This is a genomic window from Streptomyces sp. NPDC042364 (assembly GCF_056437585.1).
Genome location: NZ_JBWKAJ010000008.1, coordinates 1 through 55,824, shown reverse-complemented (window position 1 = coordinate 55,824; position 55,824 = coordinate 1). Strand labels below are relative to the sequence as shown.

53 protein-coding genes, 1 tRNA gene and 1 pseudogene (1 of these 55 only partly in view) are annotated in these 55,824 nt (G+C 71.3%); 26 read left to right on the top strand and 29 right to left on the bottom strand.

Annotation, left to right across the window (positions count from 1 at the left end; genetic code table 11):
* The 4 genes from AC067N_RS18030 to AC067N_RS18015 all read right to left on the bottom strand — a co-directional run.
* Positions 1–714, bottom strand: the start of a protein-coding gene (locus AC067N_RS18030) for a serine/threonine-protein kinase (protein ID WP_478679862.1). It extends 1,086 nt beyond the left edge of the window; the window shows 714 of its 1,800 coding nt (coding positions 1–714); its start codon is at positions 712–714; the stop codon falls past the left edge of the window.
* Positions 715–872: 158 nt separating this feature from the next.
* On the bottom strand, positions 873–1,067 hold the full coding sequence (locus tag AC067N_RS18025; protein ID WP_478679861.1) for a DUF397 domain-containing protein: 195 nt from the start codon (positions 1,065–1,067) through the stop codon (positions 873–875).
* Positions 1,027–1,875 carry a helix-turn-helix domain-containing protein gene (locus AC067N_RS18020; protein WP_478679860.1) on the bottom strand — a complete coding sequence of 283 codons (849 nt, stop codon included), beginning with the start codon at positions 1,873–1,875 and terminating at the stop codon, positions 1,027–1,029. Before AC067N_RS18020 ends, AC067N_RS18025 begins: the two co-directional genes overlap by 41 nt.
* Positions 1,876–1,996: 121 nt before the next feature.
* Positions 1,997–2,818: a serine hydrolase domain-containing protein gene (locus tag AC067N_RS18015; protein WP_478679859.1), complete on the bottom strand. Its 822-nt coding sequence runs from the start codon at positions 2,816–2,818 to the stop codon at positions 1,997–1,999.
* Positions 2,819–2,956: 138 nt separating this feature from the next.
* Between AC067N_RS18015 and AC067N_RS18010 the strand changes: the two genes are divergently transcribed.
* Both AC067N_RS18010 and AC067N_RS18005 read left to right on the top strand, forming a co-directional pair.
* Complete coding sequence (locus AC067N_RS18010; RefSeq protein WP_478679858.1) at positions 2,957–3,433, top strand: MerR family transcriptional regulator; 477 nt, start codon at positions 2,957–2,959, stop codon at positions 3,431–3,433.
* Complete coding sequence (locus AC067N_RS18005) at positions 3,430–4,479, top strand: aldo/keto reductase (RefSeq protein ID WP_478679857.1); 1,050 nt, start codon at positions 3,430–3,432, stop codon at positions 4,477–4,479. Before AC067N_RS18010 ends, AC067N_RS18005 begins: the two co-directional genes overlap by 4 nt.
* 8 nt (positions 4,480–4,487) lie before the next feature.
* On the opposite strand, the gene AC067N_RS18000 is transcribed toward AC067N_RS18005, so the two are convergent.
* The 3 genes from AC067N_RS18000 to AC067N_RS17990 all read right to left on the bottom strand — a co-directional run bounded on the left by AC067N_RS18000 (position 4,488) and on the right by AC067N_RS17990 (position 7,411).
* Positions 4,488–5,348 (bottom strand): DUF4429 domain-containing protein, encoded by an 861-nt coding sequence (locus tag AC067N_RS18000; protein ID WP_478679856.1) that lies wholly within the window; start codon positions 5,346–5,348, stop codon positions 4,488–4,490.
* Between the two features lie 76 nt (positions 5,349–5,424).
* Positions 5,425–6,633 (bottom strand): alpha/beta hydrolase, encoded by a 1,209-nt coding sequence (locus AC067N_RS17995; protein ID WP_478679855.1) that lies wholly within the window; start codon positions 6,631–6,633, stop codon positions 5,425–5,427.
* 124 nt (positions 6,634–6,757) lie between these two features.
* Complete coding sequence (locus AC067N_RS17990; protein ID WP_478679854.1) at positions 6,758–7,411, bottom strand: TetR family transcriptional regulator; 654 nt, start codon at positions 7,409–7,411, stop codon at positions 6,758–6,760.
* A 101-nt stretch (positions 7,412–7,512) separates the two neighbouring features.
* Between AC067N_RS17990 and AC067N_RS17985 the strand changes: the two genes are divergently transcribed.
* Both AC067N_RS17985 and AC067N_RS17980 read left to right on the top strand, forming a co-directional pair.
* Positions 7,513–9,138, top strand: coding sequence for an MFS transporter (locus AC067N_RS17985; RefSeq protein ID WP_478679853.1), 1,626 nt, complete (start codon positions 7,513–7,515; stop codon positions 9,136–9,138).
* A gap of 220 nt (positions 9,139–9,358) precedes the next feature.
* Positions 9,359–9,664 (top strand): small hydrophobic protein, encoded by a 306-nt coding sequence (locus AC067N_RS17980; protein WP_478679852.1) that lies wholly within the window; start codon positions 9,359–9,361, stop codon positions 9,662–9,664.
* Between the two features lie 314 nt (positions 9,665–9,978).
* On the opposite strand, the gene AC067N_RS17975 is transcribed toward AC067N_RS17980, so the two are convergent.
* Both AC067N_RS17975 and aceE read right to left on the bottom strand, forming a co-directional pair.
* On the bottom strand, positions 9,979–10,734 hold the full coding sequence (locus AC067N_RS17975) for a potassium channel family protein (protein WP_478679851.1): 756 nt from the start codon (positions 10,732–10,734) through the stop codon (positions 9,979–9,981).
* A gap of 157 nt (positions 10,735–10,891) precedes the next feature.
* Complete coding sequence (gene aceE, locus AC067N_RS17970; protein ID WP_478679850.1) at positions 10,892–13,639, bottom strand: pyruvate dehydrogenase (acetyl-transferring), homodimeric type; 2,748 nt, start codon at positions 13,637–13,639, stop codon at positions 10,892–10,894.
* A 402-nt stretch (positions 13,640–14,041) separates the two neighbouring features.
* On the opposite strand from aceE, the gene AC067N_RS17965 reads away from it, so the two are divergent.
* From AC067N_RS17965 to AC067N_RS17940, 6 genes are all read left to right on the top strand, one after another.
* The gene (locus AC067N_RS17965; protein ID WP_055520217.1) at positions 14,042–14,482 is read left to right on the top strand and encodes a DUF3052 domain-containing protein; all 441 of its coding nucleotides are present in this window, start codon (positions 14,042–14,044) and stop codon (positions 14,480–14,482) included.
* A 189-nt stretch (positions 14,483–14,671) separates the two neighbouring features.
* Positions 14,672–15,130, top strand: coding sequence for a peroxiredoxin (locus AC067N_RS17960; protein ID WP_468075654.1), 459 nt, complete (start codon positions 14,672–14,674; stop codon positions 15,128–15,130).
* Between the two features lie 113 nt (positions 15,131–15,243).
* Positions 15,244–15,819 carry a TerD family protein gene (locus tag AC067N_RS17955; RefSeq protein ID WP_468075656.1) on the top strand — a complete coding sequence of 192 codons (576 nt, stop codon included), beginning with the start codon at positions 15,244–15,246 and terminating at the stop codon, positions 15,817–15,819.
* A 127-nt stretch (positions 15,820–15,946) separates the two neighbouring features.
* Positions 15,947–16,522 (top strand): TerD family protein, encoded by a 576-nt coding sequence (locus tag AC067N_RS17950; RefSeq protein WP_478679849.1) that lies wholly within the window; start codon positions 15,947–15,949, stop codon positions 16,520–16,522.
* Positions 16,523–16,672: 150 nt separating this feature from the next.
* A complete protein-coding gene (locus tag AC067N_RS17945; RefSeq protein WP_478679848.1) occupies positions 16,673–17,815 on the top strand; it encodes a DUF475 domain-containing protein in 1,143 nt (380 codons plus the stop codon).
* A gap of 167 nt (positions 17,816–17,982) precedes the next feature.
* Positions 17,983–18,720 carry a TerD family protein gene (locus AC067N_RS17940; RefSeq protein ID WP_478679847.1) on the top strand — a complete coding sequence of 246 codons (738 nt, stop codon included), beginning with the start codon at positions 17,983–17,985 and terminating at the stop codon, positions 18,718–18,720.
* A 35-nt stretch (positions 18,721–18,755) separates the two neighbouring features.
* Here AC067N_RS17940 and AC067N_RS17935 read toward each other — a convergent pair whose 3' ends face one another.
* Positions 18,756–19,586, bottom strand: coding sequence for a TerD family protein (locus tag AC067N_RS17935; RefSeq protein ID WP_478679846.1), 831 nt, complete (start codon positions 19,584–19,586; stop codon positions 18,756–18,758).
* Positions 19,587–19,777: 191 nt separating this feature from the next.
* On the opposite strand from AC067N_RS17935, the gene AC067N_RS17930 reads away from it, so the two are divergent.
* From AC067N_RS17930 to AC067N_RS17920, 3 genes are all read left to right on the top strand, one after another.
* Positions 19,778–20,944 (top strand): HpcH/HpaI aldolase/citrate lyase family protein, encoded by a 1,167-nt coding sequence (locus tag AC067N_RS17930; RefSeq protein WP_478679845.1) that lies wholly within the window; start codon positions 19,778–19,780, stop codon positions 20,942–20,944.
* A 62-nt stretch (positions 20,945–21,006) separates the two neighbouring features.
* Positions 21,007–23,517 carry a phosphoribosyltransferase gene (locus tag AC067N_RS17925; RefSeq protein WP_478679844.1) on the top strand — a complete coding sequence of 837 codons (2,511 nt, stop codon included), beginning with the start codon at positions 21,007–21,009 and terminating at the stop codon, positions 23,515–23,517.
* Entirely contained in the window at positions 23,517–24,335 is an 819-nt protein-coding gene (locus AC067N_RS17920) for an HAD family hydrolase (RefSeq protein ID WP_478679843.1), read from the top strand. Before AC067N_RS17925 ends, AC067N_RS17920 begins: the two co-directional genes overlap by 1 nt.
* A 39-nt stretch (positions 24,336–24,374) precedes the next feature.
* On the opposite strand, the gene AC067N_RS17915 is transcribed toward AC067N_RS17920, so the two are convergent.
* A complete protein-coding gene (locus AC067N_RS17915; RefSeq protein WP_478680110.1) occupies positions 24,375–25,070 on the bottom strand; it encodes a DedA family protein in 696 nt (231 codons plus the stop codon).
* A 94-nt stretch (positions 25,071–25,164) separates the two neighbouring features.
* Positions 25,165–25,389, bottom strand: coding sequence for an FmdB family zinc ribbon protein (locus tag AC067N_RS17910; RefSeq protein WP_478679842.1), 225 nt, complete (start codon positions 25,387–25,389; stop codon positions 25,165–25,167).
* A gap of 462 nt (positions 25,390–25,851) precedes the next feature.
* On the opposite strand from AC067N_RS17910, the gene AC067N_RS17905 reads away from it, so the two are divergent.
* The 3 genes from AC067N_RS17905 to AC067N_RS17895 all read left to right on the top strand — a co-directional run bounded on the left by AC067N_RS17905 (position 25,852) and on the right by AC067N_RS17895 (position 30,564).
* Positions 25,852–27,978 (top strand): transglycosylase domain-containing protein, encoded by a 2,127-nt coding sequence (locus AC067N_RS17905; protein WP_478680109.1) that lies wholly within the window; start codon positions 25,852–25,854, stop codon positions 27,976–27,978.
* Between the two features lie 46 nt (positions 27,979–28,024).
* Positions 28,025–29,317, top strand: a complete 1,293-nt coding sequence (locus tag AC067N_RS17900) for a polysaccharide deacetylase family protein (protein ID WP_478679841.1) — start codon at positions 28,025–28,027, stop codon at positions 29,315–29,317.
* Positions 29,318–29,424: 107 nt separating this feature from the next.
* Positions 29,425–30,564, top strand: a complete 1,140-nt coding sequence (locus AC067N_RS17895) for an amidase domain-containing protein (RefSeq protein WP_478679840.1) — start codon at positions 29,425–29,427, stop codon at positions 30,562–30,564.
* A gap of 24 nt (positions 30,565–30,588) precedes the next feature.
* On the opposite strand, the gene AC067N_RS17890 is transcribed toward AC067N_RS17895, so the two are convergent.
* From AC067N_RS17890 to AC067N_RS17880, 3 genes are all read right to left on the bottom strand, one after another.
* Positions 30,589–31,215: a DUF4383 domain-containing protein gene (locus AC067N_RS17890; protein ID WP_478679839.1), complete on the bottom strand. Its 627-nt coding sequence runs from the start codon at positions 31,213–31,215 to the stop codon at positions 30,589–30,591.
* Positions 31,216–31,299: 84 nt separating this feature from the next.
* Positions 31,300–32,721, bottom strand: coding sequence for a hypothetical protein (locus tag AC067N_RS17885; RefSeq protein WP_478679838.1), 1,422 nt, complete (start codon positions 32,719–32,721; stop codon positions 31,300–31,302).
* Between the two features lie 151 nt (positions 32,722–32,872).
* Complete coding sequence (locus tag AC067N_RS17880) at positions 32,873–33,658, bottom strand: DUF4097 family beta strand repeat-containing protein (protein WP_478679837.1); 786 nt, start codon at positions 33,656–33,658, stop codon at positions 32,873–32,875.
* Between the two features lie 182 nt (positions 33,659–33,840).
* Between AC067N_RS17880 and AC067N_RS17875 the strand changes: the two genes are divergently transcribed.
* Positions 33,841–33,912, top strand: a tRNA-Val gene (locus AC067N_RS17875).
* Between the two features lie 94 nt (positions 33,913–34,006).
* On the opposite strand, the gene AC067N_RS17870 is transcribed toward AC067N_RS17875, so the two are convergent.
* Entirely contained in the window at positions 34,007–34,549 is a 543-nt protein-coding gene (locus AC067N_RS17870; protein ID WP_478679836.1) for a hypothetical protein, read from the bottom strand.
* A 35-nt stretch (positions 34,550–34,584) separates the two neighbouring features.
* Positions 34,585–34,938: a hypothetical protein gene (locus AC067N_RS17865; RefSeq protein ID WP_478679835.1), complete on the bottom strand. Its 354-nt coding sequence runs from the start codon at positions 34,936–34,938 to the stop codon at positions 34,585–34,587.
* A 166-nt stretch (positions 34,939–35,104) separates the two neighbouring features.
* On the opposite strand from AC067N_RS17865, the gene AC067N_RS17860 reads away from it, so the two are divergent.
* Positions 35,105–36,034, top strand: a complete 930-nt coding sequence (locus AC067N_RS17860; RefSeq protein WP_478679834.1) for a LysR family transcriptional regulator — start codon at positions 35,105–35,107, stop codon at positions 36,032–36,034.
* Between the two features lie 62 nt (positions 36,035–36,096).
* On the opposite strand, the gene AC067N_RS17855 is transcribed toward AC067N_RS17860, so the two are convergent.
* Positions 36,097–37,008 carry a ketopantoate reductase family protein gene (locus AC067N_RS17855; protein ID WP_478679833.1) on the bottom strand — a complete coding sequence of 304 codons (912 nt, stop codon included), beginning with the start codon at positions 37,006–37,008 and terminating at the stop codon, positions 36,097–36,099.
* Positions 37,009–37,166: 158 nt separating this feature from the next.
* On the opposite strand from AC067N_RS17855, the gene AC067N_RS17850 reads away from it, so the two are divergent.
* Positions 37,167–37,397 (top strand): DUF2277 domain-containing protein, encoded by a 231-nt coding sequence (locus tag AC067N_RS17850; protein ID WP_478679832.1) that lies wholly within the window; start codon positions 37,167–37,169, stop codon positions 37,395–37,397.
* A gap of 170 nt (positions 37,398–37,567) precedes the next feature.
* Here the strand turns inward: AC067N_RS17850 and AC067N_RS17845 are convergent, their stop codons facing one another.
* From AC067N_RS17845 to AC067N_RS17825, 5 genes are all read right to left on the bottom strand, one after another.
* On the bottom strand, positions 37,568–38,179 hold the full coding sequence (locus AC067N_RS17845) for a DedA family protein (RefSeq protein ID WP_478679831.1): 612 nt from the start codon (positions 38,177–38,179) through the stop codon (positions 37,568–37,570).
* A 244-nt stretch (positions 38,180–38,423) separates the two neighbouring features.
* A complete protein-coding gene (locus AC067N_RS17840; RefSeq protein ID WP_478679830.1) occupies positions 38,424–38,876 on the bottom strand; it encodes a DoxX family protein in 453 nt (150 codons plus the stop codon).
* Between the two features lie 84 nt (positions 38,877–38,960).
* Positions 38,961–40,967: an FAD/NAD(P)-binding protein gene (locus AC067N_RS17835; RefSeq protein ID WP_478679829.1), complete on the bottom strand. Its 2,007-nt coding sequence runs from the start codon at positions 40,965–40,967 to the stop codon at positions 38,961–38,963.
* A gap of 166 nt (positions 40,968–41,133) precedes the next feature.
* Positions 41,134–42,780: an alkaline phosphatase D family protein gene (locus AC067N_RS17830; protein WP_478679828.1), complete on the bottom strand. Its 1,647-nt coding sequence runs from the start codon at positions 42,778–42,780 to the stop codon at positions 41,134–41,136.
* Positions 42,781–42,919: 139 nt separating this feature from the next.
* On the bottom strand, positions 42,920–43,564 hold the full coding sequence (locus AC067N_RS17825; protein WP_478679827.1) for an HNH endonuclease family protein: 645 nt from the start codon (positions 43,562–43,564) through the stop codon (positions 42,920–42,922).
* 431 nt (positions 43,565–43,995) lie between these two features.
* Here AC067N_RS17825 and AC067N_RS17820 point away from each other — a divergent pair, with 431 nt between their 5' ends.
* Both AC067N_RS17820 and AC067N_RS17815 read left to right on the top strand, forming a co-directional pair.
* Entirely contained in the window at positions 43,996–44,577 is a 582-nt protein-coding gene (locus AC067N_RS17820; protein ID WP_478679826.1) for a TMEM165/GDT1 family protein, read from the top strand.
* 170 nt (positions 44,578–44,747) lie between these two features.
* On the top strand, positions 44,748–45,413 hold the full coding sequence (locus tag AC067N_RS17815; protein ID WP_478679825.1) for an HAD family hydrolase: 666 nt from the start codon (positions 44,748–44,750) through the stop codon (positions 45,411–45,413).
* 231 nt (positions 45,414–45,644) lie between these two features.
* Here AC067N_RS17815 and AC067N_RS17810 read toward each other — a convergent pair whose 3' ends face one another.
* Both AC067N_RS17810 and AC067N_RS17805 read right to left on the bottom strand, forming a co-directional pair.
* Complete coding sequence (locus AC067N_RS17810) at positions 45,645–45,983, bottom strand: antibiotic biosynthesis monooxygenase family protein (protein ID WP_478679824.1); 339 nt, start codon at positions 45,981–45,983, stop codon at positions 45,645–45,647.
* Between the two features lie 110 nt (positions 45,984–46,093).
* On the bottom strand, positions 46,094–47,158 hold the full coding sequence (locus tag AC067N_RS17805; protein WP_478679823.1) for a peptidoglycan-binding domain-containing protein: 1,065 nt from the start codon (positions 47,156–47,158) through the stop codon (positions 46,094–46,096).
* A gap of 198 nt (positions 47,159–47,356) precedes the next feature.
* On the opposite strand from AC067N_RS17805, the gene AC067N_RS17800 reads away from it, so the two are divergent.
* Positions 47,357–49,531: an MDR family MFS transporter gene (locus AC067N_RS17800; protein WP_478679822.1), complete on the top strand. Its 2,175-nt coding sequence runs from the start codon at positions 47,357–47,359 to the stop codon at positions 49,529–49,531.
* On the opposite strand, the gene AC067N_RS17795 is transcribed toward AC067N_RS17800, so the two are convergent.
* A complete protein-coding gene (locus tag AC067N_RS17795) occupies positions 49,512–50,018 on the bottom strand; it encodes a GNAT family N-acetyltransferase (protein WP_478679821.1) in 507 nt (168 codons plus the stop codon). The two genes, AC067N_RS17800 and AC067N_RS17795, sit on opposite strands and share 20 nt — an antisense overlap.
* 751 nt (positions 50,019–50,769) lie before the next feature.
* Between AC067N_RS17795 and AC067N_RS17790 the strand changes: the two genes are divergently transcribed.
* Entirely contained in the window at positions 50,770–51,486 is a 717-nt protein-coding gene (locus tag AC067N_RS17790; RefSeq protein ID WP_478679820.1) for a hypothetical protein, read from the top strand.
* A gap of 5 nt (positions 51,487–51,491) precedes the next feature.
* Positions 51,492–52,073, top strand: coding sequence for a hypothetical protein (locus AC067N_RS17785; protein WP_478679819.1), 582 nt, complete (start codon positions 51,492–51,494; stop codon positions 52,071–52,073).
* Between the two features lie 76 nt (positions 52,074–52,149).
* On the opposite strand, the gene AC067N_RS17780 is transcribed toward AC067N_RS17785, so the two are convergent.
* The gene (locus AC067N_RS17780) at positions 52,150–52,554 is read right to left on the bottom strand and encodes a DnaJ family domain-containing protein (RefSeq protein ID WP_478679818.1); all 405 of its coding nucleotides are present in this window, start codon (positions 52,552–52,554) and stop codon (positions 52,150–52,152) included.
* A gap of 118 nt (positions 52,555–52,672) precedes the next feature.
* Here AC067N_RS17780 and AC067N_RS17775 point away from each other — a divergent pair, with 118 nt between their 5' ends.
* Entirely contained in the window at positions 52,673–53,068 is a 396-nt protein-coding gene (locus AC067N_RS17775) for a hypothetical protein (RefSeq protein ID WP_478679817.1), read from the top strand.
* A 97-nt stretch (positions 53,069–53,165) separates the two neighbouring features.
* On the opposite strand, the gene AC067N_RS17770 is transcribed toward AC067N_RS17775, so the two are convergent.
* Both AC067N_RS17770 and AC067N_RS17765 read right to left on the bottom strand, forming a co-directional pair.
* Entirely contained in the window at positions 53,166–53,837 is a 672-nt protein-coding gene (locus tag AC067N_RS17770) for an O-methyltransferase (protein WP_478679816.1), read from the bottom strand.
* 143 nt (positions 53,838–53,980) lie between these two features.
* A complete protein-coding gene (locus AC067N_RS17765) occupies positions 53,981–55,276 on the bottom strand; it encodes a DUF2330 domain-containing protein (RefSeq protein WP_478679815.1) in 1,296 nt (431 codons plus the stop codon).
* Positions 55,277–55,514: 238 nt separating this feature from the next.
* Here AC067N_RS17765 and AC067N_RS17760 point away from each other — a divergent pair.
* Positions 55,515–55,824 (top strand): annotated as a pseudogene (locus AC067N_RS17760) (hypothetical protein); the annotation flags it as partial.

The window sequence follows — 55,824 nt, the reverse complement described above, 5'->3', positions numbered from 1 at the left end:
CGGCTCCTCGTGGACGATGCGGTACAGCACGGCGTGCGAGGGCCCGTCGCCGTACGCGCCGCTGCCCCGCCCGGCGTACGCCGCCACCTGGCCCAGCGCGAACACATCCGACGCCGGGGTGATCGGCTTCCCGGCCGCCTGCTCCGGCGACATGAACGCCGGGGTGCCGATGGAGACGCCGGTGCCGGTCAGGGCGGTGGCGTCGGCGGCACGCGCGATGCCGAAGTCGATGACCCGGGGGCCGTCGGCGGCGAGCAGGACGTTGGTGGGCTTCAGGTCGCGGTGGACGATGCCGGCCGCGTGGATGACCTTCAGGGCTTCGGCGACCCCGGCGAGCAGCAGCAGGACGGAGGTGACCGGCAGCGCGCCGTGCTCGGCGACGGCGGAGTGCAGCGAAGGGCCCGGCACATAGGCGGTGGCCAGCCACGGCCGGGCGCCCTCGGTGTCGTAGTCGATGACCGGCGCGGTGTACAGGCCCTGTACCCGCTGGGCGGCCTGAACCTCCTGCCGGAACCTGCGGCGGAACTCGGGGTCCTCGCTCAGTTCCGGCCGGATCGTCTTGAGGGCGATGGGGTGCCCCCCGGGTGTGTACGACAGATACACCGTGCCCATACCGCCCGAACCGAGCCGTGCCGCGAGGCGGTAACTCGCCACGGCCTTCGGATCGTTGTCGTCCAGCGGACGGAAGTTCCCGCCCGTTCGTACCTCGCCCATCGTTTCCCCCGCGGCCCCGCGTCTGCTGTGGCGTGTGTGCAGGGGGAGGGTATCGAACGACCAACCGTCCTTCCGCAGGGCGTGGTTGGCGTCCATCCGGCCGGAACGGCTGTGAGAACGATCGCGGGGCACCCCTGACGGTCGGACGAGTTCGCCTGCTAGCGGAGCCCGTCCACGAAGGCCCGCCAGGCGTGCGGGCCGACGATCAGGACGGCACCGCCGGCGTTCTTGCTGTCGCGCACGGGTATGGCGCCGGGGAAGCCGTCGGCGATCTCCACGCAGTCGCCGCCGGTGCTCCCGCTGTAGCTGGACTTACGCCACCGTGCTTTCGTCAGGTCGGGGCTGTTCTCCATAACGCTCCTCCATCACACGGGTGATCAACGCCGCTGAATCCTCAACGGAGAGAGCGGCGGCCTGGAGATGAGCGTAACGGCGTGAGGCTTCCCTGATGGCGTCAGGGTTGGCCGTCATATGGCCGGAGATGAGGTCCTCCGTGTAGATGATGTCCGGGTCGCCTTCGAAACGGAGGAGGTTGAACGCCCCGTCCAGACTTGTGTGTTCACCGGCCCTGTACGGCAACACCTGGACCCGCATCCACCGGTGCCCGGTGAACTCCAACAGGTGGGCCAGTTGCCTCCGCATGACCTCGCGGCCACCGATGGGCCGGTGCAGCACGGCCTCGTCGAGGATCGCCCAGGCCAGCGGCGGCTGCTCCCTCTCCAGGATGCGCTGACGCTCCATCCGGGCCGCGACCAGGCCGCCGAGGTCGTCCGGCATGCCGGTGGCCAGTACCGCCCGCGCGTACTCCTCCGTCTGCAGCAGCCCGTACACCACCTGCGCCTGGTACGTGGAGATGTATGTCGCCTTCGCCTCCATCTCGGCGTACGGCTGGAACCAGGTGGGCAGTTGACTGCGCAGCACGAGGCCGACCAGCCGGGAGAAGACACCGTCGGTGCCGAGCGCAGCGTCCACCCGCTCGGAGAAGTCGCGGGTGGGAATCTTCTTGGTGGTCTCGATCTGTCCGATCAGCGAGCCCGTGCAGAAGATGATGTCTCCGAGCTGGCTCTGCTTGAGTCCGTGCGCCTCGCGCTGCCGGCGGAGCTCCCAGCCGTAGTAGTCGAGTGGGGAAGCGCTGGGATCGAGCGATTGGATGTTGGCCACTGCGGTGCCTCCGGCCTCCAACGCCTCGCGGCGTTCGTCTCCTTGCGTAGTTGAGCGTATGCGAGGAGTGCCGCCCGGGTGGCGTGAATCACGCACTCGGTCCGCCGGTGGGTGAAATGCCTCAGCCCCGCGACTCCGTGAGCACCGCGTCCGTGAACGGCGTCCACGCCTCGATCGCCCACGGCCCGAACGCCCGGTCCGTCAGCGCGACACAGGCCAGCCCGGCCGCCGGGTCGATCCACAGGAACGTGCCCGACTGGCCGAAGTGCCCGAAGGTTCCCGGCGACGACGTCGTCCCGGTCCAGTGCGGCGACTTGGAGTCCCGGATCTCGAAACCGAGCCCCCAGTCGTTGGGGTTCTGGTGCCCGTAGCCCGGCAGTACGCCCTTGGTGCCGGGGTACTGCACGGTCATCGCCTCGGCGACCGTCCGCGGGTCGAGCAGCCGGGGCGCCTGCACCTCGGCGGCGAACCGTACGAGGTCGTCGACGGTGGAGACGCCGTCCTTCGCCGGTGACCCGTCGAGCGTGGTGGCGGTCATCCCCAGCGGTTCGAGGACCGCCTGCCGCAGGTACTCGGCGAACGGGATGTCGGTCGCCTTCGCCACATGGTCCCCGAGCACCTCGAACCCGGCGTTGGAGTACAGCCGCCGCTCCCCGGGCGCCGACATCGCCCGGTGCTCGTCGAAGGCCAGCCCCGAGGTGTGCGCCAGCAGATGCCGTACGGTCGCCCCGGCCGGTCCGGCCGGTTCGTCCAGCTCGATGGCCCCCTCCTCGTACGCGACGAGCACCGCGTACGCGGCGAGTGGCTTGGTGACCGAGGCCAGCGGGAAACGGTGCCCGGTGGGGCCGTGCGACCCGAGGACGGTGCCGTCCGCCCTCACGACGGCCGCGGCGGCCGTGGGGACCGGCCAGTTCTCGATCAGGGAGAGGCTCTGCAGGGACATGCGGATGAGCCTATGCGGGGAGGAGGGGCAGATGCACCGAGGGGTCCCGCCCGCCGACCGTCGGGATCACGTCACGTCCTCGTGGTTTCTCACTGTTCGCTTGCTTGGAGCGCACTCCAGGGTTTTAGCGTGGAGGACATGACGGTGATGGAGACCACGAGTACCGCCAGTACTGCCAGTACCGACAGTTGTGCCGGACCGCCGCGCAAGCCCCGGCGGCCCGACGGGCAGGACAAGTACACGATCAGCGAGGTCGTCACCCTCACCGGCCTGACGGCGCACACCCTGCGCTGGTACGAGCGGATCGGGCTGATGCCGCACATCGACCGTTCGCACACCGGCCAGCGCCGCTACCGCAACCGCGACCTCGACTGGCTCGACCTCGTCGGCAAGCTCCGGCTCACCGGGATGCCGGTCGCCGACATGGTCCGGTACGCGGAACTGGTGCGCGAGGGCGACCACACCTACGCCGAGCGCTTCGACCTGCTCAAGTCGACCCGGGACGACGTCCTGTCCCGGATCGCCGAGCTCCAGGACACCCTGGCCGTGCTCGACCGGAAGATCAATTTCTATGCGGACGCCGGGCAGGCCCTGGCGTCGGAGAGGGCTTCATGACGAACGGCGTGAACGGCTCGAACGGCGTGAACGGCTCGAACGGTGCGATATCGAAGGCACGACTGGGAGCGAACGGACCCGAGGTCGGCGTACAGGGCCTCGGCTGCATGGGCATGAGCTTCGCTTACGGCCCCTCGGACGCGGCGGAGTCCCGTGCCACCCTGGAGCGGGCGCTGGAACTGGGTGTCACCCTCTACGACACGGCCCACGCCTATGGCGCGGGGGAGAACGAGCGGTTCCTCTCCCCGTTCGTCAGGGCGCACCGCGACGACGTCGTCATCGCCACGAAGTTCGGCCTGGCGGTGCACCCGGACGACCCGACTAAGCGGATCATCCGCAATGACGCCCCGCACATCCGCGAGTCCGTCGAGGGCAGCCTGCGCCGGCTCGACGTCGAGGTGATCGACCTCTACTACATGCACCGCCGGGACGTGAGCGTCCCCATCGAGGAGACCGTCGGCGTCATGGCCGAGCTGGTCCGCGAGGGAAAGGTGAGGCACCTGGGCCTCAGCGAGGTCACGGCCGGTGAACTCCGCGCCGCCCACGCCGTGCACCCCATCGCCGCCCTCCAGTCCGAGTGGTCCCTCTTCAGCAGGGACATCGAGGCCGCCGTGGTCCCCGCGGCCCGTGAACTCGACGTGGCGCTCGTGGCGTACTCCCCGCTGGGCCGGGGCTTCCTCACCGGTTCCTTCGCCAAGGCCGAGGAGCTCAGCCCGGACGACTTCCGCCGCCAGCAGCCCCGTTTCACCGGCGACAACGCCCTCGCGAACGCGGCGCTGCTGGACCCGATCCGCAAGGTCGCCGAGTCGCACGGTGCCTCCGCAGGCCAGGTGGCCCTCGCGTGGGTCCACCACCAGGCGTCCGTGCACAACCTCCCGGTGATCCCCATCCCGGGTACCCGCAGGCCCGGCCGGGTCGAGGAGAACGCCGCGGCCACCAGGCTCGCCCTGACCGAGGCGGACCTGGCCCTGCTGGAGCCGATAGCGGCCAGGGTCGCGGGGGACAGGTACGCGGACATGAGGTTCACGTCGGCAGGCAGGGAGTAACCCGGGCCTCACAGCTCCGCCAGGAGTTCCGCCTTCTTCACGCTGAACTCCTCGTCCGTCACCAGCCCCGCCCGGTGCAACTCGCCCAGATGCCGGATCCGGTCGGCGATGTCGGCCGGATCCCGGCGCGGCGCCCCCGCGGGCAGCGCCTCCCCGGGCCGGGCTCCCCGCACCGCCGCGAGCACGGCCGCCGCGAACGGCAGCGACTCGTGCACCGGCCCGTACCCCAGCCCGAACACGACCGCGGCCGGATCCTGGTCCGGCTGAACCCGTGGCGCCGACGGCTGCTCCGCGCCCCCGCGCCGCAGCAGCCGCAGATACCCCTCGAACAGTTCCGGCGACCGCCACTCGACCCCGCTCAGGTCGTGTACGGGGAAACTCTGGTCGCCGGCCTTCCACTTCGCCGACGACGCCCCCGTCCAGGACCACCGGAACGACACCGACCGCCCGTCGAACGTGGCCTTGCCGTCGTATGCCTTGAACTGCAACGGCACCTCGGGCGCCGCCACCAGGAACCGCTCCGCCGGGCCCGACTCGGTCAGCCGCGCCCGCAGTTCGTCGGCGTAGTACTCCGCGAGGGCGTCCCGCTCGGCCGGCAGCACCAGCCGGTACGGATCGGAGCCCTCCCTGAGCTGATCCGCAGCCGCCTCCATCAGCGGGTCGGCGCCCGGCCGCGGCACGGCACGCAGGACGACCGTGCCCCGCTTCCCCGGTGTCAGCGTCACCCCCGCGATCGCCTCCAGGGGGACGCGCCGCTCGCCGAGCGCCTGGAACAGCTTCGGCGTACGGATCCCCCGTTCGAAGCGGATGAGCACGGAGTCGGACTCGAACTCCCAGGCGGCATGAAATCCGGCCAGTACGTCACCCATGCGGCTCATCGTATGCGGGCGACGCGGCGAAGTCCCCACCCATGGCGAACCGCACTTTTCGCGGCCTCTACGCGCGTCAGGCCGCAGCGGTGTCCGGCAGACCCGCCCGGCACCCCTCGTTCTTCCGCGCGCACTCCACCAAGTGGTACGCGCCGATCCCGATCTCCGCGAAGTTGTACAGGCTCACGGTCCCGGGCTCGAAGTAGCCGCTGTGTCCCTCGGCGTTGGACGCCGACAGCAGGCGCGCCCCGAACTCCGCCGACATCGGGTCGGTTCCGTGGCCGAGCCCGCCGACCTCCAGGTACGGCACGTCCTGGACCCAGTCGTCGGCGTCCCGCATGGCCCACACCCGCGCCGAGGTGCGCAGCGTGGCGACCTTCTCGGCCCGCATGCCGGGGCTGCCGGCGACCGCGATGTCGGTCACCCTCGACGGCAGCGAGCGCGCCGCCACCCCGCACACCACCGAGCCGTAGCTGTGGCACACCAGGGCGACGGTGGAGCCCCCGGGCAGCGCCCTGACCAGCTTGTCCAGCCGGACCGCGCCCTGCTCGGCGCGGAGCGCGGTGGCCGAGTCGAGCCCGAGGCCGTCGGGCGCGGTGTAGTCGGCCCAGGCGATCACGGCCGTACGCGTCCGGGGGCTCGCGGTGCGCTCCGCCCGGTACAGCGCCTCGGCCATGCCGACGGGCGCCGAGTACCTGCGGTGGGTGCGCTGGAAGCTGAGGATGTCGGTGTCGACGCCGGGGACGACGACCGAGACGCGCTCCGCCCGGTCGAGGTCGCCGAAGACCTCCGCGACCCGGCCGGTGCCCCCGGGGTCGAAGGCGAGGATCTGCCGGTCCTTCCCGGCCAGCGTGGCGAAGCGGTGCATCCGCCGGCCCGCCTGGTCCTGGCCGGTCGCGGAGAGCCGCTCGTCGCGCGTACGGGCCCGCTCGCGCTCGCTCTGCTGCCGGAGCGCGATGCGGTTGGCCCGGTAGCGCAGTTCGACGGGGGCGCCGTTCATGTTGCCGACCGCGAGCGGGTAGCGGTGGGCGAGCCGCCGCTGCTGCCGTTCGGTGAGCGAGGCGAAGAAGGCGGTCAGCCGGTGCGGGGACGAGGAGGCGTCGGGCAGCTCACGCCCGTCGAGGTGTCCGTGCCGCCACGCGGAGAGCGACGCCTGGAGCGGCGACTCCCCTCGATGGCTGCGGATCGCCGTCCAGCCGGTGGTCGCCAGCATGACGAACACCACGGCCAGCGCCGGCAGTGCGCGCCAGACGTTCAGTTGCGGGGAGGAGTCGAAGGAAGTCACTGAAAGGACACACTAGGAGAACGGAAGGGTCTCGCGTTAAACGAGTGAGGGGAATCACGTTTCAAGTGCGCCCGTTCCCCGCACTGCGCAAAGAACGTCCTGGTGGTGGCGTTGTGAGGGGGTTTCAGTCGATACGCCACTTGTCTGCCAGGGAGGGCCTCAGGGCGTCCAGATGAGCGGCGGTCAGTTCCCGCATCGTCTCCATGCTGAGGTCTCCGCCCATGGCCCACATGCGCTCGGTGACGCGCATGACCCCGACGAAGACCGCCACCGCCACCCGCGGCCGGGGATCGGTGCGCACATCGAGCCCCTCGCGCTCGGCGACGACCGCCTCGATCTCGCGGGCCACCTCCTCCGAGCGGCGCAGATGCGCGGCGAGCAGCGCGGGCGTCGACTCGATCATGCCGTAGCACCGTAGATAGAGGTCGACGGGGACGATCTGCTCGACGGCCTCACCGATGGCGTCCCAGCCCTCCAGTACGGCGTTGCGCAGGGCCTCCAGCGGGGCCTCGTGCGCGGGCCGGGCGCGCAGGGCCGCGAGGAAGCGCTCCTGGGTGAGGTCCATGAGCGCGAGGGCGGCCTCCTCCTTGCCGGCGAAGTAGCGGAAGAAGGTGCGCTGCGAGACGTCCACGGCCTCGGCGATCTCGTCGACCGTCGTCGCCTCGTACCCCTGCGTCGTGAACAGCTCCAGGGCGGCCCGCAGCAGCGCGTCATGGGTGCGCTGCTTCTTCCGCTCGCGCAGCCCCGGGCGCTGCCCCGCTGTCGCCGCCGTCTCCATGAACCCTCTTCTCCACCCGGTCCGTGCTCCGAGTGACGTGACAGTTACCGACTTGTGAACTCGTTTGTCAACTGTCAGTGGCTGTCATTAGCCTCGCACGCATGACTAGTCAGACCACTGTCGACAAGACGGGACCGGGGGACCAGGCGCCGGCAGGCCCGTCGGACCCGGCACCGGGCCAGGGGCGCGGCCTGCGCGGCCACCCTTGGTTCACCCTCCTCACCGTGGCCGTCGGCGTCATGATGGTCGCCCTCGACGGCACCATCGTCGCCATCGCCAACCCGGCCATCGCGGACGACCTCAACGCGAGCTTCGCCGAGGTCCAGTGGATCACCAACGCGTACTTCCTCGCGCTGGCGGTCACCCTGATCACCGCGGGCAAGCTGGGCGACCGCTTCGGCCACCGCCAGACCTTCCTCATCGGTGTCGTAGGGTTCGCCGCCGCCTCCGGTGCCATCGGCCTGTCGGACTCGGTCGCCTTCGTGGTGACGTTCCGGGTCTTCCAGGGCCTGTTCGGCGCGCTGCTCATGCCGGCCGCGCTCGGTCTGCTCCGGGCCACCTTCCCCGCCGAGAAGCTCAACATGGCGATCGGCATCTGGGGCATGGTCATCGGCGCCTCCACCGCGGGCGGCCCGATCCTCGGCGGCTTCCTGGTCGAGAACGTCAGCTGGCAGTCCGTGTTCTGGATCAACGTCCCCGTCGGCGTCCTCGCCGTCGCCCTGGGCGTGGCCATCCTGCTCGACCACCGCGCGGAGAACGCCCCGCGCTCCTTCGACGTCCTCGGCATAGCCCTCCTCTCCGGAGCCATGTTCTGCCTGGTCTGGGCGCTCATCAAGGCTCCCGAGTGGGGCTGGGGCGACGCCCTGACCTGGACGTTCATCGCCGTGTCCGTGGTCGGGTTCGGCCTGTTCGCCTTCTGGGAGACGAAGGTGGGGGAGCCCCTGATCCCGCTGGGCCTCTTCCGCTCGGTGCCGCTCTCCGCGGGTGTGGTCCTGATGGTCCTGATGGCCATCGCGTTCATGGGCGGCCTGTTCTTCGTGACGTTCTACCTCCAGAACGTGCACGGGATGAGCCCCGTCGACGCGGGCCTGCACCTCCTGCCGCTCACCGGCATGATGATCGTCGGCTCGCCCCTGGCCGGTGCGCTGATCACCAAGGCCGGACCACGTATCCCGCTGGCCGGCGGCATGGCCCTCACCGCGATCGCCATGTACGGCATGTCGACCCTGGAGACGGACACCGGCAGCGCCGTGATGTCCCTCTGGTTCGCGCTCCTCGGCCTCGGCCTCGCCCCGGTGATGGTCGGCGCCACCGAGGTCATCGTCGGCAACGCGCCGCTGGAGCTGTCCGGTGTCGCCGGTGGTCTCCAGCAGGCCGCGATGCAGATCGGCGGCAGCCTCGGTACGGCGGTCCTGGGCGCCGTGATGGCCTCCAAGGTCGACGGCGACCTGCCCGGCAACTGGGCCGACGCCGGTCTCCCGCCGCTCACGGGCACCCAGTTCGACCATGCCTCCGAGGCCGTCCAGGTCGGCGTGGCTCCGGCCGTCCCGACCGCCCCACCGGAGTTCGCCGCGAAGATCGCCACGGTCGCGCACGACACGTTCATGTCCGGCATGGGCCTGGCGTCCCTCGTCGCCGCCGGTGTGGCCGCCGTCGCCGTCCTGGTCGCGTTCCTGACCAAGCGGGGCGACAACGCGGAGGCGGGCGCGGGGGCGGCGCACATCTGACGACGGAGCGCCGCAGGTCACAGCAAGTCAAGTCCTCCGCGTGGCCTGGGTGCTGGACGGCGGAGGGCCGGGGGATCCGCGGCGCGCCGCCGGAGGGGCGGCGCGCCCAGGCACGCCTGTCGACACTCCGCGTTTCAACCCTCCGCGGTTTCAACCCTCATCGGGGGGTACCCGCCACTTCGTACCCGAACTGACGGCGAAGTTCAGGGAGTTGTTGACGATGGCGGGTTTCGGACACAGTTCGCGCAGGCACCCTCGCTCACGTGGCCGGACGTGGTCACGGACCGGGCCGGATCGCGCGACCCTCGGCATCATCGGAGTCATCTGCGCGATCGCGGGATTCTTCGTCCTGGGGATCATCCTCGGCCCCGTCGCGATCGTCTGCGGCTGGCTGGCCATGAACCGTACCTGGTCCGGCGCCCGCCCCGTCCCCGCCCTGATCGCGGTGGTTCTGGGTGCCATAGACACCCTCCTGGCCGTCCTCTGGCTGGCCGGCACGGCCACTCCCGGGGCCGGACTCTTCTGACCCGGACACCCCGGCTGGGGTGAGGGAAGACCACAGGGGCCCTCGGCGCCGAAGGCCGAGGGCCCCTTTCCCAGTTGCGTGAGGAAGACAGGGCCGGCGACGCGGGGACCTGTGACCCCCGTGCCCTTCGGCGTTGAAAGGCGGAGGGTTCCTCTTTCGTCTCCGGTCAGGCCAGCGGGGTCAGGGGCGCGGGGAACTGCGCGACCGGCCACAACGCTCCCGCACCCGCCCCCGTACAGGCACCCCCGTACAGGCACCCCCGCACCCCTCGGCGCTGAAAAGCCGAGGGCCCCACCACTCCCGTGGCCCGCAAGTCAGCCGCGCTGCTCCGGCACCGGTCGCGCCGACCGCAGCTCCATGACCTCCGCCCGCAGCAACCGGACCTCCTCGGTCAGCTCCGCGATCGCCGCGGTCTGCCGCCGTTCCTCCGCGTCGTCCTTCTCGAACCGCGCGATGAACCACGCCGCGATGTTCGCCGTCACCACACCCAGCAGCGCGATCCCCGACAGCATCAGCCCCACGGCCAGCACCCGCCCGAGCCCGGTCGTCGGCGCGTGGTCCCCGTACCCCACGGTCGTCATCGTCGTGAAGGACCACCACACGGCGTCACCCAGCGTGTGGATGTTCCCGTTCGGCGACTCCCGTTCCACCGAGAGCACGGCCAGGGATCCGAACATCAGCAGCCCGATCACCGACCCGCCGACATAGGTCGTGAGCCGTATCTGCGAGGCGATACGCGCCCGCTGGCCGACCAGCAGCAGCGTCGCCACCAGTCGCAGCAGCCGCAGCGGCTGGATCATCGGCAGCAGCACCGCGCACAGGTCCAGCCACCGCGACCGCACGAACTCCCACCGCTGCTCGGCGAGCCCGAGGCGTATCACGTAGTCGAGCGCGAAGCACGCCCACACACCCCACTCGGCGACCTCGCACCACCACCTCACCTCCGTGCTCGCGTCCGGCCGGACGATCGGCACGGCGTACGCGACGGCGAACACCGCGGCCAGCCCGAACAGCGGCCGCTGTGTCTTCTGTTCCCACCGGACCTGCGCCGAGGTGACTCGCTCCTTCATGAGCGCATCGTAGGAAACGTGAAGGGGCGGTGAACCCACCGGTTCACCACCCCTTGACACCACGATCCGAGCCGGGCCGCCCGCGGCCCGCGCCCCGTCTCGGCGGCGGAGCCGCTGAAGGGGCGTGAGGACTCACCGGCCCGCCCAGCGGCAGCGCCTACGCGTCGCCGCCCGCCGCCCCCGGGTCGGCCGCGGAGACGTCCAGCAGCTGGTAGCGGTCGATCGCCTGCTTGAGGACCGAGCGGTCGACCTTGCCCTCACGCGCCAGCTCGGTCAGCACCGCGACCACGATCGACTGGGCGTCGATGTGGAAGTAGCGCCGCGCCGCGCCCCGCGTGTCCGCGAAGCCGAAGCCGTCCGCGCCGAGCGACTGGTACGTACCCGGCACCCACCGCGCGATCTGGTCCGGAACCGACCGCATCCAGTCGGAGACGGCCACGAAGGGCCCCTCCGAGCCGCTCAACTTCCGGGTCACATACGGGACCTGCTGCTCCTCCTCGGGGTGGAGCAGATTGTGGCGCTCCACCTCGACCGCCTCGCGGCGCAGCTCGTTCCAGGAGGTCGCCGACCAGACGTCCCCCCTGACGTTCCACTCGGCGGCGAGGATCCGCTGCGCCTCGACCGCCCACGGCACCGCGACACCGGAGGCGATGATCTGTGCCGGGATCTCACCCGACTCGCCGGCCTTGAAGCGGTGGATGCCCTTGATGATGCCCTCGACGTCCACGTCGTCGGGCTCGGCCGGGTGCTGGATCGGCTCGTTGTAGACCGTCAGGTAGTAGAAGACGTCCTCGCCCGGCCTGCCGTCGGCGGTCTCGCCGTACATCCGGCGCAGACCGTCCTTCACGATGTGCGCGATCTCGTAGCCGAACGCCGGGTCGTACGCGACACAGCCCGGGTTGGTGGACGCCAGCAGCTGCGAGTGCCCGTCCGCGTGCTGCAGACCCTCACCGGTCAGCGTCGTACGCCCCGCGGTCGCGCCCAGGACGAAGCCGCGCGCCAGCTGGTCGGCCATCTGCCAGAACTGGTCGCCGGTGCGCTGGAAGCCGAACATCGAGTAGAAGACGTAGACCGGGATCAGCGGCTCGCCGTGCGTCGCGTACGCCGAACCGGCCGCGATCAGCGACGCCGTGCAGCCGGCCTCGGAGATGCCGTCGTGCAGCATCTGCCCGGTCGGCGACTCCTTGTACGCGAGCAGCAGATCACGGTCGACCGCCTCGTACTGCTGCCCGAGCGGATTGTAGATCTTCGCACTCGGGAAGAACGAGTCCATGCCGAAGGTGCGGTACTCGTCGGGCGCGATCAGCACGAACCGCTTGCCGATCTCCTTGTCCCGCATGAGGTCCTTCAGCAGTCGCACAAACGCCATGGTGGTGGCGATCGACTGCTGGCCGGAGCCCTTCTTCACACTCGCGTATGTCTTGTCCTCCGGCAGCGGCAGCGGCTTGGCGCGCACCACACGCGTGGGGACATAACCGCCGAGCCCCTTGCGGCGGTCGTGCATGTACTGGATCTCCTCGGAGTTCCGCCCCGGGTGGTAGTACGGCGGAAGCCCGCTCTCCAGCTCCTTGTCGGAGATCGGCAGGTGCAGGCGGTCGCGGAAGCCCTTGAGGTCGGCGACCGTCAGCTTCTTCATCTGGTGCGTGGCGTTGCGGCCCTCGAAGTTCGGCCCCAGCGTCCAGCCCTTGATGGTCTTGGCCAGGATGACCGTCGGCTGGCCCTTGTGCTCGTGGGCGGCCTTGTACGCCGCGTAGATCTTGCGGTGGTCGTGGCCGCCGCGGCCCAGGTGCAGGATCTGGTCGTCGGTCATGTTCTCGACCATGGCGCGCAGCCGGTGGTCGCCGCCGAAGAAGTGGTCCCGGATGTACGCGCCGGTCTCGGTCGCGTACGTCTGGAACTGGCCGTCCGGCGTGGTGTTCATCTTGTTGACCAGCACACCGTCGCGGTCCTGGGCGAGCAGCGGGTCCCAGGTGCGGTCCCAGACCAGCTTGATCACGTTCCAGCCGGCGCCCCGGAAGACCGACTCCAGCTCCTGGATGACCTTGCCGTTGCCGCGTACCGGGCCGTCGAGGCGCTGGAGGTTGCAGTTGACGACGAAGGTCAGGTTGTCGAGGCCCTCACGGGCGGCGAGCGTGAGCTGGCCGAGCGACTCCGGCTCGTCCATCTCGCCGTCGCCGAGGAACGCCCAGACGTGGGACTTGGAGGTGTCCGCGATCCCGCGCGCCTCCATGTAGCGGTTCATCCGCGCCTGGAAGATCGCGCCGAGCGGCCCGAGGCCCATGGAGACGGTCGGGAACTCCCAGAAGTCCGGCATCAGCCGCGGGTGCGGGTAGCTGGACAGACCGTACGGCGCCTTCGACTTCTCCTGGCGGAACGCGTCGAGCTGCTGCTCGCCGAGCCGGTCCAGCAGGAACGCGCGGGCGTAGATGCCCGGGGAGGCGTGCCCCTGGAAGAAGATCTGGTCGCCGCCGTCGCCCTCGTCCTTGCCCCGGAAGAAGTGGTTGAAGCCCACGTCGTAGAGGGAGGCGGACGATGCGAAGGTCGCGATGTGGCCACCCACGCCGATGCCCGGGCGCTGGGCCCTGGACACCATCACGGCGGCGTTCCACCGCGTGGCGTTGAGGATCTTCCGTTCGATCTCCTCGTTGCCCGGGAAGAACGGCTCGTCCTTGGTGGCGATGGTGTTGACGTAGTCCGTGCTGCGCATCTCGGGCACGGCCACGCGCTTCTCGCGGGCCCGCTCGATGAGCCTGAGCATCAGATAGCGCGCGCGCTCACGCCCGCGCTGGTCCACGGCGGCGTCGAGCGAGTCGAGCCACTCCTGGGTCTCCTCGGGATCGAAGTCAGGGACCTGACTCGGAAGGCCGCCAATGATGATCGGATTGCGATCGGATCCGGAAGCCACGCTGTTCCTTAGCTGTCAGAGGGCCACTCTTCATGGGTCCTTATGGGTGCCTGCACCGCCCCCCATCGTGTACCTCGGGGGCGCAAACGTCATCTCTACCGAGAGGTAACCAACCTGGTACCTCCCTCTGTCACAGTAGGAAGAGCATGCGGCCCTCGTACTCCCGGACGGTTGCCGAATGCGCAAACAGGACAGAATGGTGTGGCGTGCGTCACGTGGAGCCGGGAATCGGTGCCTGGAGTTGCGGTGACACGGCCCGGATCGTCACCGTTTCGGCGGTCTCGCAGGCTGGGTACTTGCGCGATCCGTCCCGCACGTGTGGACTACGGCCAACGCTTCGCGTACGCGCGTGGCTGATTCCCCGGGGGCGACCCCACCCGAAACATGATCAGGAGGCAACCCGTGAGCGCGACCGCGGACCACGCGGAGGAGCGGACGAACCCTGCCGCGAGGCTGGGGTTCCAGCCCGAGCAGGTGGTCCAGGAGATCGGCTACGACGACGATGTCGACCAGGAGCTCCGCGAGTCCATCGAGGAAGTCATCGGCAGCGATCTCGTCGACGAGGACTACGACGACGTGGCCGATGCCGTCGTGCTGTGGTTCCGAGACGACGACGGCGACCTGACGGATGTGCTGGTGGACGCCACCACGTACATCGAGGAAGGTGGCTCGATCCTGCTGCTGACGCCCAAGACCGGGCGGGACGGCTATGTGGAGCCCAGTGACATCTCGGAAGCCGCGACGACCGCGGGGTTGTCCGCGTCGAAGAGCGTCAGCGTCGGCAAGGACTGGAGCGGAAGCCGTCTGGTGACGCCGAAGGCGGCGAAGTCCGGCAAGAAATAGAGGTTCGCCCGAGAGCTCGGTGGGTTCTGCGCCGAAGCGGCCGCGGCGTCGTCGCGGCCGGTCGCGCAGTTCCCCGCGCCCCTGGACGGGTGCCCCTACAGGGCCCGTCCGGGGGCGCTCCGTTTTCCCGGCCGGTCACCTGCGTAGGCTGGGCCACCCGAACAGCCCCACGAAGGGACGCAGGAAATCATGGCGATCCAGGTCGGCGACAAGGCACCCGACTTCGAGCTCAAGGACAACCACGGCGCCACGGTGAAGCTCTCGGACTTCCGCGGTGAGAAGAACGTGGTGCTGCTCTTCTACCCGTTCGCCTTCACCGGGGTGTGCACGGGCGAGCTGTGCGAGCTGAGGGACAACCTGCCGAAGTTCGTCAACGACGACGTCCAGCTGCTGGCCGTGTCGAACGACTCCATCCACACCCTGCGGGTCTTCGCCGACCAGGAGCGGCTGGAGTACCCCCTGCTGTCGGACTTCTGGCCGCACGGCGAGGTCTCCCGCGCGTACGGCGTCTTCGACGCGGACAAGGGCTGCGCGGTGCGCGGGACGTTCATCATCGACAAGGAGGGCGTCGTCCGCTGGACGGTCGTCAACGCCCTGCCGGACGCCCGTGACCTGAACGAGTACGTCGCCGCGCTCGACACCCTGTGATTCTTCGGCTCCAAGCCCTGCGGTTCTCGGGAACCCCTCACTAGGATCGACACGTTGATCCGATACCAACGCACGACGGGGCTCCCCGCCCCTGACATCTATGGGAGGACTTCGTGGGAGTCAGCCTCAGCAAGGGCGGCAACGTATCGCTGACCAAGGAGGCCCCGGGCCTGACCGCGGTCATCGTCGGTCTGGGGTGGGACGTCCGCACCACGACCGGCACCGACTTCGACCTGGACGCCAGCGCACTGCTGCTGGACTCGTCGGGCAAGGTCGGCACCGACGCCAACTTCGTCTTCTTCAACAACCTCAAGAGCCCCGACGGCTCCGTGGAGCACACCGGTGACAACCTCACCGGTGAGGGCGAGGGCGACGACGAGCAGATCAAGGTCAACCTCGCGGGCGTCCCGGCGGAGATCGAGAAGATCGTCTTCCCCGTCTCCATCTACGACGCCGAGAACCGCCAGCAGTCCTTCGGCCAGGTGCGCAACGCGTTCATCCGCGTGGTGAACCAGGCCGGCGGCGCCGAGATCGCCCGTTACGACCTCTCCGAGGACGCCTCGACGGAGACCGCCATGGTCTTCGGCGAGCTGTACCGGCACGGCGCCGAGTGGAAGTTCCGCGCCATCGGCCAGGGGTACGCCTCGGGTCTGCGCGGTATCGCCCAGGACTTCGGTGTGAACGTCTGAGCCACCGGGGAAGAACCACCCGGCTCGACCGTCCGGCGCCGCTGTCCTCATCGACCGCGGCGCCGGACGCGCTCGTGCCACCACAACTGAACAACTGCGAAGCTCGACATCGGGGAGGACCAGCACCATGGGCGTCACGCTCGCCAAGGGAGGCAATGTCTCCCTCTCCAAGGCCGCGCCGAACCTCACTCAGGTGATGGTCGGGCTCGGCTGGGACGTCCGGACCACCACCGGAGCCCCTTTCGACCTCGACGCCAGCGCATTGCTGTGCCAGGGGGGCCGGGTGCTGGGGGACGAGTGGTTCGTCTTCTACAACAACCTGAAGAGCCCCGACGGCTCGGTGGAGCACACCGGTGACAACCTCACCGGTGAGGGGGACGGAGACGACGAGTCGATCATCATCGACCTCTCCAGAGTGCCCGCCACCGTCGACAAGATCGTGTTCCCGGTCTCCATCCATGACGCGGACAACCGCGGCCAGTCCTTCGGACAGGTCAGCAACGCCTTCATCCGTGTCGTCAACCAGCTCGACGGCCAGGAGCTGGCCCGTTACGACCTCTCGGAGGACGCCTCCACCGAAACCGCGATGATCTTCGGTGAGGTCTACCGCTACGGCGGGGAATGGAAGTTCCGCGCGGTCGGACAGGGGTACGCGTCGGGTCTGCGTGGTATTGCCCTGGATTTCGGGGTCAATGTGTCCTAGTGCCCTTCGGGAAGGGCCGCGCTATATGCGCAAAACCTGGGGCCTGGTGGGGGACGAGGGGCGCCCGACTAGACTTCGGCATCGAAGTCAATGTTTGGTAAAGCCGCGCGCGGCGCGGGGGAACCCCGTACACACACGATTGGGTAGCCAGTGGTTCTGAAAACCTTCGGCTGGTCGTTCGCGGTCACCGCGCTCGGCTTGGTCGCAGCGGTTCTCTACGGCGGATGGGCGGCCTTCGGCGTCGTCGCGATCCTTTCCGTCCTGGAGATCTCGCTGTCCTTCGACAACGCGGTGGTCAACGCCGGGATCCTGAAGAAGATGAATGCCTTCTGGCAGAAGATCTTCCTCACCATCGGCATCCTCATCGCCGTGTTCGGCATGCGTCTGATCTTCCCCGTCGTGATCGTCGCGGTCAGCGCGAAGCTGGGTCCGATCGAGGCCGTCGACCTGGCGCTCACCGACAAGGACCAGTACCAGCAGTACGTGACCGACGCCCACCCGTCGATCGCGGCCTTCGGCGGTATGTTCCTGCTGATGATCTTCCTCGACTTCATCTTCGAGGACCGGGACATCAAGTGGCTCGGTTGGCTGGAGCGCCCGCTGTCCAAGCTGGGCAAGATCGACATGCTGTCCGCCTGCATCGCGATGATCGTCCTGCTGATCACCTCGATGACCTTCGCGACCCACGCCCACCAGCACGGCGGCACCCATGTGGACAAGGCGCAGACCGTTCTGATCTCCGGTCTCGCGGGCCTCATCACCTATCTCGTCGTCGGCGGTCTCTCGAGCTTCTTCGAGAACCGGCTGGAGGAGGCGGAGGAGCGCGAGCACGAGGAGGAGGAGGCGGCGGAGCGCGCCGGCAAGCCGCGTTCGGCCGTCGCCCTCGCCGGCAAGGCCGCGTTCTTCATGTTCCTCTACCTGGAGGTCCTGGACGCGTCCTTCTCCTTCGACGGCGTGATCGGCGCGTTCGCCATCACCAACGACATCGTCCTGATGGCCCTCGGTCTGGGCATCGGCGCGATGTACGTCCGGTCGCTCACCGTCTACCTGGTCCGCCAGGGCACTCTCGACGACTACGTCTACCTGGAGCACGGCGCGCACTACGCGATCGGCGCCCTCGCCGCGATCCTGCTCATCACCATCCAGTACGAGATCAACGAGATCATCACCGGTCTCATCGGCGTCGTCCTGATCGGCTGGTCCTTCTGGTCCTCGGTGCGCCGCAACAAGGCGCTGGCGGCCGCGGAGGGAAAAGCTGAGGCCTCCAAGGAGGAGGTCTCGTCCGGGGTCTGACCCGTGGCCCGGTGCCGACCCGGAGGCCGGGACCGGTGTGACCGGTTCCGGAGTGTGACTGCCCTCCGGGTGAGGGAACGCTCTGAGCGGGGCGGCCGACGAGGACTCGTCCTCGTCGGCCGCCCCGCTGGTGGTTGACGCGACGACACGGCAGTTGTGGGGCGGGCATGAGTTTCCTGGACAACCTCTGGCGCGGGCGGCCCTCGGAGTTCGACGCGGGCAACGCGGCGACCAACGCGATCGAGCTGACCAAACGGCACCAGAAGGTGTCCCTCAGCAAGCAGGGCGCCGCCACCGGCCATCTGCGCGTCAACCTGTCCTGGCGGATGCGGACCTCCGACATCGGCGGACCCAGGCGGCAGAGCGTGCTCCGGCACCCCTTCAGGGCGCTCAAGCCGGAGGAGGTGGTGGCGCACAGCCAGAGCATGGTCAACGTCGACCTCGACCTCGGCTGCCTGTACGAACTGGCGGACGGGACGAAGGGGGTCGTGCAGCCGCTGGGCGGCTTCCTCGGGGACATCAACGACCCGCCGTACATGCGGCTCAGCGGCGACGACCGGTTCGGGTCGGGTTCCGGCGAGACCATGTACATCAACCTGGACCACCGGGACGACTTCAAGCGGATGCTCGTCTTCGTCTACATCTACGACCAGACGCCGGCGTTCGACCGTACGCACGCCGTCGTGACGCTGTACCCGAGCAACGGGCCCCGGATCGAGATCGGACTCGACGAGCGCCATCCGCAGGCCCGTTCGTGCGCGGTGGTGATGATCGAGAACGTCAAGGGGGAGATCATCGTGCGCCGTGAGGTGAAGTTCGTCTACGGGTTCCAGGCGGAGCTCGACCGCTTGTACGGGTGGGGCCTGCAGTGGGGGCGCGGCTTCAAGACCAAGGCCGAGCGCTGACCCGGGCCCCGGCGCCCCTCACGGGGCACCGGCGGTCACCGGCCGACGAACTGCGGGCCCTGCGGAGGCAGCCGGAAGTCTGGGTCCAGGCCCGCCCCCGTGGGCTGCGGGTAGCCGTAGGCCGGGGCGCCGGCGGTCGCGGGAGCCTGCTGGGTGTGCGGGTAGCCGTAGGCGGGCTGGGTCGGGGCCGCCGCCGGGGGGTAGCCGTACGCGGGCTGTGACGGCACTCCGGTGGTCGGCTGCTCCGGGGGGAGCGGGGCCGAGACCTCCGGTGCCGGGGGCTGGGCCGTGGCCGTCTGGTTCGCCGCGGCGGCCGCCGCCTCCGACTCGTCGACCGAGATGCCGAAGTCGGTGGCGAGGCCCTGGAGGCCGTTGGTGTACCCCTCGCCGAGGGCGCGGAACTTCCAGCCGCCGCCCCGGCGGTAGAGCTCGCCGCAGATGAGGGCGGTCTCCTCGCCGGTCTCCGGCTTGATGTCGAAGTACGCCAGCGGTTCCGCGTCGGAGACCGTGGCGTCGTACAGCAGGATGCGCAGGGAACGTACGCGGTCGAACGTGACGTCGTCGGCGGAGGCCACGAGGAGAATCTGGCCGACGGCGGACTCGACACCGGCCAGATCGGTCTGGATGGTGTCCGTGAGACCCTCGGCGACGCGCTTCTTGCCGAGCCGCCACACCTTGCCCGAGGGATGGCGTGGCTGGTTGTAGAACACGAAGTCCTCGTCGGACCGTACCCGTCCGTCGGGGCCGAGGAGCAGCGCCGAGGCGTCGACTTCCGGGGCACCCTGTCCGGGTGCCCAGCGCAGCACGGCGCGGACCGCCGTGGCTTCGATCGGGACGTTCGACCCCTTCAGCATCGCGTGCGTCATGGCGTTCATCCTGCCCTCTCGGTCCTGACCACGACAACGCGGGGGCGATGACGGGCCGGTCGGGTCGTCGAGCGGACGACATGGCCGGGTTACCGGAACTTCACGTCCGGAGGGAACTGAAGACACACATTTGTACGTACTATTACCGGCCACCTTCTTGACCGGCCGCCCAGCAGCCACGGGGGATCACCATGCGTCACTTCGGGCACATCGCCCCTGAGGAGCGTCAGCGTCTCTTCTTCCGCGAGCCGGGCGTCTTCACCGCCGACTCGCCGGCCCGCGTGCTCGCCGCCGCCCTCGGCGCCACGCTCTACAGCCCGGCGACCCGCGAACGGCTGGCCGACGACATCGTCAAGCAGGCCGGGCGCGGTGTGGTGTCCATGGTGCTGTGCCTGGAGGACTCCATCGACGACGCCGAGGTCGTGGGCGCCGAGGAGAACCTGGTCCGGCAGTTCGCCGACCTCGCCGCGCGACCCGACGCCGAGCTGCCCCTGCTGTTCGTCCGGGTCCGCTTCCCCGAGCAGATACCCGACCTCGTACGGCGGCTCGGCCCGGACGTACGGCTGCTGTCCGGATTCGTACTGCCCAAGTTCACCGAGGAGCGCGGCATCGCCTTCCTGGAGGCGCTGACCGCCGCCGAGGCCGCGAGCGGGCGGCGGCTGTTCGCGATGCCCGTGCTGGAATCGCCCGAGCTGATGTACCGCGAGACGCGCGTAGAGGCCCTCCAGGGCATCGCCCACACCGTCGACAAGTACCGCGACCGGGTCCTCGCCCTGCGCCTCGGCGTCACCGACTTCTGCTCCTCGTACGCGCTGCGCCGGGCACCGGACATGACCGCGTACGACGTCCAGATCGTCGCCTCCGTGATCGCGGACGTGGTGAACGTGCTGGGGCGGGCGGACGGCACCGGGTTCACGGTGACGGGACCCGTGTGGGAGTACTTCCGGGTCCAGGAGCGCATGTTCAAGCCGCAGCTGCGCACCAGCCCGTTCCTGGAGAACCGGGCCGGGCGGCTGCGCGAGACACTGATAGAGCACGCCCTGGACGGACTGCTGCGCGAGATCTCCCTCGACCAGGCCAACGGCCTGCTCGGCAAGACCTGCATCCACCCCTCGCATGTGCTGCCCGTGCACGCGCTGTCCGTGGTCAGCCACGAGGAGTACGGCGACGCCCAGGACATCCTGCGCCCCGAGCGGGGCGGCGGCGGCGTCCTGCGCTCCGCCTCCCGGAACAAGATGAACGAGGTCAAGCCGCACCGGGCCTGGGCTGAAAGGGTTCTGCAGCGGGCCGAGGTCTTCGGTGTGGCCAACGAGGACATCGGCTTCGTGGACCTGCTGGCCGCGGGACTGCCCGACTGAGGAGCCGCGCCGCCCGCGCCCGCCGTGGCCGCCCGCACCTGTCGTAACCGACGAAGGAATCGATGAACAACGCAGTGAACGACACGATCTGGTCCGGGACCTGGGTCGCCGAACGGCTCGGGGTCGAGCTGGTGGGTGACGACGAGCTGAGCGGTCTGCTGGGGCTCGCGCTGCGGCGCAACCCCAAGCGGGCGCATCTGCTGGTGTCGAACGTGCTCGGCAAGCACGTGCCGCAGTCACCGGCCGTCGTGTACGGGCACGGGGTCACCCTGGGCCGCCGGGTGCGGGAGCTGCTGGGGGCCGACGGGGCGCGGGCCGCGGTCGTCCTCGGGTACGCCGAGACCGCGACCGGGCTCGGCCACTCCGTCGCGGACGGGCTCGGCGACGCGCCCTGCCTCCACTCCACCCGGCGGCCCGTCGAGGGCGTCGCACGGGCCGGCGGCTTCGAGGAGTCCCACTCCCACGCGACGTCGCACCTCCTGCTGCCGGAGGACCCGGAACTGCTCGCCGGGGCCGGGCCGCTGGTCCTCGTCGACGACGAGTTCTCCACCGGCAACACGGTCCTCAACACCATCCGCGCGCTGCACGAGCGGTACCCGCGCGAGCGGTACGTCGTCGTGGCGCTCGTCGACATGCGGTCGCCCGAGGACCAGGGGCGGCTCGACGCGTTCGCCCGGGAGATCGGGGCGCGCGTCGATCTGGTGACCGCGGCCAAGGGGACCGTGCGGCTGCCGGAGGCGGTGCTGGAGAAGGGGCAGGCGCTGGTCGCCGAGCACGAGGGGGCGCCCGCGGTCCCGGTGTGCGCGGGGTGGATCGGCCGGGTGGAGCTGGGCTGGCCCGACGGGGTGCCCGACGGCGGACGCCACGGGTTCACCCCCGCGCACCGGAAGCGGCTGGAGGCCGCGCTGCCGGGGATGGCCGCACGGCTCGCCCGGGCCCTGCCCGAAGGGGCCCGACGGGTGCTCGTGCTCGGCTTCGAGGAGCTGATGTACGCGCCGCTGCGGCTGGCGACGGAGCTGGAGCGGCTGGCCGACGGGGTGGAGATACGGTTCTCCACCACCACGAGGTCGCCCGTGCTGGCCGTCGACGACCCCGGCTACGCCATACGCAGCCGCATCGTCTTCCCCGCCCACGACGCGCCCGCGGACGGGCCGGGGGAGCGGTACGCCTACAACGTGGCCGGGGGCGGCTTCGACGCGGTGATCGCCGTCGTCGACTCGGCCGCCGACACGGCCGCGCTCCACGCCCACGACGGCCTGACGGCCGCGCTGGCCGCCCACACCCCGACCGTCCTCCTCGCCGTCGTCCCGTCCTACGTCCCGCAGGCCCGGCCCCACCGGGACACGCCGCCGGGGCGGACAGCCGTCGCGCCGGAGGAGAACAAGTCCGTCCCCGACGTCACCGAAAGGCCCTTCATGCTGCCCGAGCCCCTGCGCGGCCCCGACTTCTCCTCCTATGCGGCCGAGGAGGTCGGGTGGCTGTTGCAGGATCTTTCCGGGGTGACCCTGGAGGCGCCGACCGAGGAGCGGGAGGAGGCCATCCAGAGCGGCGGGGCGCACTACGCCGAGTCGTTGCCCGTCGAGTACCAGCCGAGTGAGCAGTACCAGGCCCTCTTCCACAGCGCCCTGGACGCGTCGGCCGAGCGGATCGCCGTGGCCGTCGGGGCCGTGACCGAGACCGTGCTGGCGGAGCGGTCCCCGCGTCCCGTCCTCGTGTCGCTCGCCCGCGCCGGCACGCCCGTCGGCGTGCTGATGCGGCGGTGGGCGCGGCAGCGGCACGGCGTCGAACTGCCCCACTACGCCGTCTCGATCGTGCGGGGACGCGGCATCGACGCCAACGCGCTGCGCTGGCTGGCCGCCCACCACGACCCGGCGGACGTCGTGTTCGTCGACGGCTGGACCGGCAAGGGCGCGATCACTCGTGAACTGGCCGCCGCGATCGAGGAGTTCGAGGCCGCCGAGGGCATCACCGGCTTCGACCCGGAGATCGCGGTGCTCGCCGACCCGGGCTCCTGCGTCCGCACCTACGGCACCCGCGAGGACTTCCTCATCCCGTCGGCCTGCCTCAACTCGACCGTCTCCGGGCTGATATCGCGGACCGTGCTGCGCGCGGACCTCGTCGGACCGGACGACTTCCACGGCGCCAAGTTCTACCGGGAGCTGGCCGGCGCCGATGTGTCCGTGGAGTTCCTGGACGCCGTCTCGGCCCGCTTCGCCGACGTCGTCGACGCGGTCGACGCCCGCACCAAGGAACTGCTGTCCGCCGACCGCACCCCCACCTGGGAGGGCTGGGCGGCCGTCGAGCGGATCAGCGAGGAGTACGGGATCCACGACGTCAACCTGGTCAAGCCCGGTGTCGGGGAGACCACCCGGGTGCTGCTGCGCCGGGTACCGTGGAAGATCCTCGCGCGGGCCGGGGCGGGCGCGGACCTCGACCACGTACGCCTGCTCGCCGGACAGAGAGGGGTACCGGTGGAAGAGGTGGCGGAACTGCCGTACACCTGTGTGGGATTGATCCACCCCAAGTACACCCGGGGCGCGACCGGTGCCGACGGCAAGGCGGTGGCGGTCTGATGCCCGGCCCCCGCGTTCTCGTCGCCAGCGATCTCGACCGTACGCTCATCTACTCGGCCGCCGCGCTCGCGCTGACCATGCCGGACGCGCGGGCGCCCCGGCTGCTCACCGTCGAGGTGCACGAGAGCAAACCGCTCTCGTATCTGACCGAGACGTCGGCACGGCTGCTCACCGAGCTGGGGGACGCGGCGGTGTTCGTGCCGACGACCACCCGCACCCGCAAGCAGTACCAGCGCATCAACCTGCCGGGACCCGCGCCGACGTACGCGATCTGTGCGAACGGCGGGCATCTGCTGGTGGACGGGGTCTCCGACCCCGACTGGTACGCCGGCGTGACCGCGCGGCTCGCGGACGAGTGCGCGCCGCTGGGCGAGGTCCAGGACCATCTGGCCGCCACCGCCGACCCGTCCTGGGTGCGCAAGCACCGGGTCGCCGAGGACCTCTTCGCCTATCTCGTCGTCGAGCGTGAGCTGCTGCCCGAGGAATGGGTGAAGGGGCTCGCGGTGTGGGCGGAGAACCGGGGCTGGACGGTGTCGCTGCAGGGGCGGAAGCTCTACGCGGTGCCGAAGCCGCTGACGAAGAGCGCCGCGATGCGGGAGGTCGCGCGGCGGACCGGGGCGGAGCTGACGGTGGCGGCGGGGGACTCGTTGCTCGACGCGGACCTGCTGCTGGCGGCGGACCGCGCCTGGCGGCCGGGGCACGGGGAGCTGGCGGAGGCGGGGTGGTCGGGGCCGGCGATCACGGCTCTGCCGGAGCGGGGGGTCCTGGCGGGGGAGCGGATTCTCCGGGAGTTCCTGCGGGCCGCGCGGGAAGGGTGACGCCGGGGCCGGTGACCGTGGCGTGATCCTCCGGTCCGGTCAGGGGGCGGGGGTGCTGTGGTCAGCGGGCCGCCGGTCGTCGGTGGTCGAGCGCGCGGTTCCCCGCGCCGCCCTGACGCCGCCCCTTCGCAGGAGGCGGAGCAACGCGAAGGCCAGCACGGCCAGCGCCGCGCTCGCCAGCACGATCTTCGAGTACGCCGAGACGATCGCCGTCACCTCGGTCCACCGGGCACCCAGGAAGTAGCCGGCCAGGACGAAGACCGTGTTCCAGATCGCGCTGCCCAGGGTGGTCAGGAGGGTGAAGGCGGGCAGGGGCATGCGTTCCACGCCGGCCGGTACGGAGATCAGGCTGCGGAAGACCGGGATCATCCGGCCGAAGAAGATCGCCTTGGTGCCGTGCCTGAGGAACCACGCCTCCGTCCGCTCGATGTCGGAGACCTTGACGAGGGGCAGCTTCGCGGCGATCGCCACGGTGCGGTCGCGGCCCAGGAGGGCGCCCACGCCGTAGAGGGCGAGGGCGCCGACGACGGAGCCCGCCGTGGTCCACAGGAGCGCGGCCCAGAGGTCCATCCGGCCGGTGCTCGCGGCGAAGCCGGCCAGGGGGAGGATGACCTCGCTGGGGATCGGCGGGAAGAGGTTCTCCAGGGCGACGGCCAGACCGGCCCCCGGTGCGCCCAGGAGGTCCATCAGGCCTATGATCCACAGGGGCGCGCCGCTCATCGACTCCGCTTGCATGGCTGTCATGGGGGCACGCTAGGGGAACGAAGCTGAAGGGAGCCTGAGGTGCGGATGAACGCTCCCGGGCCGGGGGCCGTTGAACCCGGTGTGATCAACCGCAGCATCCGCCGCCGCAGCATCCTCCGCCCCCGCCTCCGCCCGCCCGGGGCGCAGGAGCGGGAGCGGCGGCCGAGCCGCCGACCGCGACCGTCGACAGAAGCTTGACCGTGTCCTGATGACCCGAGGGGCAGTCCGCGGGAGCGGACGACTCCGCCATCGGCCGACTCAGTTCGAAGGTGTCGCCGCAGGTACGGCAGCGGTATTCGTAGCGAGGCATGTGCTCAGGCTAACCGGCGGCGGCACGTCGCCAGGGAGTCTCGTTTTCGACTGGTCGGTCACACTGGCCGGATTTTCATGCTGCCGACCGGGGCGGTTGTGAAAGTGACTGATAATTTGTGGTCGCTGTGTGGAGACCGGACGGCCGGGTGACCGGGGGGCCGGGAGCTCACAGCCGCGGGTGTGGCGGCTGTGACTGTTCACGCGGGCGATGCCAAATGGGGAGGGGGGACAGTCATGACCGCTGTCCTGTGTCGATCGGGAGCCACGTCCCCCGGTCGGTATGTCGCCGTGGGCGGGCGAAGGGTTGCCGCGCTCCGACGAATAGTCGCCGCGCAGCACATGAGCCGCCCCCACGCCGGAGCGTGCCATGGGCAGTGCTGAAGGAGAGGGCCGTATGCGCCGCCGACGTGGAGCGGCACAGGGGCCGGAGGAGCAGCGGCTCCCGGAGTCAGAGTTCACCATGGAGCTGAAGGCCCCGCCCCCGCCGGCGGACGAGACCATGCAGCTGCGGGTGCTGGATCCGGGCACGCTCGAGCCCCGGCCCGAGCAGCCGGAGCCCGGCAGGCGGAGCAGGCGCAAGGCGCCCAGGCCGTCGGTCCGGGCCAGATTCCTGGCCGCCGTGGGCCCGCGTCTCGCCCCCTTCGCCCCGTACGCCCGCCGAATACGCCCGCAGTACCCGCGTCCCGGTCGTACCGACTGGCGTCGCTGGGTGCCGTCCTGGCGGCAGTCGCTGGGCGCCGGGGGGCTGGCCGTGGGGCTCAGCACCATGCTGCTGACCATCGCCTACGCCGCCACGGACATACCGGAGGACCTCAACACCTTCGCCACCCAGCAGGACAACGTGTACTTCTGGTCCGACGGCACGCCCATGGCCCGCACCGGCTGGGTACGCCGCCAGGCCATGCCGCTGAAGGACGTCCCCGAGGACGTGCGCTGGGCGGTCCTCGCGGCGGAGAACGCGAGCTTCTACTCCGACCCCGGCATATCCGTCAGCGGTATCACCCGGGCCCTGGTGCGCACCGTGGGCGAGGGTGACACCCAGGGCGGCTCGACGATCACCCAGCAGTACGTCAAGAACGTCTATCTGACCCAGGACCGCTCGATCGGCCGGAAGTTCGACGAGGCGATGCTCGCCCTCAAGCTCGACAACCAGATGAGCAAGGACGAGATCCTGGAGGGCTACCTCAACACCAGCTGGTTCGGCCGCGGCACCTACGGCATACAGCGGGCCGCCCAGGCCTACTACGCCAAGGACGTCAGCGAGCTGAACGCGAGCGAGGCCGCCTTCCTCGCCTCCCTGCTCAAGGGCGCCGGCCTGTACGACCCCGCCCTCAGCCGGTCCAACCACGCCCGGGCCGTGGAACGCTGGGAGTGGATCCTGGACCGGATGGTGGAGATAGGCAAGCTCTCCAAGTCGGAACGCGACGGATACCGGAAGTTCCCCGAACCGCTGAAGCAGTCCAACCAGTACGACACCGGCAAGCAGAGCGACTACCTGGTGGAGCTGGCCGCCCAGTACGCGAAGAAGGCCGCGAAGATACCGGACCAGGAGTTCGACCGGGGCGGCTACCAGATCTACACGACCTTCGACCGCAAGCGGCAGACCGAGCTGACCGCCGCCGTCACCAAGGCCCGCAAGGGCGTCGCCGAGGACAGCCCCAAGAAGGCCAAGGCCGCCCACTTCGGAGCCTCCTCCGTCGCCGCCGACGGACGCATCCTCGCCGTCTACGGCGGCCCCGACCACCGCAGACAGGGCTACAACGAGTCCAACGCGACCACGGTCCCGTCCGGCTCCGCCTTCCTGCCGTTCGTCTACGCCGCGGCCCTGGAACACGGCGTCGTCAAGGAACGCGACGGGGAGGCGACACCTGTCACCCCGGAGACGCTCTACAACGGCGACGACGATCTCGTCATCACCACCCCCGAGGGTCCCTACTGGGACCGGAACGGCAAGCGGGTCCGCGCCCGCAACGACGGCGAGCGGTCCTACGGCCAGATCACCCTGCACGACGCGCTCGCCAAGTCGGTGAACTCCCCGTTCATGCAGCTCGGCATGGACACCGGCCTGGACAAGGTGCGCGACACCGCCGAGGCGGCCGGAATCCTGTCGTCCAGCTTCGGGGCACAGGTGCCCGCCATGGCCGTCGGCAGCGCCACCCCCAGCGCGATCCGCATGGCCAGCGGCTACAGCACGTTCGCCGCGCAGGGCCGGCACACCGAGCCGTACTCGGTGCGGAAGATCACCCACAACGGATCCAAGGTCGAGATGTCCACACCCAAGCCGAAGCGGGCGGTGGGCGGCGAGGTGGCCCGGCAGGTCACCGAGGCGCTCACGGACGCCTTCCGCAGCGACCACCCCACCTCGCCCGGCGCCGCGTCCTTCGAGGTGGCGGGCAAGGGCGGGACGACCCAGGACGACAAGGCCGCCTGGTACGTGGGCACCGCGGAGAAGGTGTCGACCGCGGTGGTCGTGTACCGGATCGACCTGTCCAAGAGCCTGGAGCCGCTGCGGCTCGACGGCATCGCCGGAGCCCCCGGCTCCGGCGTGCCCTACGACATCTGGTCCCGTGCGATGAGCGTCGGCTGACGCCCGATGAGCACCCGACCCGCCACCCTCGCAGAATGAGCCGCACATGAAGCCTGGCAGCAAGTCACCCAAGGGCCGCCGCCGCAAAGCACGTCCGTCCCGCCGCACCACCCGGCCGCAGTTCCTGACCCTGGCCGCGCTGCTCGTCGTCGCCTCCCTCGTCGGCGGCTACCTGGTGCTGAACCGCACGGCCAGTACCGCGCCGACCGCGTCGTCCTCCGGCGGCGGTGACAGCAAGGACGCCTCGGTCAAGGGCTCCGCCGAACCGAAGTGGGACGGGAAGACGAAGGTCGTCGGGGACGGTTCGACGTCCTACACCGGCCCGCAGAAGGGGCAGCTGAAGGCCGTACCGCTCAAGCCGGGCGAGAAGCCCCCGCAGTTCGTGGTGTTCTCCTGGGACGGCGCCCTGGCCGGCGACGACAACCTCTTCCAGCACTACCGGGAGATGTCGAAGCGGTACGACGCCCACATGACGTTCTTCCTCACCGGCATCTACCTGCTGCCCAAGGAGAAGAAGAACCTCTACGACCCGCCGCAGCACGACAAGGGCTCCGCCGCGATCAGCTACCCCACCGACGACCACATCCGCACCACCATCGAGGAACTCGGCGCGGCCTGGCGCGAAGGCCACGAGATAGGCACCCACTTCAACGGTCACTTCTGCGGCGAGAAGGGCGGCGGCGACTGGAGCGTCGCGGAGTGGAAGCAGGAGATCGAGGAGTTCAACTCGTTCCTGGAGAACTGGAAGACCAACACCGGGTACACCGACATGGACCCGCTGCCCTTCGACGTCAAGGCGGTCACCGGCGGCCGCGCGCCCTGCCTGGAGGGCCAGAAGAACCTGATGAAGGCGGCCAAGGGCTTCGGATACCGCTACGACGCCAGCTCTCCCGGCGCCTTCCAGGTGTGGCCCGCGAAGAAGGACGGGATCTGGGACTTCCCGCTGCAGATGCTCCCGTTCAACGACGACTACCAGGCGCTGTCGATGGACTTCAACTTCCTCTACAACCAGTCGGACGGCCAGACCCAGGGTGATCCGGCCAACTACCCGGCCTGGCAGCAGGAGACCATCGACACCTACATGTCCGGCTTCAACCGCGTCTACTACGGCAGCCGGGCACCCCTGTTCATAGGCAACCACTTCGAGCAGTGGAACGGCGGCATCTACATGAACGCCGTCGACGAGATCATCAAGAACGTCTGCCCCAAGAAGGACGTGAAGTGCGTGTCCTTCCAGGAGCTGGCCGACTGGATGGACGTCCAGAAGCCGTCGACCCTGGCGAACCTGCGCAACCTGGACCCCGGTCAGTCGCCGGACTGGGCGACAGTGGTCAAGTAGTCTGCCCGCTCATCGACTTGTTATTCCCCCCGGCCTTACTCCACTTGAGGAGGTCATGTAAAGATTCGGTCCCCGGGTACGACCAACTCGGGGGCAAGGAGAATGCAGTGAGATCAAGGACGTTGAGCCTCGCAGGCTCGACCGTCGCGGCGGCCGTACTGGCCACCGCGCTGCTGCCCATGACGGCCGCGCAGGCCGCCGGGTCGACGCCCAAGGTGACGCAGGCGACCAAGGACGCGTTCGGCCGGGTCGCGGACAACGTGCTCACCGACCGTACGGCCGTGCTGGTCGGCGGTGGGGCAGCCCGCAAGTCGCTGAAGCCCACCGGGGGCGTCAAGCTGTCCAGCGCCCAGAAGAAGGTCGAGGACGGCAAGCTGAACGCCCTGCGCGCCACCAAGGCGCGTCTGGCGGCGCTGGGCGAGGCCTACACCTCGGCCGACACTCGGGTCACCGTCGACAGCACCAAGGCCAAGGGCGCGAAGGCCACGGTCAAGGTCACCGAGCGGACGACCCTGAAGTACAAGAAGATACGCGGCGACGAGCCCGCCTCCACCGGCTTCGAGGCGCACCACCAGCTCACCTTCACGGCGTCCGGTGGCACGTGGCAGCTGACCGCCATGAAGTCCACGGACGGCGGCGCCCAGCGCATCAACGACCCCGTCGCCGCGGCGGCGGACGCCAAGCTGAGCCGTACGCCCATGGCCGTCCACCAGGCTCCCAAGGCCGCCACCAGCTGGCCCGCTCCCGCCGCGCCGAAGACGATCAACGGCGGGAAGTACAACTACCCGGCGATGGCGGCGTACACCGAGAAGTACTGGAAGAACTACAACCCGGCGTACCGCAAGTACAACTCGCTGGGCGGCGACTGCACCAACTACCTCAGCCAGGGCCTCCTGGCGGGCGGCTGGCAGCAGATCTCCAAGGTGACGCCCGAGGAGTACGACACCTGGTACTACGCCTCGAACGGTACGGCCGACGCGTGGATCGGGGTCAACGAGTGGTCCTGGTTCACCCAGACCGCCAAGCGCACCACGCCGCTCGCGAACGTCTACCAGATGGACATCGGTGACGTCCTCCAGGTCGACTTCAACCGGGACGGCGACAAGGACCACTCGATGATGACGACCTTCCGCAGCGCCAGCGGTGTCCCGTACCTGACGTACCACGACGCGGACACCTACCGCCGCTCGGTGGCGAGCATCATCGCCTCGTACCCGACCGCGAACTACTACGCGTACCGCACCTGAGCCGTCGACGCACCGCCGGTCCTCTCAGGAGCCGGTGCCGGCGCCCTCTCCGTCCTCGGTGAGGGCGTCGGCCCTTTTCCGCCCGGCCTCCTCGATCTCGGCCCGCAGACGGTTCTCCCGCTCCGCCTGCGCCGGGTGGCGGGCCCGCCAGTACGGGCTCTCGTGCGGCAGCGCCGAGCCGACTCTGCCGTACATCCCGAACGTCATCAGCAGGATGCCGACGACAAAGCTGAACAGGACGTTCGGCATGCGGAAGGCGAGGAAGTTGGCGTCGGTGTCCAGCAGGGCCATGTTGCCGAAGCCGCTCAGGATGAACAGGACGCCCAGCGTCATGTTCAGCGTGGAGGCGAAGTTGCCGCCGATCACCATGCCGGCGAGCAGCAGCAGTCCCACGGCGATCGACAGGACACTCAGCGTGCCGTTGGTGTTCAGCCCCGCGACCTCGTCCCCGCGGGTGTCGAACCAGCCGACCTTGTCGATGAGCCCGAGGATGCCGAAGACGAGCAGGAAGAGGCCCATCAGGCCGGCCCCGAACCGGTAGACCCGGCTCAGCCGGTGGTCGACGGGCAGATGCTCGTCGAGCCGGATCCGCCGCCGGGGACCCGCGTGCTTGCCCTGGGGCCGCAGAGAGTGCGTGGCATGCGTGGCCATGTCCGCCTCCTAGGCGTGAGCGGAGGCATGCGTACCCCTTCAGCATCCGCCGGGGCGTCCCGGCGGGCAAACCGGCCCCGCCCGTCAGGCCCCGGCGCCGCGTTCCCTGCGGATCTGGTCGACCACCCGGGACACGGTCTGCCGTACGGCCTCCGTCTCGGTCAGGAAGTGCCAGTAGTCCGGGTGCCGGCCCTCCAGTGTGGCGACCGCCCGGTCCAGCCGGGCCACCGAGTCGTCGAGGGGACGGGCGTGCCGGGGATCGGGGGTGGAGCGGCCCGCCATGGCGAGTCGCTGCGCGTCACGGATGGCGAACCGGGTGCGGTCGATCTCCTGCCGGGGGTCCTTCTGCACCGCGTTCAGCTGCCGCAGCCGGTCGCCGGCCGCCGAGACCGCCTCGTCGGTCCGGTTCAGCAGCGCCCGTACGGTCGACAGCAGCGCCGTCGCGTCCGGCCAGCGCTGCGCGTCGCGCGCGGCCCGTGCCTCGCGCAGCTTGAGCCGGGCCTGCTCGACATCGGCCGCTGCCTCGTCCGGCACCTGCTGGAGGTCCTGCCAGCAGGCCGCCACGAACCGCCGCCGCAGCTCGCTCAGGACGTGCGGCACCTGCTCCGCCCGGGTGCCCAGTGCCTCGGCGCGGGTCCGCAGCGACACCAGCCGGTGGTCGATCTCGGCGGCCTTCTCCGGCAGCCGCTCGGCCTCCGCCCGCACCGTCTCCGCCTCCCGCACGACCCGGTCGGCGCGCTCCAGCGTCTCTCCCACGCCGTGCCGGCCCGCCCCCTGGTTGAGCTTGGTCAGCTCGGGCGCGAGCGCGGCGAGCCGGGCGGCGAGGTCGTCCGCCTTCAGCCCCGACTCCCGCACGGCGTCCAGGGCGTGGGAGGCGGCGAGCAGGCCCTGCCGGGCGCGCTCCACGGCGGGGGCGAGCCGGGCCAGCTGGGTCTCGGCCTTGCCGAGCAGCGGGCCGAGCCCCTGGGCGAAGCGGTCCAGCTCCTGCTTGACCCGGCCCAGCTCGTCCTTGGCGGCGGTCAGCTCGGTCCGGGCGCGGGCGGCGGCGGACGCCTCCAGGTCGTCCCGGTCCAGATCATGGGCGTCGACGGCGGCGATGTACCGGCCGCTGACCTCGTCGATCCGCCGGCCCAGCGCCTCGAAGTCGGAGACGGCCCGGCGGGCGGCGGGCGAGTCGTCCACCGCCGTGATGGTCTCCATCGAGATCCGCAGATCGCGCTGTGCGGTGTCCAGCTCGTAGAACGCGGCCGCCGCCGCGTCCTTCGCCGCCTGGGCCTCGGCCCGCTGGCCCTCCGCGCGCCCCCCGAACCACCGCCGGGTCCCGCCCCCGGCGAACGCGGCGGGCAGCACCAGCGCGGCGACCAGGGGGAGGCCGAGGAGCAGGAGGGAGTCGCCCGCGGCGGAGCGCCGAGGTACGGGGCCGGCGGCTTGTCGTGGTGCACGGCTGTGGGGTTCTCGTGCGCTGGGCACAATCGGCGTGTACGGCTCTGCTGGTGTCGCCGTCACATCCCTCTCCCCGTGCTGTCATCCGTCCTGACCGGTGCCATTCTCCCACCGGTCAGGGACGAAAACACGGGCCGATCGGTTCAGGGACGAAATCACGGGGGTGGGGCGACGGCCCCGGGGCGACCGGTGAGCGGTTCGCCGCGAGGTCGGCTCAGCCGGCGTTCCGCACGGTGACCGAGCCGTCCTCGGTGTGGGCCTTCACCACATGGGTGCTGCCGGAGTCACGGGGCACGGACACGTTCACCGAACCGTCGTCGCTCCCGGTCGTCACCCGGTACGAGGCTTCGCGGGGCAACCCGATGGTGATGGAGCCGTCGTCGCTGCGGGACTCCACCAGGTCGGGCACCGCGCCGAGTTCGAGCTTGACCGAGCCGTCCTTCGTGCTGGCGCGGACGCTGCGCGACTCGATGCCGAGCGCGTGCACCGAGCCGTCGTCGCTGTGCATCTCCAGCGGGCCGCTGCTGTCGCTGACCCGCACCGCCCCGTCGGCGGTCCGGATCTTCAGCGACCGGGCGAACCCCTTCGCGCGCACGCTCCCGTCCCCGTCCTCCACGACGACGGCCACCCCGCGCGGCACCTCGATACGGTGCCTGGCGGAGCAGTCCGCGACGATGCCGGAGCACTTCAGCCGCAGCTTCAGCCGGTCGTCCTTCATCTCCCACGTCACCCGCGGGTCCCCGCCGACCACGACCCGCCCCTCGAACCACCGGGTCACCTCGACCGCGTCCACGTCCGCCGCGACCAGGTCCAGCGCCGAGTCGTCCGAGTCGACGGTGAGGGTACGGCCCTCCAGGGCGAAGGCCCGGTGCTCCGGCTCCCGGTCGTCCCCGGCGTCCGCCCCGCACGCGGCGACGGACGCCATGAGCGCGACGGCGAGCCCGGCGACGGCCCACGTCCCCCTGCGCGACCTGCTTGACCTGCGAGCCGTACGAGCCATGACGATCTCCCCCTGGGGCCGGTCCGTCCTGTGTCGCCGGCATCCGCCGAGCGTGCTACGACCGTAGGGAGCCGGGGTCTTCGGGGGGATCCGGGCCGCTCCCGGATCGGGGGTGGGGATAACCCCCGGCTGCCGGTTTGCGGGGCACGGCTCATGGCAATGTAGGCTGTCGACTCGTACTCGGGTGCGTAGCTCAGGGGTAGAGCGCCTGCCTTACAAGCAGGATGTCGGCGGTTCGAAACCGTCCGCGCCCACCGATCGGCCGGATGGTCCGAGCCCTGCGACGGCCCCTCGAAGAACTCTTCGAGGGGCCGTTTCGCTGCTCGGGGTCCGCGGGGTGTCCCCGCGTCAGTCCCAGCCGCCGAGAAGGCCGGCGTTGGCCTGCGCGTGGCAGATGTTGTAGTCGCCGGACGCGTGAGCCTTCTCGGTGTGCCCGTCGACGGTGACCGAGCAGTTGATGTCTCCGGAGCCCTGGAGCTGGGCCATCACCGTGTAGTACAGGGCGTCGTCGTCCAGGGGAAGGGTGGCGGTGAACTTGCCGTCCTTCCACGTACCGGCCCGGCTGTCGCTGTCGGAGCCGTAGGTGATGTCGAGCGGGCCGAGCACGCCGTCGGGGGCGGTGCCCCACACTTTGAAGGTGACGACCTGCTTCTTCGGCTTGGCGGGCTTCTCGGCCTTCTCGGGCTTCTCGGACTTCGGGGCCTTGCTGGGCCCGGGGTCGGCCGCGGGCGCGTCGTCCTTCTTCTTTTCGGCCTCGGTGCCCTTGTCGTCCTCGGCCCCGACCGTCGTGCCCTTGCTGGTGCTGCTGGAGTCCCCTCCGGCCATCGCGCCGATGGCGCCGAGGATGACGAAGAGGACGACGACGCCGAGGCAGCCGAGTCCGACGATCATGCCGACGGGCGTCTTCTTCGGCGGCGGAGGCGGTGTCAGGCCCCGTCCTCCGGGGGCTCCTCCGTCGTCTCGCGCGCGTGCTTCAACAGGCTGCGGGCCGCGACGCGTTCCTCCGCGGCCACCTCCGCCCAGAAGCGGTGGCAGCTGACGAACACCGCCAGTTCGCGTTCGCGCTCGCGGAGCTTCTCGACCTCGGCCTGCTCGTCGGGTGTCCAGCCGGGTGAGGCGGGGCGCTCGATCTGCCGCCAGCCCTTGTCGTCGCTGAAACCGTCCAGGGGCTCGACGGACCAGGGCAGTCGCTTCAACAGTGCCAGGAGCTCGGCCCGGACCTGATGCAGCTCCTCCTGGCCGGCGAGGAGGTCACTGGGGAAGTCATAGGTCTTAGCCACACGGCAATGCTACGCCTGTTCGATTTTGTGATGCGAGTTCCGTGGGCGACTTCGGGGGCGGCGCCACGCGAACGAGTGACAGGACGGGCCGGGGGCTGAAGATCGTCCTCCCCTGTGGCGGCCTCACCCAAGCTTCCCCTTGGGTCTCTTGGGTATCTTCGCCTTCATGACCCTCGATGATCTGCGTGTCTTCGTCGCCGTGTGCCGGGCCGGGAGTCTCAGTGCGGTGGCCCGGGAGCTGGGCTGCACGCAGTCGGCGGTGAGCCAGCATGTGCGGCGGCTGGAGCGCGAGGTGGGGGTCGGACTGGTGGAACGGCAGGCCCGCGGGGTGGTGCCCACGAGGGCCGGGCGGGTGCTCCAGGAGGCCGCGGCCGAGGGGATCACCGGGCTCGATCTCGCCCTGCGGCGGCTCGCCGAGATGGTCCGGGGCGACGGCGGCGTCGTGCGGATCGCCACCGGCGGCACGACCGTGCGGCACTTCATGGCGCAGGGCATCGTCGACTTCCGGCGGTCGTACCCGGACGTGGGCCTGGAGTTCCAGACCGTGCGGTCGAGCGCCGGGTGTGTCGAGGCGCTGGGCGATCCCGCGCGCGACCTCGACCTGTCGTGGGTGACCCTCGGGCCCGCCGTCCGCGGCATCGAACAGCGGGCCGTCGTGGAACTCCCCTGGGTACTCGCCGTACGCGCCGACGACGAACTCGCCGGGCGGGAGCGGATCGACGCGGGGGAGCTGGACGGGATGCGGCTCATCGGGCTGCCGGAGAACTCCACCTCGTACGCCCATCTGGACGCCGCCTACAGGGAGTTGGGCATAAAGACCGGCCCTTCCGGTGCCGGGGTCGCCGACTGGGACACCGCGATCCTGCTCACCGAACTCGGCGTCGGCCACGCCGTCGTCCCCGCCCTGCCCGGCTGGACCGGCCCCGGCCACCCCGGCCTGCGGTTCGTCCCGGTGCCCGATCTGCCGCCGCTGACCGTCGGCTGGGCGGTACGGCGGTGGGACGCGCTCTCGCCCCCCGCCCGGGCGTTCGCGGACACGGTCGCCCGGCACGCGGTGCGGGTGGGAGGGGCGGTGCGGCCGGCCTCCGAGGGGTGAGGAGCGAGAGCTGAACGGCCGGAGGTGAGCGGCAGGGTCGCGGCGGTGCGGGGGCGGCGGGCTCAGTGGCCCGCCGCCCTCAGGTCCGCCACCACCCTCGCCGCCACCGGGGCCGGTACGTCGTGGCGTTCCGCGGCGCGGAGCAGTGCGCCGCCGATCGCCTCCAGTTCGAGCGGGCGGCCGGACTCGGCGTCGCGCTGCATCGACGACTTGGTGCCGGGCGGAAAGGCGTCGTAGCGGCGTACGGCCTCGGCCGGGTCCACGGGCGCGCCTACAGCCGCGCTGACCGCCGCCGTCTCCTCGACCAGGGCGGTCAGCTCCTCGCGGTGGCGGGTGCGGATCTCGCCCAGGGGCAGGCCGTAGCGGGTCGTCAGCAGGGCGAACGGGGCCAGGAACGACATCTTCGCCCACAGCACCGCCGTCTCGCCGGGCAGGACGCGGGTGCCGATGCCGGACCATTCCAGGGCTCCGGCAAGGGAGTTGAGGCGGTCGCGGGGGGCCGTGTCGCCGGTCAGGTCCACCTCCGCGAAGGTGCTGCCGTGTTCGATGACGCCCGGGGCGACGCGGGTGGACTCGACGCGGATGGTGGCCGGGGCGATGTGGGCGGTTTCCCCGTAGTGGGCGCGCAGGGCCGCCGGGTGTTCGACGCCGTTCAGGAACGGGACGACGAGGGTGCCGGGGGCCAGGGATCTCGCCGGGAGGCGGTCGAGGGCCGGGCCGAGGGTGGTGTGCTTCACGGTGAGGAGGGCCGCGTCGACCGGTTCGCGCAGTTCGGCGGCGGTCTCCACGCGGGCGGTGAAGTCGCCGAAGCGTGAACTGGTGACGCTGATGCCGTCCTTGTCCAGGGCACGGGCGGTCTCGTCCCCGGCCAGGCAGATGACGCGGTTGCCCGCGCGGGAGAGGAGCGCGGCGAGCAGGCCGCCCACGCCGCCGGGGCCGAGCACCGCCACGGTGAGCCGTTCGTTCGTCGACATGTTCCCCTCGTTCCTGTGTCGTCTCGTCGGTCGGGCGGCCGCCTCCGTGATGATCACAAGGGGGGATGGTGGAGTCAATCCTCAGGGGAGCTTGTCGATACCCAAGGATTCGCTTCATTCCGGAGGTCGAAGCGGGGTGGGCGCGGGAGACTGGGCCCATGTGCCGAAGCATCAAGACTCTGCGACCGCCCGCGATGCCCGAGCAGGCCACCGAGGACGACATTCGGGCCGCCGCCCTGCAGTACGTGCGCAAGGTGTCCGGGTTCCGGGCGCCCGCCGCACACAACCGCGAGGTCTTCGATCAAGCGGTGGAGGTGGTCGCGGCCGCCACGGCGGAGTTGCTGGCGGGGTTGGAGGTCCGGGGGGCCGCGGGGCGGCGGGCCGGGTAGGTCTCGCCCCAACCGCCCCTGCCCGTCCCGTCACCAGGGGCTGCCGCCCCTTCGACCCCGCTCGGGCGCCCAGAGGAGTGGGTGATGCGGGGGTCTGGCGGCCGCGGTGTGGGTGGTTGGTCGCGTGGTTCCCCGCGCCCCTGGAGGGGGCCTGCGGCCCCTTCAGGGGATCAGCCGGTTGTTCGTGGGCGGCGCATGAAGTACGCCGCCGCCGCGCCCGCACCGAAGAGGGCGACCAGGGAGACCGCCGTCGCGAGCCAGGTGGGGCCCAGCCAGTGGGCGCCGAGGTAGCCGAGGGCCACGCTGTAGGCGGCCCAGGTGAGGCCCGCGAGGGCGGACCAGGGGAGGAAGTCGCGGGCGCGGTGGCGGGCGGCACCCGCGCCCAGGGAGACCACCGAACGGCCCGCGGGGGCGAAGCGGGCGATGACGACCAGGAAGCCGCCGCCCCGGGCGAGCGCCGCGCCGAGACGTTCCTGCGCGGTGGTCAGGCGCCGTGAACGGGCGATCGCGCGGTCCAGCCGCGCACTGCCCGCCCACGCCAGGCGGTACGCCACCAGATCACCGAGGACGGATGCCGTGGCCGCCGCGAGGATCAGTACGAGCACGTCGGGTACCTCGCGGGGGATCGCGCCCGCCGCCGTCTCCGCCGCGGCCGCCGTGGCCGCCGCGACGACCAGGACACCGCTCGGCAGGACCGGGAGGAACACGTCCAGCACGATGGACGCGGCCACGACGGCGTAGATCCATGGGCCGGCGGTCAGCCAGCCCAGACTCTCAAGCACCGAGCACTCTCCTGTTGTCCCCCGACATCACGGTGATCCCGTGATAACCGAACAGCGTACGCCCCGGGTAGGACAGACGGCTCACGGGGGCTCATGTGTCCGTCATGGACCGTTCATCCGGCCGGGGGCAGCCGGAGGGAGACGTCCGGACGAGACCGCCGGGGGCGCGTGACACCCCCGGCGGCCCGGCGGCCCGGCGCGCGGCGCGCCGATCGGTCGGCGAGGCGGTCGGTCGGCGAGACGGTCAGACCGCCACCGGCGCCCGCTTCCCCGCCTCCCCGCTCTGAGCCGTCGAACGCCTGGCGATGAGCTTGTCCAGGCCGAGGGCGCCGGAGCCGGTGAAGATCAGGAGGAACATGGCCCAGCAGTAGAGGGCCGCGCCCTCGCCGCCGTTCTGGACGGGCCACAGGGCCTGCGGCTGGTGGACCTTGAAGTACGCGTAGGCCATGGCGCCGGAGGCGATGAACGCGGCGAAGCGGGTGCCGAGGCCCAGAAGGACCAGGCTGCCGCCGACGAGTTCGATGACGGCCGCGTACCAGCCCGGCCAGGCTCCCGCGGCCGCGGTTCCGCCCTGGCCGTCGACGCCGCCGAGGAGGCCGAAGAGGCTCTTGGCGCCGTGGCAGGCGAAGAGCAGTCCGATGACGATGCGGAACAGCCCTAGGACGTATGGCTGGCCGCTGTTGAGGCGTCCGGTCATGGTGGAGTGACTCCTTCGGTACACCCGGTCCCGCTGGGACCGGTGGGGACGGGATTACCGGCGGGTCAGTCCAGTTACGCATCGCTACTCGATGCTTACAAGTTCAACATCTGGCCAGGTCCTTACCTCCGCTTGGTCGGATTTTCCGCCCGTCGCCGCACGTAGAACCGCTCGCGCCACCGCGTCCGCGTCCGAAAGAGTGACCGAATCCACGCCTGGGCGGGCTCCCGCGGCGGTCACCCAGTGCACGCCCTCCGTCGGCACCCCCACGGCGAACCGCCTTTGGTGCGGCACTCCGTGACGGTCTATCAGGTGGTATGGCCGGGATGTCACGTCCAGCCCGCCCGTCTCGTATCCGCCCACCCGGTGCGGGCGGCACCGGCCCTCCCGCAGCAGACTCGCGAGCAGGTCGTCCGCGGTCCGGCGCAGGTCCGGTTCGGGCAGCCGTGCCTCGACGAGCGTCGTGACCCGGACGTCGGACCCCGGTACGCCGGGTGAGCGGGCACGCCAGGCCCCGTCCTCCGGCCGCACCTCCAGGCCGGGCCCCAGTACCGTCAGCACGCCCGCCTCGATCAGCGCGGTCATCTCCTCGATACGGCTGCGGGGCGGGCCGATGGAGAGGAAGGCGTTCAGGGGGGTGTACCAGCGGTCCAGGTGCTCCCGGCGGGAGTCGCCGGTCAGTCCGCCGTGGTCCACGATCAGCCGCAGCTCGTTGCGCAGGTCCCGCAGCACGTCCAGGGCGGCCTTCTCGGGGCCCGCGACATTGCCGAGCGCGGCCCGCGCGGCGTCCTCGCGGAGATACCCCAGCAGCCAGTCCCGCCAGGCCTCCCGATCCGCGAACGTCCGCCCCGCGTACGGCCGTGAGACCCGCTCCCAGGACCAGCGGTCGGCGTCGGGAACGCCGAACTCGTCGAGTACGGCGGCCTCCTGGGGGCTGCGGTGCGGGGCGCCAAGGAACCGCTCACGGAAGGCGCCGTCTCCCGTAGTCTCCGCACCCCGGGTCCGCCTCAGCGCCTCGTAGTAGACCGTCTCCACCTCCTTCGCCACCAACGGCCATATCTCCGTGAGGAAATCGGGGGCCTCCCCGGAGTCCGCGCGCTTGCGGAAGCCCGCGATCACCTCGGGGGTCAGGACCAGCGGGGCGTGGCGCCCGTAGGGGCCCTTGGCGTTGTCGCCGCGCGCCTGGTACGGCACCCCGCGCCGGGAGCCCGCGTAGAGGCGGGGCTCGCGGCCCGAGGGGAGGTAGCGCGGTGACCGGCGCCGTCGAGGGCCGGGCTCCCGCGTCTCCCCGTCCTCGTCCCGGTCGTATACGAACCGGCCGCCCCGGCCCGTCGTCAACAGGGCCATGTGGTCGAAGAAGTTGAGGCCGAGGCCGCGCAGCAGGACCGGTTCCCCGGGGGCGAGGGAGGAGAGGTCGAGGTCGGCCGGGTTGGCGGGCGGGAGGTGGCGCAGACCGTGCCGTGCGGCGTACGCCGTCGTGCGGCGCTCCTCCTCGTCCGGCACCGCGGGCAGGTGCCCCTGGGCCAGAACCACGGCGGCGAGGTCCGTCAGGACCCGGCCGGTGGCGAGGGTGAGGCGCTGGCCGCCGTCGGGGGCGTCGTCGAGGCGGACCGCGCGGGTGCGGTGGGTCTCCACCCGGATCGCGGGCGGCGCGCCCCGCACCACCTCCGCGAAGACCCACTCCAGGTAACGGCCGTACTGGGCGCGGGTCGGGTAGTCGTCGGGGCCGGGTGCGGGCGGGCCGCCGGGGTCCGACCGGTCGGCGGCCCACTCATGGAGGCTCGGCCCCGGGCGTATCGGGCCCGAGCAGTCCACACTCTCGTCGGTGAAGAGGGTGACCTGCGAGGCCACGGTGTTCATCAGCAACCGCGGCGACTGGTCGGTGCGCCAGACCTGACCGGGCCCCGGCGGCGCCGGGTCGACGACATGGACGGTCAACCGCGTTCCGGGACGGAGCAGTTCGGGGGCTGAGGCGCAGAGGCGTTCCAGGACGCTGGTGCCGCGTGGGCCGGCGCCGACGAGAGCGACGCCGATGTCGCTGATCCCTGGCAACTCGGACAAGGGCGTAACTCCCGTGCGTGTGGGGCGCATGGTGGGGCGCGATGCGTCGGACCGTCCGCGGGGAAGCGGACGGTCCGCCTCATCATGCCGTCGTACGGCACGGGAAATGAGCCCTGAAACCCCTGAGCGCCCCCGGTGTGGGATGCCTCACGCGCATCCCGGACAACAGGGGTGACAACCGTGTCCAATGGCGGTATTAGCGGGTGAGTACTGATTCCATCACCGTCTCCAGCCGGGCCTTCTCGCCCTGCCGGGCCCGTACCTGGTCGAACCGCAGCCGTGCCGAACGGCCGCGCAGCGTCAGGGTCATGAGCTGGTTGCCGAACCAGGGGCCGCCCGCCTTGTGCCAGTCGATGGACGGCCGCCCGCCGCGCCCCCGCCGTCCGAACCACCGGCCGATCGCCCGTCCCGTACGGCTCCAGCCGAATCGGAAGCCGAGCTTCATGGAGAGCGGGACGGAGTTGTGGACCGGGGAGCAGGTGAGTTGCAGGACACGGGCGTCCGGTGCGGCCGGGGCGTCGGACGGCCAGGACGGCTCGGCGATGTAGGCGTGGTGGACGTCCCCGGAGAGCACCAGCACGGTCGCCGGGGCACCGGCACCCGAGCCCGCCTCGGCGGTCAGCGCGGCCAGCGCCTCGAAAGACGCCGGGAAGGCCGCCCAGTGCTCCAGGTCGGCCTTCCGGCGCACCTTCTCCCCGAACCGCGCCCAGCGCTCCCCGCGGTCGCCCCGGCACAGCGCCGCGTTCCAGGACTCGGCCCCGTGCACGAGGTGGGGCAGCAGCCAGGGCAGCGAGGTGCCGATCAGGAGGTGGTCGCAGGAGCCGGGGTCGTCCAGCGCCTGCTCCCGCAGCCACGCGGCCTCGCCCGCGTCCAGCATGGACCGGCTCGCCTCGTCGAGGACCCGCGCGGCCCGGCTGTCGAGCATCAACACGCGGACACGTCCGAAGTCCCGCCGGTAGCTCCAGCGGACCGCGGCGAGGTCCCGGTCCGCCTCGGCGGCGTGTGCGCGCAGGGCGTCCGTGCCGTCCGGTGCGGCGCGTACGGCGGCGTAGACCGGGTCGGCCTCCAGTTCGGCGGGGGAGAGGTTGCCGAGGTGCTGGTAGACCCAGTACGACATCAGCCCGCTCAGGATGCGCTCGCGCCACCAGGGAGTGGCCCGCATGTCGGCGAGCCAGGAGGCGCTGGTGTTCCAGTCGTCGATGACGTCGTGGTCGTCGAAGATCATGCAGGTGGGCACGGTGGACAGCAGCCAGCGGATGCCCGGGTCCAGCCAGGACTCGTAGTAGAGGTGGGTGTACTCCTCGTAGTCCGCCACCTGGTCGCCGGGCGGCTCGCTCAGGTCCCGGCGGGCGGCGAGATAGGCGCGGGTGGCCTTGGAGGTCTCGTCCGCGTAGATCTGGTCGCCCAGGAGGAGCAGGACGTCGGGGCGCTCGGCGTCCGGTTCGGCGGCCATGCGGGAGGCCAGCGTGTCGAGGGCGTCCGGGCCCACCGGGTCGGGTTCGCCGTGGGGCGGCGCGGCCCAGCGGCAGGAGCCGAAGGCGACGCGGACCGGGTCGTCCTCGGCCCGGGTGCGGATCTCGGACGGCGGGAAGCGGGATTCGGGCAGCGGCCAGACCGGGGTGCCGTCGAGGAGGACCTCGTACGACGACACCGTGCCCGGGGCCAGGCCCGTCACCGGGATCAGCGCGTAGTGGTGGCCCGCGATCCGGAAGGTGCGGGCCGTGCCTCCACCGCCGCCGGCGCAGCGCACCTCGGCCGTGCAGGGGTGGCCCGTCTCGACCCAGACGGTCGCGGTCGAGCCGTCCACGTATCTCAGCAGTGGACCAAGGCGCAGTCCCGCCATCGGCGATCACCCGCTCCCTCTCCGGGGGTCCCGGGGACACCTCCGTCCCTGCGGATCACCCTCCTCCGTCGCCCCGTACGGTACGGAACGACGGAGGTGGTCGGGGAGGTTCCGGGCCCCAACGGGTGAGCCGGGTGTGTCAGCAGTTCGCCAGGTAGCCGGTCAGGGCGCTCTTCTCGGCGGAGTCCACGGAGAGGTCGTAGTAGTACTTCACCTGGACCCAGGCGCGGACGTACGTGCAGCGGTAGGCCGTGCGTGACGGCATCCAGGTGGCGGGGTCCTGGTCGCCCTTGGCCTGGTTCACGTTGTCCGTGACGGCGATGAGCTGCGGGCGGGTGAGGTCGTTGGCGAACTGCTGCCGCAGCGAGCTGCTCCAGTTGTCGGCGCCGGAGTCCCAGGCCTCGGCCAGCGGGACGAGGTGGTCGATGTCCAGGTCGGAGGCGGCCGTCCAGGTGGCGCCGTCGTAGGGGGAGTACCAGCTGCCGCTGGTGGAGGCGCAGGCGGAGTCGGTGACGACGTTCGTGCCGTCGCGCTTGAGGACCGTCTCACGGGTGTTGCAGCTGCCGCTGATGGTGATCCAGTGGTTGAACAGGTCCCGGCTGTACCCGGTGCGGTCCTCGGTGGCCACGGTGAGGGTGGCGAGGTAGCTGCGGGCGGTGGCGGCGCTGACCGGGGTCGGCAGCGCGGCGGAGGCGGTGGGGGCGTTGAAGAGCGCGACGGAGGCTGTCAGTCCGCTGAGCGCGGTGAGTATGCTCAGTCGTCGACGCGCGTAGAACCTGCGCATGTGAACTCCTTGTGGGGCCGGGGGGTTTGGGGTGCGAGCGATTGAAGGGTCGCCGGGGGGTGTTACCGGTGGATGAGCGTCGGGTGAGAAGTTAGTGACGTGGGCATGACACGACAAGGGTTCCGGCGGGGAATCGTGGTGACACGGGGGCTCCGCACCCCCGAGCCAATAGGCACCGCGCCCAGCTGAATCGTTCCCGTACCATGGACCCCGCAGAAGGGGAGTAGCTCTTCGCCGGACCGTCGACATACTGCTCAGCTCGTCTGAGCCGGCGCCCGGAGCGGGTCCTGGGACAAGGGCCCGCCAGCGAGACCTTCGGCAAGCAGTGCACACCCGTGCGACCCCGCACGGGTGAACGTGTGCTGCCGTGCCGAGGTGTCGCGTCAGCGGACGGTTTCTCTCGGCGGGGCAGCCCGACCGATTGAGGACCCTTGATCAGCTTCAGTGTCACGGCGCTCGTCTTCGGCGTCGTCTTCCTCGCCGAACTCCCCGACAAGACCGCCCTCGCCGGCCTCGTCCTCGGCACCCGCTACCGCGCCTCGTACGTCTTCGCGGGCGTCGCCGCCGCCTTCGCCGTCCACGTCGCGCTGGCGGTCGCCGCGGGCAGCGTCCTCACCCTGCTGCCCCAGCAGATCGTGCACGCGCTGACCGGCGTGCTGTTCCTGGGCGGCGCCGCGGTGCTGCTCATGAAGAAGGAGGAGGACGAGGAGGAGATCCGCCGGCCCGAGAACCAGAGCTTCTGGAAGGTCTCGGGGGCGGGCTTCATGCTCATCCTGGTCGCCGAGTTCGGTGATCTGACCCAGATCATGACGGCGAACCTCGCGGCGCGGTACGACGATCCGCTCTCCGTCGGGCTCGGTGCGGTGCTCGCCCTGTGGACCGTGGCCGGGCTCGGGATCGTCGGCGGCCGGGCGCTGATGAAGAGGGTGCCGCTGAAGCTGATCACCCAGATCGCCGCCGTGCTGATGACGGGGCTCGGTGTGTGGAGTCTGTGGGAAGCCGTGACGGGATGACGAAGGGGGTGGCGGGGGCCCCGTTTATTTTGTACCGTGAGGGAACAAAGTGGCTCCCGCCCGCATTCCCTGACCGGTGGGCGGGGCCGCCTTGTCCCTGCGGGGCCGTTCCGTCGTCTCCCGACCCGTCCGGGCCCCCTGCCCGCGTTCCCGCGCCCTGGAGCCTGCCGATGACGGCCACGACCGTTCTGACCGCCCGCGCCCTCCTGCTCGACATGGACGGCACCCTCGTCAACTCCGATGCCGCGGTCGAGCGGGTCTGGCGGCGCTGGGCCGAGCGGCACGGGCTCGACGGCACCGACATCATGCGGGTGGTCCACGGACGCCAGGGGTACGCCACCATGGCCGTGCTGCTGCCGGACCGGCCCATGGAGCGAAACCACGCGGACAACGCGCGACTGCTGGAGGAGGAGACGGCGGACGTGGACGGGGTCGTCCCGATACCGGGCGCGCCGGAGTTCCTCGCGTCCCTCGTCGACTGCGGTGTGCCGCACGCGCTGGTGACCTCCGCGAACGTGCCCCTCTCGACCGCGCGGATGACCGCCGCCGGGCTGGCCCTCCCCCAGGTCAGGGTCACCGCCGAGTCCGTGGGCGCGAGCAAGCCCGACCCCGAGGGGTTCCTGAAGGGCGCCGCCGAACTGGGCATCGCCCCCGAGGACTGTGTCGTCTTCGAGGACTCCGGGGCGGGCATCGAGGCGGGGCGGGCCGCCGGTATGCGCGTCGTGGGGATCGGGCCGCGCGCAGCCGCCCACGGTCCGGACGTCGTGGTCCCCGATCTGCGGTCGGTCCGGGTCGAGGCGGGCGCGGACGGGCTGGTCCGGCTGCACGTGGGGTAGTCCCGGTCCGGCCGGGCCTGGGGGCCCCGTCCCCCCCGGGCGTGAGGTGGCCCCGTCCGCGCCGGGCGTGAGGTGGTCCCGTCCCGCCGCACGTGAGGCGGGACGGCACGGCACCCGGAGCGGCCGGATCCGGCCGGCCGGAGTTCCGAGCGCGCCGCGTGGGGCGCGTCGCGGGCCCGCCGTCCCCGGCGTCGTGGGCTGCCGCGCCCCTGGCGGGGCGCGGCGCGGTTGTCAGGCCCCGGTGTTCTTCGGGCCCGTCTGCTGGACCACCTCGAAGGACCAGACGGTGGAGCCGGACGCGGCCGGCCTGGGGCGGTCGGCCGGGGGCTGGTCGCCGCCGCCCTGGTGGGCCTGCTTCATGGGGCCCTCCATCCATGCCTGGAAGGACGCCTCGTCGCGCCAGCGGGTGTAGACGAGGTAGTCGTCGGTGCCTTCGACGGGGCGCAGCAGTTCGAACCACTCGAACCCGTCGGAGCTCTCCACCACCCCGGCGCGGGAGGCGAACCGCTTCTCCAGCACCTCGCGCTGTTCGGCTGGGACCGTGAGGACGTTGATCTTGACGATGCTCATGGGGCCATCCTGCATCACGGGATGGGCAGGGGTGTGCGCGGACCCCGGTCGGGCCCCGCGGGCGGATCCGCCGGGCGGGCGGGACGCGCGCGGCACGCCCCGGCCGCCGGTCACGGTTCCTTCGTCTCCGCCTCCAGGCGGGCGCGGGTCGCGAGGCCGTAGACGCCGGGCTCGTCGTCCTTCGAGACACCGCGGGTGGTCTGGTAGTCGATGACGGCCTGTTCGACCTGGCGGTCGAAGTTCTGGTCGATGTCGCCGTTGTAGAGACCCAACTGGCGCAACCGGAGCTGGAGTTCGGTGACCTCGGGGTCGTCGTCGCCCAGGCGGAGCGTCTTCGGCGCCTCGAGCCGGCTGTCCCCCTTGTCCGCGTCGTCCGCCGTCGACTTGTCGGAGGCCCGGGCGCTGGGCGACGCCTCGGTCGGGCTGGGCGACGGGGACGCCGACGGCGACGCGGACGTCTTCGAGGCGGAGGGGGACGGGCTCGTGGACGGCTTCGGCTGCGCGGCGTCACCCGGCGGCGCCGGCGCGGGAGCCCCGGCCCCACCGCCGGCGTCCTCGTCGGGAGTCTCCACCGGCGACCCGCCGCCCCCGTCCGCGGAGGTGTCGGGCGCGCTCGCCCGTACGTCCTCCGGCAGCGCCCCGTCACGCTCGGGCGCCTCGTAGGAGAACAGGCCGCCCATGAAGCCGGCCGCCGCCATCACACCGACGGCCGCCGTGCCCCCGAGCGCGACGATCAGCCCCGTACGCCGGCGACGGGCGGCGGAACGGGGGCGTGAGGGCGCGGAGGAGCGGGCGTGCGGGTGCGCGGAGGAGCCAGGGGGTGGCTGGACCGCGAGCGGCCGGGTGCGGTCGTCGTGCGGTGTGTCCGTGCGCGGGGCCCGGTAGGCCGCCGACCGCGTCGTCGCCGCCTCGGCGGGCTCGGGGCGCCCCGGGCGGCGCGCGCGCCCCCGGTCCGTGCCGGGCCCGCCGTGGTCCCGGTGCTCGTCCCCGGCGGCGCCCAGTTCCACGTACGGGCGGATGCGCAGCGGGTCGAAGTCCTCGGCGGCGGCCGCCTCGGCCGTACGGGCTTCCAGGAGTGCCTCGGCGGCGCGGCGGCCACACCCGCAGGACGGGCTGCCGTCCGCGGCCCTGGGTGCGAAGCACTCCGGGCATATGTGGCTGGTCGGTTCACTCACGTGTGGTCCCTCCCCGTGAAGACTCCCGAGTTTATGCAGACCGTCGTCACACAACCTTCAGATCGCCTCAGGAGTGACGGGCGCCGCAGGGGCTCGACAGGCCATAACCGGTCACACCGCCCACGATGGAATGAACAGTGGAGGAAGAGGAAACCGGCGACGCCGTACGAGGTTCTCGGACGGCCTCGGGAGGTCCGCATGACCGACGACAGCCCGCGCGACGGCGCCACGGCGGAGCACACGGCGGGACATCCGGCGAGGGGCGCGGCCGGCCCCCCGGACACCGCCGCCGGGGCCCAGGCCGCGCCGCCCCCGTCCGTTTCCCGCCGACATCCGGCGGCCCCCGCCGAGCAGGTGCGCGGCGGGGTCATGGTCTCCATCGGGGCCCTGCTGCTCGGGATGCTGCTGGCAGCCCTCGACCAGACGATCGTGTCGACGGCGCTGCCGACGATCGTGAGCGATCTGGGCGGGCTGGACCATCTGTCATGGGTCGTGACCGCGTACCTGCTGGCCGCGACCGCGGCGACACCCCTGTGGGGGAAACTCGGCGACCAGTACGGCCGCAAGCGGCTGTTCCAGACGGCGATCGGGATCTTCCTGGTGGGGTCGGCGCTGTGCGGAATGGCGCAGGACATGCCCCAGTTGATCGCGTTCCGGGCCCTCCAGGGCCTGGGCGGCGGCGGGTTGATGGTCCTGTCGATGGCCATCGTCGGCGATCTCGTCCCGCCGCGTGAGCGGGGGCGCTACCAGGGGCTGTTCGGGGCCGTGTTCGGCGCCACCAGCGTGCTCGGACCGCTGCTCGGCGGGCTGTTCACCGAGCATCTGAGCTGGCGCTGGGTGTTCTACGTCAACCTGCCGGTCGGGGCGGTGGCCCTCATCGTCATCGCGGCCGTCCTGCACGTCCCGCGCAAGGCCGAGCGGCACGTCATCGACTACCTCGGCACCTTCCTCATCGCCTCCGTCGCCACCTGCCTGGTCCTCGTCGCCTCCCTGGGCGGTACGACCTGGGACTGGGGATCGCCCCGGATCATCGGTCTCGCGGTGCTGGGCGTGGCGCTCGCGGCCGTCTTCGTGGCGGTGGAACGGCGGGCGGCCGAACCCGTCCTGCCCCTGAAGCTCTTCCGTGTCCGCACCTTCACCCTGTCCGCCGTGATCAGCTTCGTCGTCGGCTTCGCGATGTTCGGGGCGATGACCTATCTGCCGACGTTCCTCCAGGTCGTGCAGGGTGTGTCGCCCACGATGTCCGGGGTGCACATGCTGCCGATGGTGTTCGGTCTGCTGCTGTCGTCGACGGTCTCCGGGCAGATCGTCAGCCGTACGGGCCGGTGGAAGGTGTTCCCCGTCGCCGGGACCGCCGTCACCACGCTGGGGCTGCTGCTCCTGCACCAGCTGGACGCGGACAGCGGCGACGGCGAGATGAGCGCGTACTTCTTCGTCTTCGGTCTCGGTCTCGGCCTCGTCATGCAGGTGCTCGTGCTGATCGTGCAGAACGCCGTCCCGTACGAGGATCTGGGTGTCGCGACCTCCGGCGCGACCTTCTTCCGGTCCATCGGCGCCGCGTTCGGTGTGGCCGTCTTCGGCACGATCTTCGCGGGGCGGCTCGGGGACAAGCTGGCGAGCGCCCTGGACGGTGCCCGGCTGCCGGCCGGGGTCAGCGTGGACGGACTGAAGGCGGACCCGCGCGAGATCGCCGGACTGCCGTCCTCGCTGCGCCCCGCCGCCCTCGACTCCTACGCCTCCGCCATCACCGACGTCTTCCTCTACGCGGCCCCGGTCGCCCTTCTCGGGTTCGTCCTCGCCTGGTTCCTGCGCGAGGACCGGCTGCGGGCCTCGGTGACGGCCCCCGACGGCACGGAGACCTTCGCCAGCAACCCCGTCGAGCGCTCGTCGTACGACGAGGTGTGCCGGGCGCTGTCCCTGCTCGGGTCGCGGGAGGGGCGGCGGGAGATCTACCGGACGATCACCGCGCGGGCGGGCTACGACCTGCTGCCCGCCGCGAGCTGGCTGCTGCTGCGCGTCCGCAGGTACGGCTGGGTGGAACCCGCCGTGCTCGCCGAGCGCAGCTCCGTGCCGCTGGACGTGGTCATGGCCGCGTCGCGGCAGGTCGAGGAGCGCCGGCTCGCTCGCCGAGAGGGCCTCGACCTCCTACTGACCGACGCCGGGCACGAGGTCGCCGACCGGCTGGCCAGGGCCCGCGAGGAGTCCCTGGCGGAGCTGCTGGGCGACTGGTGGGGGCCCGACCGGCCGACCGATCTGGCCCGTCTGGTCGAGGAGCTCAACGCCGAGCTGTGCGGCTCGGACGCCGAGCGCCCGCACGACGAACGGCCGGTCGCCCGGCCCTCGGCGCCTTCGGCTACACGAGTTTCTTCGTGAACCAGTGGTCCGCGTACGCGTTGTCGTTGTGCGGCTCGCTCTCCTCGTAGCCGAGCCGGGCGTACAGCGCACGGGCCTCGGCCAGGTCGGCACGGGTGTCGAGGACGATCCGCTCGGCGCCCAGGCTCCGGGCCGCGTCCTCGGCCGCCGCCACGAGCAGCGTGGCGCCCCCCTTGCCGCGGGCCTCCTCGCGGAGGAAGACCCGCTTCAGCTCCGCCGTGGCCGCGTCCAGCAGCCGTACGCCCGCCGTGCCGGCCGGCTCGCCGTCGTACCGCGCCACCAACAGGACCCCGCCCGGTGGTGCCAGACAGTCCCCGGTGTCCGCCGCGATCTCCCGCTCCAGCTCGTCGGGGTCGGTGACCCGGCCCTCGTGCAGCAGGTACCAGCGGTCGCTGACCTCCGTGTAGTACGCCCGCCAGAGTGCGGCCGCGACGGGGGAGTCGAACGGTTCGGGGGCTGTGGACCAGGCGGTCGTCGTACGGGTCATGGCGGGGATTGTCGGCGATCGCGGGGGCGGACGCGAGCGGGTTTCCGGGGCCGCACGCACCGGTCGGCGCGGGGCATCGGCGAGTCGTGGTCGGCGCCCTTTTCGGGGGCGAGGCCCGGCCGGGCGGGGTGGTCGCCCCGGTACGTCCGCGCGGTGTGCGACCGGTGGGCGTACCCCGGGCCGCGCCCCCGCGGCAGGGCTCGGACGGTGGGCCCGGACGGTGTCGGGGTCCGCGTCGAGCGGCGGCGTCCCGGCGCGGAGGCCGAGGTGGACGCCGAGGTGGACGCCGAGCGCGTCGCCCTGGTCGGCCGCCGGCCGGCGCAAGCCGTCCCTGTCCGGCCGTAACAGCGGCCACTCCAGGCCGACTTCGGCCGACTCCGGGCCCGTGTGGGCCGCCGCCGTCCCGGCCTCGTCCGCGCCGCACGCGCGGTGGAACCGTTCGACGCGGTCCCGCACCGGCCCGGGGAGGGGGCGTGCCGGAGGAGCAACCGGTGGTGCCCGCACGGCAGTTCGCAACCGGGGAGGCGGGGGAGCGCCGGGGTCCGCGTGCGACGGCGGGCGTCGCCCGCACCGTGGGGCGGGCGTCAACGCGGCCGGCTCGCGCTCGTGGGCGTGGTCCTCGCGGTCCGTGCGCCGTCGCCCCTCCGGCCGGTCCGTCGTCACCGTTTGAACGAAGTCGTTCGGGCAACCCGGTGCGCAAGACGGCCCGCCGAGCCCGAGAAGCCCGGGCCGAACAACCTGGAAGGCACTCATGTCCACAGGCGTGATCATCGCTTTGATCGTGATCGTGGCGGCCGTGGTCGTTGTCGCGGCGGTCCTGACCCTGCGCGCCCGCGGCGCCTCGAACGGCGGCGGATCGCTGAAACGGCGTTTCGGACCCGAGTACGACCGGACCGTGGCCCGTCACGACGGCGACGAGCGGGCCGCCGCCCGCGAACTCGCTGAGCGCGTGAAGCGGCACGGCTCCCTGGAGCGGCGGCCGCTGCCGGGCGCGGAGCGCGAACGGTACGAGGCCCGCTGGGCGGCCGCCCAGGAACGCTTCGTCGACTCGCCGCGCGAGGCGGTCGTCGAGGCGGACCGGCTGATCGCCGATCTGGCCGGGGCGCGCGGCTTCCCGGACGGCGGCCGTTACGAGACCCAGCTGGAGGCGCTCTCCGTCCACCACGCACACCACGTCCAGGGCTACCGCCGGCTGCACCGCGCGGCGCAGGGCGGCCCCACGGACACCGCCGACGGCCGTACGGGCGCCGGCACCGAGGAGATGCGCGAGGCCATGATCGAGGGCCGCGCCCTGTTCGAGGACCTGGTGGCACCCGGCCGCCATGACGCGCGGGCTGACCGTGACACCGGGACGGAACGCGACCGTACGGCGGCCGACCGCCGCCACACGACCACCGCCGCCGCCCGCTCAGGCGGCCGGCACCATGTGCCGTGGGGTTTCACGCGGCGCCATGCGAAGGGGAGTTGAGGGGGATGACCGACAACGTGACGACAGGTGACGGCGCCACCCGGGGGCGCCGGCCGCGTCCCGCGACCACCGGCACGAGCGGAGCCGCCTACACCCCGGGGGCGACCGGCGCCCGCGGTTCGGCGACCGCCGGGGAGACCGGCGGGATCACCGGCCGCAGCGGCCCCGCGGGCCCCGGTGGCCCGACCGACACCATGGGCACCACCGGTACCCACGACACCCGGGAGCCGCTCGCGGCCGGCCACGAGCGGGGCGACGCCCGCACCGAGGGCCTGAGGACCGGCGCCTCCGCCGCCGGTTCCGGCGGGCATCTGCTGCCGCACGAGGAGACCGACAAGCTCAACCTGCGGTTGCAGCACGCGGTCGGCGGCTTCGTCGACGAACCCCGGTCCGCCGTGGAGGAGGCCGACCACGTCCTGGAGGAGGCGGCCTCCCGCTTCACCGACGCGGTCAACCAGCGGCGCCGCACGCTGCGGGCCACCTGGCAGACGACCGGCGAGGAGCGCACCTCCTCCGCCGACACGGAGCAACTCCGCCTCGCGCTGCGCGACTACCGCGAACTGACCGAACGACTGCTCCGCATCTAGCCCCACCCATGGACGAGGCCGCGTCCCCGGTCGTGCCCGGGGACGCGGCCTCACGCGTACGTTCCCCGGGCTCCCGTCAGGGTGCCGTCCTCCCGGCCCGCCACTCCGCGACGACCGCTTCCACGTCGTACGGCTTGAGGCCCAGCGGCGGTCCCGGTGGCGGCCGGAACATCATCGCGCGGATCTTCACGTTGATCTCGGTGATGATCTTCCGCACGGCCCGCTCGGACGGGGCCCGCGCTGCGGCGGCCAGCGCGTCCTCCGCCTCCTTGCGCAACGCCAGCGCGGGCGGCAGCACGGACAGCCCCTCACGGGCCATCTTCCGCCTGATCCACCACAGTTCGTCGTACGTCGTGTCGTCCCCGTCGAGCGGTCGCCCCGCTCCGGGAAGGTGGGAGAAATCGCCGCGCGCCTCCGCGTCGCGGATCTGTTTGTCGACGAAGGACTCGAAGCTGACACCGGGTGGCTTTCGCTCGGTCATGCGTCCATTGTGCCGGACCCCGCACAAGCGGACGATCCGGCGATTTATCATGCGGCGGCGGTGCGTCGAGCGTGCCGTGTCCAGCGACAATCGGAGTTTGACCCGTTAGGAGCGGTACGTGCTCGAACTCACCATGGCCTCGGTGTCCGAGGCGGACGCCGGGGCGACGGCCGGCATGCAGATGGCCGACGCGCCCAGCGAGCCGGGCGCCGTGCTCCGGGTGGGCCGGGACCGGGCGGTGTGCCGTCTCGCGACCCCGGACGACTGGCTGTTCGTCTCCCGTGTGCACCTGGAGTTCCTCTGCGGCCCCGACGGCACCTGGCAGGTGACCTGGCTGCGCGGCACCCACGCCGAGCCCTCCTCCGAGGTGCGCCTGGCCCTCCAGGGTCACCCGCAGCAGCCGCTTCCGTACGGCGGCACCGCGAAGCTCCCGCACAACGGCTCCGGCGAACTCGTCATCTACGACCGCACGGGCCCGCGCAGCGTCAACGTGGGCTTCTACCACGAGCTCTGAGGCCGTCCCCGAGGGCGGCGCCCGGCCCCCGGCCCCGTCGTCCTCGGGTCGGTCGCGTCCTCGGGTCAGTCGTCCTCGGGTCGGTCGCGTCCCCGGGTCAGTCCACCACCCGTGCCAGCGCGAACCCGTCGTAGCCCTTGGTCCCGACCGTCTGGATGGCCGTGCCGTCCAGCTTCGGGTGGCCGGCGATGAGTTCGATGGCGGCGCGGGTGCCCAGGACGTCCGGTTCGGTGCTGTCGGCGTCGGCGACGCGGCCGCCCCGGACGACGTTGTCGACGACGATCAGGCTGCCGGCGCGGGTCAGGCGCAGGGCCCACTCGACGTAGTGCGGGTTGTTGGCCTTGTCGGCGTCGATGAAGACCAGGTCGAACGGCTCGGGGTTCTCGTCGGCCAGCCTCGGCAGCGAGTCCAGGGCCGCGCCGACCCGTACCTCGACGAGCGCGTCCAGCCCGGCGCGCGCGATGTTGCGGCAGGCGACCTCCGCGTACTCGGGGCTGTACTCCAGGGAGACCAGCCTGCCGTCGGCGGGCAGCGCGCGGGCCAGCCAGATCGTGCTGTAGCCGCCGAGGGTGCCGATCTCCAGGATGCGGCGGGCGCCCTGGATGACGGCCAGGAGCTGGAGCAGCTTGCCCTGGTTGGCGGCGACGTTGATGTGCGGGAGCTCATGGGCCTCGCTGTCGCGCAGCGCGGCCTCCAGGGCCTCGTCATTGGGGGAGAGGTGGGTCGTGAAGTAGGTGTCGACGTCGTCCCACACCTGCGAGCTGCTCATGGACCTGCGCCCTTTCCGATAGCTAGTTAGATCAGCTAACTAGTTGCGCTAACGAATGGTAGGCGCAGGCCCCTTCCCTGTCAGGCGTTTCCCGTGCGTGTTTCAGTCGTTCGGATTCAGTCGTTCGGATTCAGTCGTCGGATTCAGTCGCGGGGCCCGGACTCGCGGTCCGCCGGCGGCGCGGCCGGTGGCACGGGAGCGGCCGGCGGCATGGGCGCGCCCTGCGGGTACGCCCCCGGCGGCATTCCGGCCCCCGGCGGCACCGGGCCGCCCGGCGGTATCCACGCGCCCTGCGCCATCGGGGGCAGCGGTGGCTGCTTGCGGGCGTTGCGGCGCAGCACGATCGCGACGGCCACCGCCTTGATCGCGAGCACGCCGATGCCGAGCCCGAAGGTGAACAGCCAGCCGGGGATGCCGCCCACGGTCCACATCTCGTCCACGTAGATGACCTTTCGGTAGGAGTCGTCGGTCGCCGCCCGCCGGAGCGTGTGGTCGCCTGAGATCCGCGACGGCTGGGGGAAGTTCTGCTCGACGGCGGTCAGGAAGTCCGTGCCCCCGACGGCGAGGTCGCCGAGTGCGCCGCCGGGCGTGCCGAGGTGCCCGGCGAAGGTGACCTGCGGTGCGTCCCCGCCGATCGCCGAGCCCGGCTCCATCCGGTGCCCGGCGAGGACGTACAGGTCGAGGGCCTGCGGGGTCGTGGCGAGCTTCGACAGCCGCATCGGGTAGACCAACTCGTCGCTGGCGAAGGTGAGGTGCAGCGGGTCGAGGGTGCCGCCGAGCGGGATGTCCCCGGCCGACTCGTCCGGCGCCAGCCTGATCGCCACGTACTCCCACTTCCGGCGGACGTACGGCTCCAGCGCGGTGTCCAGGCGGTCCGGCAGCGCGAAGCCGTTCTCGTCGAGCCAGTCGCCGAGGGCCCCGGAGTCGGTGGCGGTCAGCCTGGCCACGTCGAACGGCCCGAGCCGCTCCCGGCCGACGACGTCCACCGCGCCCTCGCCCGGCGCCGCTCCCGCCGTTCCGTCGTTCTCGAACGCGTCGAACGGCCAGTCGCTCGACCGCGGCCAGAAGTACTCCCGTTCGCGGTACTCGGGCGCCGTCGCCTCGGCGAGCTGGTCGAAGAGGGCCGCGTCGCCCAGCTCCACCGTCGCCCGGTTCGGCACCGGCATGATCCAGGCGGCCGTACGGGCGTCCCCGGAGACCGTCAGCCGCATCACGATCTGCTCCTCGCGGCCGTCCCAGCGCACCACGGACGTCTCGCGGTTCACGTACACACTGCGCTGCCCGTCCGGAACCATCGCCCCGCACCCGCAGGCGTACGCCGGTGCCAACAGCGACGCCAGCTGGAACCCCAGCAGCGCCAGGACGAGAACCGCCAGCCGCCCACGGACGCCCCGCGTCCGCCGCGCCGGACGCGTGCGCTCCCTTACGACGTCGTTCATCCCCCGTGCCATCCCCCGCAGCCCTTCCCGCCGTGCATCCGTGCCGGGGCCATGCTCCCAGGTGATTGTCCGTGGCCGGTCACAACCCCGCCCGTGATGTGCATCCGTGATCCGCGTCGCGCCCTTGAGCAATGCGACGGCCCCGCGCGCACTATCGTCTTCCGGACGAAACACGGGTGGCTGTGAGGTGAAGCGGGGGTTGCCCGCGTCTCACCACGAGGGTGGTGCAAGCGTTTTCATGGGTCGGCGAGCGGGGCGGCGGGGCGTGGTGGACGTGGAGCGGGGCGGGCCGGGTGGTGGCGTCGGTGTGGGTGCGGCGGCTGCGCGGTGGGTGGTGGTGTGTGCCGTGCTCTGGCTGGTTGTCGCGGTTTTGGCGGTGCGGCAGGTGGCGGTCGTGCTGACCACGCCCAGGGGTGATCGGTTGACGGATCTGGAGAGGTGGGTGGGTCCGGGCGGTGTTCTGCAGGTCGCGGGTTCGTTGTACGACTCGACGCGGTTCACGGGTACGCCGTTCGGGGGGCTGGTCCTGAAGCCTGTGACCCGTGCGG

Excerpts from the sequence above, each read along its gene's own strand:
- AC067N_RS17915 (WP_478680110.1), bottom strand. The coding sequence starts at position 25,070 with ATGCAAGCGGAGTCGATGAGCGGCGCGCCCCTGTGGATCATAGGCCTG.
- AC067N_RS17790 (WP_478679820.1), top strand. The coding sequence starts at position 50,770 with ATGTCCACAGGCGTGATCATCGCTTTGATCGTGATCGTGGCGGCCGTG.
- AC067N_RS17810 (WP_478679824.1), bottom strand. The coding sequence starts at position 45,983 with ATGAGCATCGTCAAGATCAACGTCCTCACGGTCCCAGCCGAACAGCGC.
- AC067N_RS17835 (WP_478679829.1), bottom strand. The coding sequence starts at position 40,967 with ATGCGCCCCACACGCACGGGAGTTACGCCCTTGTCCGAGTTGCCAGGG.
- AC067N_RS17910 (WP_478679842.1), bottom strand. The coding sequence starts at position 25,389 with ATGCCTCGCTACGAATACCGCTGCCGTACCTGCGGCGACACCTTCGAA.
- AC067N_RS17975 (WP_478679851.1), bottom strand. The coding sequence starts at position 10,734 with ATGAAGGAGCGAGTCACCTCGGCGCAGGTCCGGTGGGAACAGAAGACA.
- AC067N_RS17920 (WP_478679843.1), top strand. The coding sequence starts at position 23,517 with ATGCCCGGCCCCCGCGTTCTCGTCGCCAGCGATCTCGACCGTACGCTC.
- AC067N_RS17780 (WP_478679818.1), bottom strand. The coding sequence starts at position 52,554 with ATGACCGAGCGAAAGCCACCCGGTGTCAGCTTCGAGTCCTTCGTCGAC.
- AC067N_RS17985 (WP_478679853.1), top strand. The coding sequence starts at position 7,513 with ATGACTAGTCAGACCACTGTCGACAAGACGGGACCGGGGGACCAGGCG.
- AC067N_RS17765 (WP_478679815.1), bottom strand. The coding sequence starts at position 55,276 with ATGAACGACGTCGTAAGGGAGCGCACGCGTCCGGCGCGGCGGACGCGG.
- AC067N_RS17905 (WP_478680109.1), top strand. The coding sequence starts at position 25,852 with ATGGAGCTGAAGGCCCCGCCCCCGCCGGCGGACGAGACCATGCAGCTG.
- AC067N_RS18010 (WP_478679858.1), top strand. The coding sequence starts at position 2,957 with ATGACGGTGATGGAGACCACGAGTACCGCCAGTACTGCCAGTACCGAC.
- AC067N_RS18005 (WP_478679857.1), top strand. The coding sequence starts at position 3,430 with ATGACGAACGGCGTGAACGGCTCGAACGGCGTGAACGGCTCGAACGGT.
- AC067N_RS17860 (WP_478679834.1), top strand. The coding sequence starts at position 35,105 with ATGACCCTCGATGATCTGCGTGTCTTCGTCGCCGTGTGCCGGGCCGGG.
- AC067N_RS17785 (WP_478679819.1), top strand. The coding sequence starts at position 51,492 with ATGACCGACAACGTGACGACAGGTGACGGCGCCACCCGGGGGCGCCGG.
- AC067N_RS18025 (WP_478679861.1), bottom strand. The coding sequence starts at position 1,067 with ATGGAGAACAGCCCCGACCTGACGAAAGCACGGTGGCGTAAGTCCAGC.
- AC067N_RS17960 (WP_468075654.1), top strand. The coding sequence starts at position 14,672 with ATGGCGATCCAGGTCGGCGACAAGGCACCCGACTTCGAGCTCAAGGAC.
- AC067N_RS17830 (WP_478679828.1), bottom strand. The coding sequence starts at position 42,780 with ATGGCGGGACTGCGCCTTGGTCCACTGCTGAGATACGTGGACGGCTCG.
- AC067N_RS17770 (WP_478679816.1), bottom strand. The coding sequence starts at position 53,837 with ATGAGCAGCTCGCAGGTGTGGGACGACGTCGACACCTACTTCACGACC.
- AC067N_RS17855 (WP_478679833.1), bottom strand. The coding sequence starts at position 37,008 with ATGTCGACGAACGAACGGCTCACCGTGGCGGTGCTCGGCCCCGGCGGC.
- AC067N_RS17870 (WP_478679836.1), bottom strand. The coding sequence starts at position 34,549 with ATGATCGTCGGACTCGGCTGCCTCGGCGTCGTCGTCCTCTTCGTCATC.
- AC067N_RS17900 (WP_478679841.1), top strand. The coding sequence starts at position 28,025 with ATGAAGCCTGGCAGCAAGTCACCCAAGGGCCGCCGCCGCAAAGCACGT.
- AC067N_RS17800 (WP_478679822.1), top strand. The coding sequence starts at position 47,357 with ATGACCGACGACAGCCCGCGCGACGGCGCCACGGCGGAGCACACGGCG.
- AC067N_RS17935 (WP_478679846.1), bottom strand. The coding sequence starts at position 19,586 with ATGACGCACGCGATGCTGAAGGGGTCGAACGTCCCGATCGAAGCCACG.
- AC067N_RS17940 (WP_478679847.1), top strand. The coding sequence starts at position 17,983 with ATGAGTTTCCTGGACAACCTCTGGCGCGGGCGGCCCTCGGAGTTCGAC.
- AC067N_RS17950 (WP_478679849.1), top strand. The coding sequence starts at position 15,947 with ATGGGCGTCACGCTCGCCAAGGGAGGCAATGTCTCCCTCTCCAAGGCC.
- AC067N_RS17980 (WP_478679852.1), top strand. The coding sequence starts at position 9,359 with ATGGCGGGTTTCGGACACAGTTCGCGCAGGCACCCTCGCTCACGTGGC.
- AC067N_RS17880 (WP_478679837.1), bottom strand. The coding sequence starts at position 33,658 with ATGGCTCGTACGGCTCGCAGGTCAAGCAGGTCGCGCAGGGGGACGTGG.
- AC067N_RS18015 (WP_478679859.1), bottom strand. The coding sequence starts at position 2,818 with ATGTCCCTGCAGAGCCTCTCCCTGATCGAGAACTGGCCGGTCCCCACG.
- AC067N_RS17825 (WP_478679827.1), bottom strand. The coding sequence starts at position 43,564 with ATGCGCAGGTTCTACGCGCGTCGACGACTGAGCATACTCACCGCGCTC.
- AC067N_RS17840 (WP_478679830.1), bottom strand. The coding sequence starts at position 38,876 with ATGACCGGACGCCTCAACAGCGGCCAGCCATACGTCCTAGGGCTGTTC.
- AC067N_RS17925 (WP_478679844.1), top strand. The coding sequence starts at position 21,007 with ATGAACAACGCAGTGAACGACACGATCTGGTCCGGGACCTGGGTCGCC.
- AC067N_RS17850 (WP_478679832.1), top strand. The coding sequence starts at position 37,167 with ATGTGCCGAAGCATCAAGACTCTGCGACCGCCCGCGATGCCCGAGCAG.
- AC067N_RS17930 (WP_478679845.1), top strand. The coding sequence starts at position 19,778 with ATGCGTCACTTCGGGCACATCGCCCCTGAGGAGCGTCAGCGTCTCTTC.
- AC067N_RS17890 (WP_478679839.1), bottom strand. The coding sequence starts at position 31,215 with ATGGCCACGCATGCCACGCACTCTCTGCGGCCCCAGGGCAAGCACGCG.
- AC067N_RS17815 (WP_478679825.1), top strand. The coding sequence starts at position 44,748 with ATGACGGCCACGACCGTTCTGACCGCCCGCGCCCTCCTGCTCGACATG.
- AC067N_RS17990 (WP_478679854.1), bottom strand. The coding sequence starts at position 7,411 with ATGGAGACGGCGGCGACAGCGGGGCAGCGCCCGGGGCTGCGCGAGCGG.
- AC067N_RS17795 (WP_478679821.1), bottom strand. The coding sequence starts at position 50,018 with ATGACCCGTACGACGACCGCCTGGTCCACAGCCCCCGAACCGTTCGAC.
- AC067N_RS18000 (WP_478679856.1), bottom strand. The coding sequence starts at position 5,348 with ATGGGTGACGTACTGGCCGGATTTCATGCCGCCTGGGAGTTCGAGTCC.